The following is a 57,671-nucleotide window of genomic DNA, read 5'->3' on the forward strand; positions in this document are numbered from 1 at the left end:
GGTACGAGTGGACGCCTACCTTTTCCAGCAGCGCCAGGTGCTCCGCGTCCTGCGCATTATGGGCCAGCGCCTCGGGAGAGACGTGGCTGACCAGCTCCGAGCGCCCCGACTTCACCACATGCCAGAGGCCCTCCGGCGCATTGGGAGGGGGCAGGTAGCGCCGCACCGATTCCCATATCCACTGCTCCTTCTCCGGCACCACGTGCTTCACGGCGCGGGGCTTGAGCTCTCCCGAGGGCGTCAACAGGAACAGCACGCACACGTCCGCCACCTCGGGCACCATCAGCCGCGCCAGCTCCGCCACCGTCAGGTCCGGGTCCAGGAACTGGTGGAAGAGACGCCCGGCCTCCGCGAGCAGCCGCTGCGTGTTCTCCGTCTTCCGGCGTTCGGTGATGTCGCGCGACACGTGGGCGAAGCCCTGGAGCTCTCCGTGCGCGTCGCGCAACGCGGTGATGATGACCTCGGCGAGGAAGCGCGTGCCGTCCTTGCGCACGCGCCACCCCTCCATGCGCAGCCGCCCATCCCTCCGGGCCCGCGCCAGGTCCAGCTCCGGCTGCCCCATCCGCACCTCCTCCGGCGGGTAGAAGACGGACGCCGGGCTGCCGAGGATTTCTCTCTCGGCATAGCCCTTCATGCGCTGCGCGCCCGGGTTCCAGCTCGCCACGCGGCCCTGCGTGTCCAGCAGGTAGATGGCGTAGTCCTGCACGCCCTCGACGAGGGACTGGAAGCGGTGGGCGCTGACCTCCGCCTCGTGCTGGAGCGGCCGCAGCCGCCGTGTCAGCACCCAGGCCAGCACCGCCGCCACCGTCAGCCCCAGCGACGCCGCCAGCAGGATGAGCAGGTGCACCCGGCGGTCCGCCTCCACCGCCTCCTGGATGCCCAGGGACAGCCGCTCCTCGCTGCGCTCCGCGAGGACCCGCAGCGCCTCGAAGGCACGCTGGCGCGTCTCGCCCACGCGCGCCTCGAAGATGTCCTCCACCTTCTGGCGGCTGATGCGCAGGTCCTCGGCGGTGAGCAGCGTCCTCACGGACTCTTCGTGCTCCAATTCCGCGTGGGCGGCGGACTCCAGCAGCGCGGCCACGGGCTCGCCGTCGAGCCGGGGCTTGAGTCGCTCGTAGGTGGCGATGAAGCGCTGGCGCGACACCGCCATGTCCTGTGCGAAGAGCGGGTCTCCCGACACCGCATAGCCGCGCCCGCTGGACACCTTGTCGCTGAAGGCCCGGCGCAGCCGCTCCACCTCCAGCAGGTCCATGGAGAGGTCGAGGATGCGCGCCTTGTTGCTCGTCCGCACCGTCAGCAGCGCCACCACCGACGTGCCCGCGAGCACGAGCGCCACCAGCAACGAGGCGATGAAGCCCGCGCCAATGCGCTTCGTGAACGTCCACGGACGCCCCACTCCGCCCCCCTCCGGCCGCAACGTCCGGCGCGCCGCGTGCAAGGTGGCCGGCCCGCTCCGCCGCAACCAGCCGTGCTCGCGGGTGGCGCACTGTCGGGAATCGGGCGCCTCCGAGTCCGATGCGGGAGTCCACTCGCTTCTGTCCACCAGTCGCCAGACGGAGCAGGCGGGCGCTGGGCACGGGCCTCGCGCGACACCACGTTGTGACGCGGGCGGCGGTTCAGGGTGCGGCGGGCGGACATGCGGGGCGAAGGACGTCGAAGGGCGTGGTCGTGGGCGTGTTTCCTGGTGCTGTGGGCGGCGTGTACCGACACGCGGCCCCCACCCGACACCCACGGCGCACGGCATCCCTCCCACTGCGAGCCCATGACGTGCGCCTCGCAGGGCATGGACTGCGGCGTCGCCATCGACGGCTGCGGCGGCACGCTGGACTGCGGCACCTGCGCCCCCGGAGAGACCTGCGGCGGTGGCAAGCACAACGTGTGCGGCGTCGGGCCCTGCGTGCCCCTCACCTGCAAGGCCCTCGGAAGCAACTGCGGCCCGGTGTCGGACGGGTGCGGCCGGGTGCTCGACTGCGGGACGTGCGCCGCGCCCGAGACGTGCGGCGGAGGCGGCACGGCCAACGTCTGCGGCGAGCCGTCGTGCGTACCGGACACCTGCGCGGGGCTCGGCAAGGACTGCGGCACCGTGCCGGACGGGTGCGGCGGGACGATGGCGTGTGGCGCCTGCGGCCCGGGACAGACGTGCGGTGGAGGCGGCGCGCCCAACGTGTGCGGTGACGACACCTGCGTCCCGGCGACGTGTGTATCGCTGGGGAAGAACTGCGGGCCGGTGTCGGACGGGTGCGGCGGCATGCTCGAGTGCGGCGTCTGCGCGGAAGGACAGACGTGCGGTGGCGACTCGGTGCCGAACGCATGCGGGGGGGGTGCGTGTGCGCCGTCCACGTGCGAGGCCCTGGGGAAGAACTGCGGCAGCCTGCCGGATGGCTGTGGCGGGCTGCTGTCGTGCGGCACCTGCGCGGTGGGACAGGCATGCGGCGGTGGCGGTGAGCCCAATGTCTGCGGCGGTGGCGCGTGTACCGCGGCCACGTGTGAGGTGTTGGGGAAGAACTGCGGCACGGTGCCGGACGGGTGTGGCGGCGTGCTCGAGTGCGGCGCATGCACCGCGCCCGAGACGTGCGGTGGGGGTGGCGAGCCCGGCGTGTGCGCCCCGCCGCCCTGCACTCCGACGACGTGCGAGGCGCTGGGGAAGAACTGCGGCCCGGTGCCCGACGGGTGCGGCGGGGGGCTGGACTGCGGCACGTGCGCGGTGGGACAGACGTGCGGCGGCGGCGGAGCGGCCAATGTCTGCGGGACGCCCGCGTGCCGGCCGTATACCTGTGGCCTGCTGGGGAAGAACTGTGGCGCCGTGCCGGACGGGTGCGGCGGGACGCTGGACTGCGGCACGTGCACGGCGCCCGAGTCCTGCGGCGCGGCCGACGTGCCCAACGTCTGTGCCTCGACGCAGCCGGTGTGTCTGGACAGGGAGCTGGGCAATGCGTTGCCGGTGTCGGTGAAGGGCTCCACCGCGTACGCGGGGGATGACCATGTGGCCTCGTGCGGAGGACGGCCCGCACCGGACCGGGGCTTCCTCTGGACGGCGCCGAAGAGCGGCACGTTCACCTTCGACACGGCGCGCTCGGCGCTGCGCTCGCTGATTTCGGTGCGGCGCGACGGGTGCGGCGGGGCGGAGGTGGCGTGCGCCGCGGACGGCATCAGCTACGGCGGCGGCGCGCGGGTGACGGTGCCGCTGGTGCAGGGGGCATCGGTGCTGGTGGTGGTGGACTCGGCGAGCAGCGACCGCTTCAGCGCGGGCCACTTCGAGCTGCACATCGACGAGCTGCGCGCGAGCGAGGCGGGCGCGTGCTTCGACAACATGGACAACGACGGGGACCGCTGGGTGGACTGCGCGGACACGGACTGCCACGACACGCCGGGCTGCGACGGGCGGGGCTGCGCGCACCATGACCTGGGCAGCGCGCTGCCCGTCACCTTCCAGGGTGAGACGGCGGGCTCGGGAGACGGCTTCCAGGGCACCTGCGGCGCGCAGTTGCAGCAGGACCGCGCGCACCTGTGGACGGCGCCTCGCGCGGGGACGTTCGTCTTCGACACGTCACCGGGCGGCTGGGGCAACGCGCTCTATGTCCTCACCGGCTGCCGGGGCACGGAATTGGGCTGCGCGGCCAACCCGAATGCCAACGCGCAGGGCTCGCCCGCGGTGAAGGTGACGCTGGAGCAGGGACAGACGGTGCTGGTGGTGGTGGACGGCATGGCCCACCCCGACCAGGACACGCCCATCCGCTACACGCTCCACGTCAGCGAGTACGCCCCCACGGAGGCGGAGCGCTGCCTGGACGGCGCGGACAACGACGCGGATGGCAGGGCGGACGCGGCGGATGCGGACTGCCGGTAGCGGAGGGCGGCGCGCCGCTACCCGTCCTTGGACGGCGAAGCGGCCGGGGCGCCGCCTTCAGGCACCGCGAAGGTGCCGGTGGCCGGGTCCACGGACCAGGCGGAGAACTTGTGCTGCGTCACGTCCCGCAGCTTCCCGTCCTCGTAGCAGACCTTGTAGATGAGGAACTGTGGGTTGATGAAGTTGGGCGTCCCGTAGCGGTAGCACTCCGCCCCGGTGGCGTCCTGCTCCAACGTGATGGGCCGCCCGAGCAGGGCCACCACCTGGTCCGCCGTCATCCCACCGCGCACGGACTTGATGCCCTGCGGGGTGACGAGCCGGAAGGTGTGCTCCTCGTTCTTCGCCAGGGTCCAGAAGCCCACACCCAGCACCACCGGAAACAGGGCCGCCAGCAACGCCAGGGCCCAGCGGCCGCGCGGCACGGGCCGGCCGTCGTTCTGGAAGGCGGTGAACAGGCCTGTCGAATCCGCCGCCAGGGCCACGGCGCTCGAGGGGGGTTCTGTCGTGCTCACGTCGACTGACATGCCGACCTCACATACCGGATGCAAGAAAGTCCACGCCACCCCACCTTTGTCACTGCTCCCCCTCCACCCGAGGACTAGATGGCCTGGGAGCTTGCTCCCCCAGGTAACGGGGAAGTTACAAAGACTGGGACACCCAACTGCTACATCGGACCTACACGGCGTTCAAGAGGAGTCACGGAACCATGGCGAAGCGCGGTGGCGGGCGGGGTGTCACCCAGAAGCCTTTGGAACGAGATGCCATTCCCGCGGGTACGGAACCGACGGACACGGAGCTCTTCTTCAACCGGGAGCTGTCCTGGCTGGCGTTCAACGACCGCGTCCTCCAGCTCGCCGAGTCTCCAGACGTCCCGCTGCTGGAGCGCCTGAAGTTCATCTCCATCTACGCGCGCAACCTGGACGAGTTCTTCATGATTCGCGTGGCCCGCCTGCACGAGCAGGTGCGCAGCAACGTGGCCCGGCTGGTCCCGGACGGCGCGTCCCCGAGCGTCACGCTCGACAGGCTGCACCAGGGCATCTTCGAGCAGGGCCGCCGCCACGCGGACTGCTTCGAGAAGGCGCTGCGCCCCGCGCTGGCGGAGAAGGGCCTGCGCATCCTCTCCGCGAAGGACTTGGACCCCGAGCAGCGCAACCAGGTGGATCAGCGCTTCCGCGAGCAGATATTTCCCGTGCTCACCCCGCTGGCCATCGGCCTGGGGCGGCACTTCCCATACATCTCCAACCTGTCGCTCAGCCTCGCGGTGCTGCTGAGAGACCCGGAGGCGGACGAGGAGAGCGTGGCGCGGGTGAAGGTGCCCAAGGAGCTGATTCCCCGCTTCCTGCCGCTGAAGGGCAACGTCTTCGTCCCGCTGGAGGAGGTCATCGCGCAGCACCTGGCGGACCTGTTCCCCGGCATGCAGGTGCTGCACTGGGGCGTCTTCCGCGTCACCCGCGACGCGGACTTCACCGTGTCCGAGGACGCCGAGGATTTGCTCAAGGCGGTGGAGACGGAGCTGCGCCAGCGCCGCTTCGGCGACGTCATCCGCCTGGAGGTGGGGGCGGGCATGAGCCCCAAGCTGCTGGAGCCGCTGGTGGAGGCGCTGGGGCTGGAGCAGCGGCAGGTGTACGAGGAGCACGGCCTCGTGGGCCTGTCGGACCTGGCGGCCATCGCCTTCGGGCCCGGCTTCCCCGAGCTGAAGGACGCACCGTGGACGCCCGTCACCCAGCCGCGCCTGCGCCCGGACGCGGACGTGCAGGACGGCGGCACCGTGATGTCCGCCATGCGGCGCGGAGATTTGCTCGTCCACCACCCCTACGAGTCCTTCGGCTCCTCCGTGGAGCGCTTCGTCACCGAGGCGGTGGCGGACCCGGACGTGCTGGCCATCAAGCAGACGGTGTACCGGACGTCGGACAGCTCACCGCTGGTGCCCGCGCTGATTACGGCGACGGAGAACGGCAAGCAGGCCGTGTGCATGGTGGAGCTGAAGGCGCGCTTCGACGAGCGCACCAACATCAAGTGGGCCAACGCGCTGGAAGAGGCGGGCGTCCACGTGGTGTATGGGATTCCATCGCTGAAGACGCACGCGAAGGCCATCCTCATCGTCCGGCGTGAGGGTGAGCGGGTGCGGCACTACGTGCACATCGGCACGGGCAACTACAACCCGAAGACGGCGCGCCTCTACACGGACCTGGGCCTGTTCACCAAGGACCCGGACATCGGCGCGGACGTGGCGGACCTGTTCAACTACCTCACCGGCTTCGGCCGGCCGAAGTCCTTCCGCAAGCTGCTGGTGGCGCCGCTCACCATGCGCGAGGGGCTGATGGAGGAAATCAAGCGCACCATCATGGCGCACACGCTGGAGCGCCCCTCGCGCATCCAGATGAAGATGAACGCGCTGGTGGACCCCACCATCATCCGCGCGCTCTACGACGCGTCCCGCGCCGGGGTGAAGGTGGAGCTCAACGTGCGCGGCATCTGCTGCCTGCGCCCGGGGGTGCCCGGCGTATCGGAGAACATCCGCGTGGTGTCCGTGCTCGGCCGCTTCCTGGAGCACTCGCGCGTGTACAACTTCGAGCGAGGCAGCGAGCTGCGCTGCTACATCGGCTCCGCGGACCTGATGCCGCGCAACCTGGACCACCGGGTGGAAGTGCTGGCGCCGGTGGAGGACCCCGCCCTGGCCGCCCAGGTGCGCGACATGCTGGACCGCTGCATCGCCGACAACACCTCCGCATGGGAGCTGACGGCGGACGGGGCGTGGAAGCGCCGCACCCCGCCCTCCCCCGCCGAGAAGCGCTCCGTCCAGGCGGAATTGATGGAGCGCTCCATCCGCATGGCGCAGTTCCAGGGCGGCCGGCCGCTGCCCTGAGCCCGGGAATGCGCCAGGGCGCATGGCGTAGCGCGACGGCGACCGGCCACGACCTGACCGTTGGACCCGGTGAAAACCCCGGTGCCGTGCCGTCACACCCGCCGGCGCAGGGGTTCGCGCGCGGCGAGCCAGGTCGCGGGGATGGAGGCGTGTCCCGCGCTGAGGGCGACGATGCCGCCCACGATGGCGCAGGTGGTGTCCCGGTCTCCGAAGCCGGCCACCGTGCACCAGAGCGCCTCCTCGTACGAGTCCAGGTGCCTCGCGGCACACCACACGGCGAAGGGCACCGTGTCCTCCGAGATGACCTTCTGCCCGCTGCCCAGCGTGCGAGCCGCCGAGGACGGGCTCGCATCCAGCGGCCAGGCCCGGGCCGCCTCCACGCCCTGCCGCGTCGCCCCGGCGGGCGTGGCGTCCAGCACCACGTCGAAGAGCTGCTTCGCAGGGACACGCGTCCGCGACCACTCGCAGGCCCACGCGGCGGCGACGGCAATGGCGATGGCCCCCGCCTGTCCCTCCGGGTGCATGTGCGTCACCTCCGCCGACGCGCGCGCCTCCGCCACCACCCGCGCCAGGTCTCCCGCGAAGTATGCGCCCAGTGGCGCCACGCGCATGGCGCCACCGTTGCCCATGGAGCCCTGGCCCTCGAACACCTCCGAGGACACCTCGTGCCAGGGCAGGCCGATGCCCAGCTTCTGCAGGATGTCGTGCGCCGTGCCGCCGTAACCCCGGTTCTTGTCCAGTCGGTAGCGCCTCGCGAAGAGGCGCGCCAGCGCGTCCTGGTCGACGCGGCCGTGGTCCTCCAGCACCTGGACCACCGACAGCGCCATCTCCGTGTCGTCCGTGTACCCCCACGGGGCGCGAGGCAGGACGCGCTGCTCCACCAGGGGCTGCACCACCTCGAGCGGGCCGAAGAAGCGCTCGCCGAAGGCATCGCCCACCGACTGCCCATCCAGCGAGACGAGGGCACGCGCCATCCGCGCCGCGCGCTCCTGGGTGTCACTCATGGGAGGCGCTCCTGCCATCGCGGTGGGGGGTCATGCGGGGCTCAATCTTCGACCGCGAGACGGTGGGCATCCACATCCAGCTCGACGAGCTGCCTGCGCGCATGTTCGGCGTTTTGGGGGGTGAACCGCGCCTGCGCCGAGCCGTTCAGGCTCACCGGGCCGAGGAAGGCCGTACCGTCCACGATGTTATCGCTCGGGGGCGCCGGCGGCGGATGGAGGACCGCCTGCGAGCTCTCACCAGGCTCTGGCACTTCGGCGACTTCTGTTTGACCACACGCGCCCAGCACCATCGCGGAGAGCGCCCAGCAAAACGTACGCACCAGGTAGCCACGCACAGACTCACTTCCAGGGGGGACACAGGGGTTGTCCCGAAAACGTGGCGCGCCTTTGCCACACTTGAAGACCGGAATTCAAGTGAGGGCGCTGTTTTTTCATAGACCTGGAAATCAATCAAAGACTCAGGGGTCGCGGCCACCCCGCAGCCCGCGGGCGGAGTCCTCGAGGCGGTGGGCCTCCACCTCCTGGACCTCGCGCCAGTCAATCCAGCCGGAGCGCGCCGCATGCCGCGCCGCGGCAGTGGTGTCATCCACCACGAGCAATTGGCTGCCGGCCTCGCGGATGTCCGCGCCAATCTTCTCCAGCTGCTCCGCCCGGCGCGGGTGGCCGGGCACGCTGCGGATGTAGACGCAGAGGATGCGGCCCGGGTACTCGCGGCAGATGGTGCGGTAGTGCTCCGCGTCCTCCTGGCCGCTGTCGCCGATGAGGATGAAGGGCAGGCGCTCCATCGTGTCCATGAGACCGCGAATCTTCTCCAGCTTGTGCCCGTGCCCGCCCCCGGGCGCGAAGCCGTGGCGGGACAGGCCCCAGTCACGCAGCAGCAGCGGCCCCGGGGGGATGTGGTGCAGGCCGAGGAACTCGTCCAGGTGCTCGTACAGGTTCCAGGGGCTGCTGGAGACGTAGAAGATGGGGTTGTCCGCCGCCTCGCCCCGGCCCCCCTGGAGCGCCGCGTAGAAGGCATCCACGCCGGGGAAGGGCAACCGCACGCGGTGCTCGGTGAGGAAGAGCGCCCACGCGCGCTTGAGCGGATTGGTGACACCCGTGACGATGACGGTGTCGTCGATGTCGCTGATGACCCCGTACTCGGCGCTCCGGCCCGCCACCCGCACCGGCGCGGCCACGCGGGGCACGCCGTGCGCCTCCGGGGAGAGCAATTCCAATTCCACCATGTGCCAGCCCGAGCGCACGCCTTCCGGCGGCGGCACCCACAGCTCGAGGAAGCCCTCCTCGTCGGTGGTGCCCTCCCAGCGCTTGTCGCCCCAGCGCACCGCCACGTGTGCGCCGGCGATTTCGCGCGTCATGTAGCGCTTGTAGGAAGCAATCGCGCTGCCCACCAGCGTGTGCCGCTGCTGGGGCGGGCGGACGTGCCGGTCCTCCAGGACGCGCGCCTTGATGACGGCGCGCTCGGCGGTGCCATAGCCCCGGTAGGGAAGGATTCGCAGCGGCGGGGCGATGCCCAGCTTCTGGCGCAGGCTTCGGCTCAGTGCGTCGTAGTGCGCGTCCACTCGGACGGCGAAGCGGTAGAAGGCAGGGAAGAGGTCGGCCATGGCGCAGGGCGTAAAGAGAGTCGGAACAGGACTGTAGAAGACTCCGGGGCCCGCGCGGGGCAATCCCGCGAGGAGCGCCACCCGGCCGACACAGCCTGCAATGGCCGCGACGTCCGTATCGACACTGTAGTTCCCCCTCCACCAGGAGCATCCTCTTGCTGCGTCATCCCACCCGCTGGTTCCTCGCCGCCGCCGTGCTGTTCGTCGGCACCGTCGCCGTCTCGCAGACGTCGCCGAGCATCACCTTCCAGTCGCCGTCGCAGAACTGGAACGTCTTCGCGTCGTCCAACCCGCTGCCCTTCGGGAAGACGGCGACCATCAACTACAGCGCGGACCGGCTGACGCAGTGCCGGGGCAACATCAACGCCACCACGCCGGGGTGGACCATCACCGGGCACTACAAGTTCAACAACGGCCCGGTGCAGGACTTCTGGGTGGCCGGCTTCTCGTCCGTCCCCAACCCGCCCGCGCCCTCGATTCCGCTCAACACGAAGGGCGACCTGTCCATCTGGTTCGAGAACACCAGTCGCTGGGGCTGCCAGGCGTGGGACTCGAACTACGGCAACAACTTCCACTTCAACGTGCAGTGACGTGAAGGCCGAGGGAGCACGGACGGTGTGGTCCGCGCTCCCGCGGCGTCACATGCCGGCGACGCCCGCGATGCCGGACCTGAAGCGGTAGATGTAATAGGGCGCGTTGGCGGCGATGTGCTCCTTCGTCTGGAGCATGTGGTGCGGAATGGCGCTGTCCGCCACGTAGAGCCAGCCGTCCGGCCCGTGGCTGAGCGCGTCCGCCCAGCGGATGCGCGGCGACTTCACCAGCGTCTCCAGCCGGCCCTGCGGGCTCATGCGCAGCACCGCGCCATGCTCCACGTCGGTGATGAGCACGTTGCCCTCCACGTCCGCGCTCAGCCCGTCGTTCAAGGGCTTGCGGCCCACGGCCTGCAGCCGCTTCTCCAGATCCTCCTCGGAGAGCGACGCGTCCCGCAGGTCCGCCGCGCGCACGCGGTACATGGTGTCGTGGTTCATCGCCGCGAACCACACCCACTCGCCCGACGGGTCCATGGCGATGCCATCCACGCCCGCCTTCAGCGCGGCGAGCCCGCCGAAGAAGACCATCTCCTTGATGGGGTTGCGGATGATGAAGTCCTGGGGGAACACGGACGCGTGCCCGTCCAGCACGCGGCGCGCCTGCTTCGTCGCCACGTCGTAGACGACGAGCCCCGGCTTGCGCCGCCAGAAGGCCACGTCCGCGACGAACACCGTCTCCCCCTTCGCGTCCACGCGCAGGTCCTGGAGCAACGAGCCCGGCGGCGCCACGTTGGGCGGGAAGACGAACTCGTGCGCGAGGTGGCCCGTGGCCAGCTCGAAGGCCAGCAGCCTGGGCGTGCCCATGGCGTGGTTGCCGTGGTCGATGACCCACAGCCAGTCACGCCGGTCGATGGTGACGCCCAGCGGCGTCTCGAACAGCTTCGCCTGCACCTCCGCGTTGGGGTACGGCACCGCCTTGCCATCCACCCACTCGCGAAGCTTCGCGCCCTCCGGGCGGCTCTCCGGGTGGATGGTGAAGAACAGCCGCCCCGTGGAGGACACCGCCACGTTGCCGATGGGCTCGGGGCTCTGCGCCACCACCTCCAGCGCGCTGTCCGGGAGCAGCGGCATGCCCGTCACGTCCGGATACGGCTCACCACCGCCGTAGCGCAGGCGCACGCCCCCGGCCGCGAGCGCCAGCAGCGCGGCCACGCCTCCCACCACCTTGAGCCACGTCGCACCCCGACGGGGCGCGGCGGAGGGAAACGGACCACCAGGAAGGGGAGTCGGAGCGGCCACGGAAGCCTCGCGGAAAATGACCTGGAGTCACGTATAAGTGACTGGGAGTCATTCTGTCGAGCCGGCGAGACGCCGGGGTGCCGTGGGTACGGAGGCCGGGGCCGCGTGGTTCTGGGCGCCCCGCTTTTTTCAGTCCCGCCCCCCCAGCGTCCGGTCCAGGTTGTACGCGGCGCTGATGAGGGACAGGTGGGTGAGCGCCTGCGGGAAGTTGCCGAGCGCCTCGCCGGACATGCCCGTCTGCTCCGCGTACAGCCCCACGTGGTTGGCGTAGCCCAGCATCCGCTCGAAGGTCAGCCGCGCTTCCTCCAGCAAATCCGGCCTCGCCACGCTGGCGCGCGTCATCGCCTCCACCAGCCAGAAGCTGCACAGGTTGAAGGTGCCCTCGCGGCCAGCGATTCCGTCCAGCGTCGCGTCCACGTCGTAGCGGAACACCAGCCCGTCCGACACCAGGCCGCCCTCGGAGGGCGGACGGCGAATCCGGTCCAGCGTGGACAACATCCGCGGGTCCACCGGCGACAGGAAGAAGACCAGCGGCATGAGGAGGTTCGCCGCGTCCAGCGCCTCACGGTCATACGCCTGGACGAAGGCCTGCCGCTGCTGGCTCCACCCCTGCGTCATGATTTCCTCGAAGATGGTGTCGCGCACCGCGAGCCACCGGGGCCGGTCCGCCGGCAGGCTGCGCTTGTCCGCGAGGCGAATCGCCCGGTCCACCGCCACCCAGCACATCAGCTTCGAGTACACGAACTGCCGCCGCCCGCCGCGCACCTCCCAGATGCCCTCGTCCGGCTGGTTCCAGTGGTTGCACACCCAGTCCACCATCCGCCGCAGGTGCCGCCAGAAGTCATACGAGATGGGCGCCACGTACTTGTTGGACAGGTACACCGAGTCCATCAGCTCGCCGTAGATGTCGAGCTGCAGCTGGTCCGCCGCCGCGTTGCCGATGCGCACCGGCCGCGCCCCGCCGTAGCCACTCAGGTGTGACAGCTCCACCTCGTCCGGCACGCGGCTGCCATCCAGCGAGAACATCAGCGGCAGCGGCCCGTCTCCGTACTCCGCACAGCGCGCCTCCACCCAGCGCATGAAGGCCGCCGCCTCCTGCTTGAAGCCGATGCGCATGAACGCATAGATGGTGAAGGCCGCGTCCCGCAGCCAGCAGTAGCGGTAGTCCCAGTTGCGCGTGCCGCCCGGGGACTCGGGCAGGCTGCACGTGGGCGCGGCGACAATCGCTCCCGACGGCTCGTACGTCATCAGCTTCAGCGCCAGCGCCGAGCGCTGCACCGTCTCGCGCCAGCGGCCCCGGTAGTTGCAACCCGACAACCAATGGCGCCAGTAGTCCACCGTGTCGCGGAAGAGCACCTCCGCGGACTCGTGGCTGTGCACCAATTCCTTGCATGACAGGCGCGCGCCCTCCCGCATGGAGAAGACGGCGGACTGGTTCTCATGCAGCGTGAAGTGCGCGCTGACGCCCCGGCCCTCCTTGCGCAGCGGCACCGACGAGGCCAGGGTCATCTCCAGCGACTTCGACGAGAAGCAGGCCCCGCCGTGGATGAGGCGCGTCTCGTGCGTGTCCCGCGCGTAGTTGAAGGCCGGGAAGCACTCCATCTCGAAGCGCATCACCCCGCGCACCACACGCACGCGCCGCAGCACCTCGCGCTCGTACTTCCGCCCGTGGCGCGACATGGGCATGAAGTCCACCAGCTCGCCCACGCCATCCGGTGTGTAGAAGCGCGTCACCAGCACGTTGGTGTCGGGCCAGTAGAACTGTTTCTTCATCACCCCGTCCGGCTCGGGGCAGATGCGCCAGTGGCCTCCCCGCTCCGGGTCCACCAGCGCGCCGAAGATGCTCGGGCTGTCGAAGTGGGGGAAGCACAGCCAGTCGAGCGTGCCCTCGTTCCCAATCAGGGCCACCGTGCGCAGGTCGCCGATGATGCCGTGGTCCTCAATCGCGACCCCGCCGTCCACCAGGTTGCTCTGCTGAGTCCCCGCTGCCATTCGAAGCCTCCTCGCCCCGCGCGTGCTCACCCGAAACTGATGACGTGCTTGATGCCGCCGCCACCCTTTTTGCCCATCACCACGTCGGCGAAGTCCTCGGGCGGATGGTGCGCGGTGATGAGCCGCTCCAGCCCGCCCGGCCAGCGGGCACGGAAGCGGCCGAGGTCCTCCAGCGCCATCTCGAAGTCCGAGTCCGCCGCGTTCACCGTGCCCAGCACCACCTGGTTCCGCAGCACCAGTTGCTTCAACAACGCCGCCCCGTCCAACGACAGCGCCTCCGGGTCCGAGGGCACTCCGGTGAAGACGAGGACGCCGTTGGGTGCCAGCGCCTTCAGCGTCTCGAAGGCAGCCCTGGCCACGCCCGCCGCCTCGTAGATGAGGTCCGGCGCGCCGGCCCGGCGGACCAGCTCCTCCGTGGACACCTCCTTGGAGGACAGGTAGGGCGCGCCCAGCGCCTCGGCGGAGTCCGCCTTCACGTTGGGCTTGGCGCTGCGCGAGTACACCGTGGTGGCGAAGCCCCGGCGAAGCAGCGCCATGACGCCGAGCTGCCCCACGGGGCCCGCGCCCAGCACCACCGCGCGTCCCGGCTCGGGGCGCCACGGCAGCCGCTCCTGGATGCGCTTCACCTCGCGCAGGGCCTTCTCGGCAATCGTCAGCGGCTCGGTGAGCACCGCCACCTCGCGCAGCTCCGCGGGGACGCGGTGCAGGTACGCCACGTCCTCCGTGAAGAGCTCCGAGCAGAAGCCGTGGGCCTCCTTGATGCCGCGCTCGGTGTAGTCGCCGGTGATGCAGAAGTCCGGGTGTCCGTGCCGGCACGCGGGGCAGGTGGCGTGCGGGCAGGGCCGGCGCACGCGCGGCACGACGAGGTCTCCGCGCTGGAGTCCGCGCACGGCGTCGCCGACCTCCACCACCTCGCCCAGGCACTCGTGGCCGAGGATGAGGTACTCGGAGCCGGAGGGCGGTGTGCCGTAGGTGAACTGGAGGATGTCCTTGTCCGTGCCGCACACGCCCACCTCGCGCGTGCGCACCTTCACCTGCGTGGGGGACTGGAGCCGCGGCTCGGGAGCGTCGACGACGCGCACCTCGCGTTGCTTCGGAAAGACGGCGACGGCCTTCATGCGCGGGCTCCTTCGCGTGGCGGGCGCGTGTCCCTGTGTTCCTTGCAGCAGGCGCGACACGCCCGCACGGTAAGGTGGGGCGCGAGGTCCTCCGGTGCACAGCGCCCGCCCGGCCGCTGACCAGGGGTCAACGCTCCGGGCGCGCACGAAACCGCTGCCCCCCGGGACGGCCCGGGTCTATGAGGAGGGCCGTGAGCGAGCCCTCCTCCACCGCCCTCCCGTCCCTCCCGTCCGAGGAGGAGCCGCGCCGCAGCCGCTCCACCGCCATTGGCGCGGCGGCCTGCGTGCTGCTGGCGCTGCCCTTCCTCATGCTCGGCCCGTACCTGCTGGACGCGAAGGCCCGCGTGGAATTGCGCTGCGAGCCGGGGGGCCCGTGCACCCTCACCCACGCGGGCTGGCTCACGCGGGAGGAGGCGGGGCGCTTCGCGCTGGACGAAATCCAGGGCGTCCGGGTGGAGCGCACCCGCAGCGCCCGCCGCGACAGCGTCCCCATCTACCGGCCGGAATTGGAGACGACGCAGGGCCGCTTCCCCCTCTTCCACCAGTGGGCCACCGACGAAGCCGAGGCCACGGGCGTGGAGACGCAGGTGAAGCGCTACCTCGCCGCACCCCGCGAGGCCCCGCTCGAGCTGGTGCACGATGACCGCCGCGCGTCGCTGCGCGTGGGTGGCGCCTTCACCGGCGTGGGGCTGCTGCTGCTCGCCTTCAGCGGGTGGCTGCTCGTGAGGACGCGGGCGCACCGGCGCGCGGAGCGGCTGGCGCAGGCGGCGTGACTCGCACGTGAGCGCCATCTCCTACCCGACACCGGCGGACGGCCCCGGGTTGGGAGTCGGGATTGCGCCCATGGTAGACAGGGAAGACATGAAAGCCTTTGTTGCCTTCCGAAGCTCGGTGCTGCTGACGCTGCTGTGTGTCCTGCCGGGCGTGGCCCTGGGAGGCGACGGGGAGGACTCCGGGTCCGACGGCGCCGGGAGCACGTTCCAGCGGCGAATCGAGCGGGCCGAGCACCTGTACGAGTCGCTCGAGTACGAGAAGGCGCTCAACTGGCTGTCCCAGGCGAAGCAGGTGGCGTCCACCATCGAGGAGCAGGTGAAGGTGGCGCTCTACCGGGGCATCGTCCTGGCCGACCTGGGCCGGAGGAAGCAGGCACTGGAGGCGTTCCGCGCCGGGCTGTCGCTCCACCCAGAGAGCGTGCTCCCCTTGCAGGTGGCGCCCAAGGTCCAGCGGGACTTCGAGTCCGTGCGCAAGCAGGTGCTGCGCAAGCTGGGCTCCACGGACTCACGCGCCCAGCGCGCTGACGCGGAGAAGCCCGCGGAGGAGCCCCTCACGGCCCCGGCGCCCCTGGCCGAGAAGCCCGCGGCTCCGGCTCCGTCCACGCCCCCTCCCGAGACGACCGAGTCGTCCACGCTCTCGAACCTGCGCTCGCGGCTGGGAGTCACGGGCGCGAAGGTGGGCAAGGACGTCGGCTCGGCCCTGGGCTCGGCCCTGGACATGGTCGTGGGCTCGGACAAGAAGCCCGCGCAGGCGGCCCCGGAAGCGAAGCCCACCGCGAAGGACGAGCCGTAGCCCGCGCCGCCCTCACTCCTCCAGCAGGTTGAGCTTGAAGACGTTGGCCTCGCCGGCCTTCACCTCGATGCTCCGCGTCACCTTCTTGCCGAGCTTCGGGTTGACGGCCGTCACGACGTAGAGGCCCTCGCGCACGTCGATGGCCTCGAACGGCGTCTCGCCGACCTTCTTCCCATCCAGGTACACGGTGGCGTACGGCCGGATGCGGAACTCGAGCGTGCCCAGGTTTCCCTTCACCGCTCGCGACGGGCCGGACTTCCGCTCCGGGGTGGACGCGGCGTTCTGCTGGGGGGCGGCAGCCTGCGGCCCACCCACTCCAGGTGCCGCCATGTCGTCATCCGCCGGGGACTCCACCGAGGCGTCGGGCGTGCCCTGCCCCTCGCCCGCCGCCGCAATCGCCTGGGCCACGGGAGGCTCATGGGCACCGGCATCCACCAACTCCGAAGCCACCTCGCCAGACTTCGCTCCGGCCGCGGTGCCAGCGACAACAGCCTCCGGAAGAGGCCTTGGAAGCACCGGCCCTGGCGTCCTCCCGAACAGCAGGTATCCGCCTCCTCCGACGAGCAGCACCGCGCCCGCCACCGCCGCCGCCGGCAGCAGCTTCCTGGGGCCTCGTGAGCGCACCACGGTGGCGTCGTCGGCTCCGTCCGGACGGCGCGGCGACGTCGCGGGCGTGGGTGCCGCCTGCGCGCCGACACCGTCCACGACCTGCTCGACGAGCTGGGCAATCTGGTACGCCCCGACCGGGACGCCCGCGGACATCACGAAGCGGTCCAGGTCCGCCTGGAGCGCGCGGCAGTCGGGGTAGCGGGCCTCGCGGTCCTTCGCCAGCGCGGTGGCGAGGATGGACTGGAGCACGCGCGGCAGGTCCGGCCGGTAGCGCGTCGCGGGCACGGCCGTGCCGGAGACGATGGCCTGCATCATCCCCAGCTCGTTGGCGGCCTCGAACGGGAGGCGGCCGGTGAGCAGCTCGTACAGCACGACGCCCAGCGCGTACACGTCCACCCGCCGGTCCAGCGTTTCCGCAGTGACCTGCTCCGGCGGCATGTACGCGACCTTCCCCTTCACGATGCCCGTCTGCGTGCGGTGCTTCTGCCCCGCCACCTTGGCGATGCCGAAGTCCACCACCTTCACCGCGCCCTGCCGCGACACCAGGATGTTGTCCGGGCTGACGTCCCGGTGAATCAACCCCAGCGGCTTCCCGCTGGCGGGGTCCTTGAAGTCATGCGCGAAGGCCAGGCCCTCGGCGGCGGCGGCAACCACCCGGGCGCAGATGGCGGGAGGCAGGCTCATTCCCAGCGACGCGGCCTGACGCTGCCACCGGCGCAGGTTGGGGCCGTCGATGTACTCCATGGCGAGGAAGTAGGTGCCGTCGGCCTCGCCGAAGTCGAAAATCTGCACGATGTGGGGATGGTTCAGTCCGGCGACCAGCCGCGCTTCGCCGAGGAACATCTCCACGAAGGACGCGTCCTCCACGAGGTGCGGGAGGATGCGCTTGAGCACGAGCGTCTTCTCGAAGCCCCCGGGCCCCTCGGCCTTCGCCAGGAAGACCTCCGCCATGCCCCCCACGGCCAGCTTGCGGATGAGCTGATATTTGCCCACTTGCATGTGCCCGGGTTCTCCCAGGTTTGCCGCCAAAGGGAAATCCCTCCCCCGCCCCGGGCGCGCCGATGCCCCACGACCGCCGTGCTAGCTGAACACCTGCAGCATGAACCAGGCGAAGCGGGTGACGCCCAGCGCGAGCGTCACGCAGAAGGCGGCCCCGAAGCGCTCCAGGTTGAACTTGAACTGCCAGTCCAGCAGCTTCACCCCACCGAAGCCCGCCACCAGCATGCCCACGAGGATGGGCGCCACCAGCCCCGCCAGCAGGGACAGCTCGAAGGACTCGATGAGCGGCGCGGGGAGCAGCCACAGGCTGGCGCCTCCGGCCAGCACACCCAGGCCCAGGAAGAGCACCAGCCCGGCCCGGCCGAACCGGCTGTCCTTCCCGAAGACGTCCAGGACGTCGGTAGCCACGTCGCCGAGAAAGTCGGTGATGGAGCTGAACATGCCCTCCTGTCTAGGACAGCCGGGCGGCCGGCGAAAGCAGCCTTCGCCCGCATCGCCACATTGCTGGTGGGAGGGGATGGGACCCGGGCACAAATGACCAGGGCCGGAACGTGATTCATCGGGCCGCAAGGGGAAGTGGGAGCGGGCGGGCAGACGGGCCGATGCCGTATCGGTCGCTCATGCCCCCTTCCCACCTGTACCCACGTGCCTAGCTTGTCGCTGATGCTACGTGCGCTCCTCGGACGATGGCGAAGCTCGCTGCGCCTGCTCCGGCCGGCACATGTGGAGCCGGAGCGCGCGAAGATTTCCGTCGCCCAGCTCGGCCACCAGTACGCCAACAAGGTCGTGGCCCTCCAGAACGTGGACCTCAACGTCCGCTCGGGCGAGTTCGTCTGTCTGCTGGGACCGTCCGGCTGCGGCAAGTCCACGCTCCTCTACGCGCTGGCGGGCCAGGTGACGCCCACCGGCGGCACCGTGCGCATCGACGGGAAGTCCATCCACGGCCCCGGGCCGGAGCGGCTCCTGATGTTCCAGGAGGCGGCCCTGTTCCCGTGGCTCACCGTGCGCGGCAACATCACCTTCGCGCTCGGCGCCAAGGGCGTGCCGCGCTCCGAGCGCCGCGAGCGGGCGGACATGTACATCCGCCGCGTGCAGCTCACCGGCTTCGAGGACACCCTGCCCCACCAGCTGTCCGGCGGCATGAAGATGCGCGCCTCGCTGGCCCGCGCGCTCGCCATGGACCCGGCCGTGCTCCTGATGGACGAGCCCTTCGGCTCGCTGGACGCGCAGACGCGCATCCACATGCAGGAATTGCTTCAGTCCATCTGGCTGCGCACCGGCAAGACGGTGGTGTTCGTCACCCACGACGTGCACGAGGCGCTGATGCTCGGCACCCGCGTGGTGCTGATGGCGCCCCGGCCCGGCCGCGTCGTCCGGGATTTGGAGGTCCACCTGCCCATGCCGCGTCAGCCGGAGGACGCCGGGCTGAACGAGATGGTGCGGCACCTGCGGGGCCTGCTGCGCGACGTGGAGGAGCCCGCGCGCGCGGAAGCCACCACCCGGCGGACGCCCGAGCGCACCTCCGCGCGCCACACCCTTCCCGCTGATGGAATGCCCCGCCCCGCGAGGTAGGTGAGCCATGAAGCGCTACGTCCAGAAGCTGGGCCTGTTCCTGCTGCTGCTCGGCACGTGGGAGCTGCTGACGCGGGTGGGCGTCTGGTCGCCCCACCTCTTCCCGGGGCCGCTGACGGTGGCGGAGAGCCTGGTCGCCATGGTCGCCGACGGCCGCATGGCCCAGGCCACGCTGCGCTCGCTGGGACGGCTGGGCCGCGCGTACTTCATGTCGGTGGCCATCGGCATCCCCCTGGGCCTGCTGATGGCGCGCCTGGCCTTCTTCCGCAACGCGGTGAAGCCCGTCGTCAGCGGCCTGCAGGCGCTGCCCTCCATCTGCTGGCTGCCGCTGGCGCTCCTGTGGTTCGGGCTGACGGACGCCGCCATCCTCTTCGTCGTCGTCATGGGCAGCGTGCTGTCCATCGCCATCGCCACCGAGGACAGCGTCAACGGGGTGGACCCGCAGCTGCTCCGCGTGGCCAGCACCCTGGGCGTCAAGGGCATGCGCTTCCAGTTCGGCGTCGTGCTGCCCGCGGCCCTGCCCGGCATCGTCACCGGCCTCAAGCTGGGGTGGAGCTTCGCCTGGCGCGCGCTGCTGGCCGGCGAGCTGCTCTTCGTCTCCGGAGGCCTGGGGCAGTTGCTCACCGTGGGACGCGAGCTGATGGACGTGGCCCAGGTCATGGCCGTCATGGTGGCCATCATCCTGATTGGGATGACGGTGGACCGTGTCCTGTTCCAGACGGTGGAGGGCAGGCTGCGCCGCCGCTGGGGCCTGGTGGACGCACTGTGACGCACTGGACGTAAAGCGCCCGACGCTTCGTCCTCGCGTACGTTGAAATCCCGCCCGCCCGTACCTTTCCTGGCGACGTATGCGCTCGACCCGCTCTCTGCTTCTCTTCGCGCTCGCCGGACTGGCGGTGCTCGGCGCCGGCTGCAAGCGCGACTCCGCCGCTGGCAATGCCAACGCCCCGCTGCGGCTGGGCTTCTTCCCCAACATCACCCACGCCCAGGCGCTGGTGGGCAATGCCGAGGACACCTTCAGCTCGCAGCCCGGTGTGGGACGGCTGGAGGTGAAACAGTTCAACGCCGGCCCCGCCGCCATGGAGGCGCTGGTGGCCGGCTCGTTGGATGTGTCCTACGTGGGCAGCGGCCCGGCCATCAACACGTTCCTCAAGGCCGGGCGCGAGCTGCGCATCATCTCCGGCGCGGTGAATGGCGGCGCGGTGCTGGTGGTGAAGAGCGCGAAGTCCGCCGAGGAGCTGAAGGGGAAGAAGCTGGCCACGCCGCAGTTGGGCAACACGCAGGACATCTCCCTGCGCTACTGGCTGAAGCAGAAGGGACTGGTCACCAACCTCCAGGGCACCGGCGACGTGCAGATTGTCCCGCTGAGCAACCCGGACATCCTCGGCCAGTTCCTGAACGGCGGCATCGAGGGCGCCTGGGTGCCCGAGCCGTGGGGCGCGCGCATGGTGGCCGAGGGCGGAGGCCACATCCTCGTGGACGAGCGCGACTTGTGGCCCGACAAGCGCTTCCCCACCACGGTGATTGTCACGACGCGCAAGGTGCTGGAGACGCAGCGCCCCCGCGTGGCCGCGCTGCTGCGCGCGCACGTGCAGCTCACCGAGCGGTGGAAGGGTGACAAGGCCGGCTTCACCACCGCCGTCAACGCCGCCTTCGGCCGGCTCACCCACAAGCCCATGCCCGCGTCCCTCATCCAGGACGCCTTCTCCCGGTTGGAGCCCAGCCTGGACCCGGTGCCCTCCGCGCTCGCCACCGCCGCGCAGCATGCGAAGGAACTGGGCTTCACCACCGACGCAGACATCAAGGGCCTGGTGGACCTGAGCGTCCTCGACGAGGTGCGGGGCGCCGCGGCGAAGTGAGGAGGGCCCTGCCGGGGCGCTTCGGCCCGGGTGACGCGCGTGACGTCCTCGCGGCGCCACGCCGTCGCGCGGGGCGCAGGCGGGCCCGGCAGGTGACTCCGTCCCCGGAGCCGGGGGAGGATGCGCGCCCATGAAGATGGAGCGCGTGGAGGAGACGCTGGAGCGCATCGGCCAGGAGGCCGCGCGGGCGCCCGGCGGAGTGCTGGCGTTCGACGGGGACGGCACGCTGTGGAGCGGGGACGTGGGGGACGACCTCTTCCTCGCCCTGCTGGAGCACGGCGACATCCGCCCGCCAGCGCACGCGGCGCTCCAGCGGCTGGGCGCGGCGCACGGCCTGGCCCCGGGCCTGGAGGCGCGCGAGCTGGCGCACCGGCTCTTCACCGAGTTCGAGGCGGGGCGCGTCCCGGAGAAGGAAATCTACGAGATGGTGGCGTGGCTGTTCGCCGGCTGGCGCGTGGACGCCGTGCGAGCGTTCGCCCGCGACGTGGTGGCCCGCCGGGAGGTGAAGCGCCGCCTGCACCCGGAGACGCGCCGCGTGGTGGAGTGGGCACTGGGTCGGGGCATCGCCTGCTACGTGGTCAGCGCGTCGCCGCTCGCGGTGGTGGAGGCCGCGGTGGTGGAGGTGGGCATCGACCCCGCCAACGTGCTCGCATGCACGCCGCGCGAGGAGGACGGGACGGTGCTGGCCTCCATCGTCGAGCCCATCCCCTACGCGTCCGGGAAGGTGCACTGCCTGCGCGCCCGCACGGCCCTGCCGCTGTACGCGGCGTTCGGCGACAACGTGTTCGACTTCGAGCTGCTCGCGGCCGCGCGCGTCCCGGTGGCCATCCGCCCCAAGCCCCGCCTGCGCGCGCGGGCGGCGGAGCTGCCCTCGCTGGTACAGCTCCACCCGGAGGAGTGACGCCGGCTCAGCCCTTGTCCGGGACTTCACCCGCGAGCGACAGCGCCACGTTCTCTGTCGTGTTCTCCACCTGGTAGGTGGCAACCACCAGCTGGCCCTTCTCGGGCGCCTTGCGAATCTGGAGGGCGCTCAGGTCCAGCGGCACCACGGCGCCAACCTCGGTCTCCACGTAGAGGACCTGGCCGTTGAGCTTCACCACCTCCCCGGACAGCTGGCGCATCCGGTCCTGGTCCGGTGTCACGCGCCGCACCGGCATGCCCGAGACGCCATTGAGGCTCACCGCCAGGCCCTGGCCCTGGTGGGCGGAGTCGACGAAGGGGTCCTGGATGCCCGTGCGGCCGTTGACAGTCTGGTCCTGGATGCTGTCGCGCTTGACCTCCTCCGTGGGCTGGCTGGGTTCGTTGGCCTGGCTGGCCATGGGTATCACCAGCGCTGTCAGCGAGGAGGCCGCCAACGCGAGGCCGCGCCACCTCCTGGGAATCATCCGCATCATGGTCCTGCTCCGGGCTCGGGGGTCCTTCGACCCGTTCCCCTGAAGCTAGGGGCCCGGAGGCCCCGTGCGGACCGGGGGTGCCAGCAGCGGACGCACCGAAGGCCGTGCCACGCTCCGCGCACCGGGCCTCCGCTCACGTCGCGTGGCCGCCGTCGGGACGGTGCATCGCACCACCGGGCTCACGGGCTTCACGCGGCCGGGGGAGGACATGCGGTGGAGGCACGCCCCACGTGTCCGCCCGCACCGCTCGACTGCATGCTCGCGGTGCGGACTCAGCATTCGAGTGTTCACCCCGTGAAGCCCAACACCCCATGGCGCCGGGAAAGGGCTAGGGTGGGCTGTCCGGCACGGCTCCACCGCGAGCGCCCGGACTCATCCACCGCCTCCTGCTGGGGGCGGCCATACGCAGGGGCCGCACGTGAACGGTCGCACCGAAGAACACCGCATCGCCCTCTTCATCGATTTCGAGAACCTGGTCACCAACACCGGTATCAACTCCGCGAGCTTCGACCTGCAGCCGTCGCTCGACCGCCTTCTGGAGAAGGGCAAGGTCGTCTACCGCCGCGCGTACTGCGACTGGTCCCGCTTCGCCGAGGCCAAGATTCGCCTGCACGAGTTCGGCGTGGAGCTGCTGGACGTCCCGCCCTCCACGCGCGCCGGGAAGAATGGCGCGGACATGCGCCTGGTCATCGACGCGCTGGAGCTGTGCTACGCGCGCGAGAGCATCGACACCTTCGTCATCGGCTCCGGGGACAGCGACTTCTGCCCGCTGGCCTACAAGCTGCGCGAGAATGGCCGCACCGTCATCGGGCTCGCGGTGAAGGAGTCCACGTCCCCCCTCTTCGTGAAGGCGTGTGACGAGTTCATCTACCTGCGCCCGCGCCAGTCGCGCTCCGAAAAGGGAGACAAGGACAAGGGCCGGCAGAGCGTGGTCGCCGAGGAGCCGGGGCACGGCAAGCGCGGCGGCCGCCATGGCCGCGGCGAGCGCGGAGGCAAGGCCGAGGCGGCGCAGCCCGCGCAGGCCGCGAAGGGCCAGGCGCGCACGGAGGTGCCGGACATCGCCCGCGAGGTGGTGCAGAGCATGCTCGCGCGCGCGACGGGGCCGCTGAATCCGTCGCTCATCAAGGAAGCCATCGTCCGCAAGGAGCCGGACTTCGACGAGCGCGAGCACGGCTTCTCCACCTTCGCCCGGCTGCTGGCCGCGCTGGAGCAGGAAGGGCTCTTGCGCCGCATCCAGCAGGGTCGCCAGTGGTACGTGGTGGCCGCGGACTCGGACCTCGCCGCGGCCCCCAGCAGCGGCCACGGCGAGGGCAAGGGCAAGAAGCGCCAGGCCCACGTCGAGGAGGACGAGGAGCTCGAGTCCTACCCGGACCCGGACGAGGACGAGGGCGTCTAGCGCCCCCGCGCAGTGACATTCCGCGCCACATCCGGCGCGGAACTGTGGCGTCCTGAGTTACTTTTCTTTCGTGTTTCCCCAGGAAGTGCCGTCTGGCACGGGTTCTGCTCACGGGCTGGCGCCGGCTTTTCGCATGAGCCGGCACACACCCCCGCAGAGCCGCTGGAAGGAGACACCATGTCGTTGGGTCTTTATCGCAGGCGCCTGTTCCAGGCGCTGGTCGTCACGGGCACCCTCACGGCCCCGCTGGCGTTGGGCGCCGCGCAGGAGCAGGACGGCACCCGCCACTTCGATGCTCGCGTCACCTACAACACCGGCGTCAAGCGCACCCTCTCCGCCGCCCAGTTGAGCCGGGCCGCCGAGCTGCGCAAGAGCATGCCGGACCTCCGCGTGGAGCAGGACCCGGCCCTCGGCATCGTCCGCTCCCTCACCAACCCCGTGGGCGCCCTCTCCGCGCCGCGCAGCGGCGATGCGCTCGCCATCGGCCTCGACTTCGTCCAGTCCCAGCGCGAGCTGCTCGGCCTGGAGCTGGAGGACCTGGCCAACCTGGAGGTCGTCGACCGCGTCTACTCGCGCATCAGCGGCATCACCAACCTCTACCTGCGCCAGACGTACCGGGGCGTGCCCGTCTACAACGGGCAGCTGCAGATCAACGTGGACGCCGAGGGCCGCGTCCTCGGCGTGCACAGCGACTTCCTGCCGTCGCTCTCCCGGACGCTCACCAGCGCGCAGCCGCGCCTGGGTGCCGGTGAGGCCGTGGCCGGCGCCGCGCGCCACCTGGGCCTGAAGCTGGCCGCCACGCCCCGCGAGCTCCGCACGGAGCTGGGGCCGCGCCAGAGCACGCAGGTGGACAACGCCGGAGTCTCTACCGAGCCCATCAACGCGCAGCTCGCCGTGCTGCCGGTGCGCTCCGGCGAGGCCCGCCTCGTCTGGAACTTCCTGGTCCACACCGCGGACTCGCAGCACGTCTACGACATGACGGTGGACGCCAGCACCGGCGAGGTCTGGACGCGCGTGGACCACGTGGCCTCGGACACGTACAAGGTCTACCCGCGCCCCGTGGAGAGCCCCAACCACACCACGCCGCTGCCGCCCGCGGACGGCCGGGTCATCCTGACCAACCCCGCCAACGCCATCGCCTCGCCCTTCGGCTGGCATGACACCAACGGCGTCGCCGGGGCCGAGTTCACCATCCACCGCGGCAACAACGTCCACGCGTACGACGACATCAACAACGACAACCTGCCGCCCACCACCGAGCCGAACTGCGGCAGCGTCCTCAACTGCAACTTCGCCATCAACCTCCTCGGCGCGCCCAACACGTACACCCCGGCGGCCGTGACGAACCTGTTCTACTGGAACAACATCATCCACGACATCCAGTACCAGTACGGGTTCGACGAGGTGTCCGGCAACTTCCAGGTCAACAACTACGGCAACGGCGGCCTGGGCAACGACGACGTGCGTGCGGAGGCCCAGGACGGCGGTGGCATGAACAATGCCAACTTCTTCACGCCCGTCGACGGCCAGCGCCCGCGCATGCAGATGTACCTGTGGAACGGCGGCTCGCCGTTCCGGGACGGAGACCTGGACTCGGGCATCATCGTCCACGAGTACGGCCACGGCATCTCCAACCGCCTCGTCGGCGGCCCCATGAACGTGTCGTGCCTCGGCAACGTGCAGCAGCCGGGCGAGGGCATCAGCGACTTCCTCGCGCTCATGTACACCGCGAAGACCGGGGACACCGGCCCGCAGAAGCGCGGCATCGGCACGTACGCGCTGTTCCAGCCCATCACGGGCAACGGCATCCGTGCCCAGCCGTACAGCACCAACCCGGCCCTCAACACGTGGACGTACCAGAGCCTCACGGCCATGTCCGGCCCGCACGCGGTGGGCCAGGTCTTCGCGCAGGCCATGTGGGAGGCGTACTGGGCGCTGGTGGACCGCTGGGGCTTCAGCACCAACCTGTACGGTGCCACCGGCAGCGCCGGCAACCAGCGCATGATGCTGTACTTCACGCAGGGCCTGAAGAACACGCCGTGCAGCCCGACCTTCACGCAGGTGCGTGACGGCATCATCGCGGCGGCCACCACCCTGCACAGCGGCGAGGACGTCTGCCGCCTGTGGACGGCCTTCGCCGGCTTCGGCCTGGGCGTGGACGCCGTCTCCGGTGGCCCCAACACCACCGCCGTCACCAACGGCTTCAACGTGCCCACCGCCTGCCGCACCGACGTGTGGGGCAAGGACAAGCCGTGGGACACCGGCCTGCAGCCGGACCCCGCCACCGCGGGCAACGTGATGTGGGAGAGCGAGGACATCTGGGTCCGCACCTCGACGGTCAACGGCCCGCACCAGAACCCGGAGTTCGGCCAGACGAACTACGTGCACGTGCGCGTGCGCAACCGCAGCACCACCGTCGCGGCCCACAACGTCGTCGTGAAGGCGTACGGCACCAACGCCGCCACCAGCACCTCGTGGCAGAGCCTGTGGACGGACATCGGCCAGGCCACGGTGGTGTACCTCCCGCCGGGCGGCATCACCGAGGTCGTCATCCCCTGGAACCCGCCCTTCGTCGGCCACTACTGCCTGCTGTCGCGCCTCGTCACGCCGCAGGACCCGATGACCTTCGTCGAGACGTCGGACCCCAACTACAACACGCGCTACAACAACAACATCTTCTGGCGGAACACCAACATCGTGAACCTGCTGCCCTTCGGCTTCGTGGACGTGCGCTTCATCCTGCGCAACGTGCTGCGTGAGCCGCGGATGTTCAACGTGCGCTTCCTCGAGCAGAACGCGGTGGCCGGCCAGGAGCCCTTCCTCGCCCGTGGCCGCGTGACGGTGGACCTGGGCCAGGAGCTGACGCAGGTGTGGAAGGCGGCCGGCGGCCGCGCCGAGGGCGTCCAGCAGGTGGGCGAGACGCAGTTCGTGATTGCGGACCCGACGAAGGCCTACTTCGCCATCCCGCTGCAGGGGGAGCAGGAGTTCGAGGTGAAGATGAACATCACCGACCTCAAGCCCGCCAAGGACCCGCAGGGCGCTTACGTTGAGTACACCTTCGGCGTCGTCCAGGAGGACCCGCAGGTGAAGGAGGGTGAGAACCCGAACGTGGGCGGCGTGACGTACTACCTGCAGGCCGGGCCGCAGTAGTCCCGCGCGGCCGTCGCACCTGATTCACACCGGGCCGGGTGGTGCCTTTCGAGGCCACCCGGCCCGTCGTGTCTTCAGCCCCCGCGAGGCGTGGTGGACTCGTGCAGGTGCTCGAGGAACTCGGGCAGCAGGCTGGCGGAGATGACCCACAGCTTGCCCTCGCCCAGGTCTGCCAGCGCGGCGCGCTCGACGTACACCACGCACTCCGACTCCACGTAGTGCACGAACACCTTGCGGCCCCGCGCGCGGTACCAGTCCGCCGCGCGCGCCAGCAGCGCCAGCATGGCGTCCTGCGCCTCGGGCAGCGTGTCGTCGATGAGCGGCACCAGCCGCACGCCGTCCAGCACGTTGAAGAGGTTGAGCCCCGGCTCCGCGGACTCCACCACCGCCAGCGCCACCGGCTTGCCGCCATGCCGCGCCACGAACAGCTCGCGCTCACGGCCCAGGCCCGCCTCGCCCCACTTCTCGCGCGGGCCCGCCAGGTCGAAGCGCTCCGGCACCAGGTCCAGGGCCTCGCGGTAGGCCACCGGGCGCGTGCTCGATACCTGCTCGAAGAAGCGCGTGCGCTCCTCGGCGGTGGGCGAGCCCACGTCGATGCCCACGGGCACTTCCCAGGGCCGCTCCACCTCGCCCTCCATGAGGCGGAAGGGCACGAGGCACGTCTGGCCGGTGTGCTCGTACCAGGTGGCGAAGTCGAACTTGGTGAAGCGCACCCACCGCACGTTCGCCTCGCAGAAGGCGAAGAACCACTTCACGTCCGGGTCCACCTGCGTGGGCTCGTAGCCGCGCAGGTAGATGTCGCGCAGCGCTTCACGCGCGGAGGCGCGGGTGCCCGGCACCTGCTGCCGCGCGAGCTGGTGCGCCATCCAACTGCTTTCATACGGCTTGGACACCGACACCGTGGCTTCCAGCGCGTCGCCGGCCGGGCGCACCACGCGGTAGCCCAGGTGCGTGCGGCCCTCCAGCCGGGCCTGCGTCGCGTCGAACGTGGGGCGCAGGTCCTCGAAGTCCTCGGGCGACTTGCCCGGCAGCCGGAAGTAGCCGGAGCGCTCGAAGAGGCTCCACGTGGCGTCGCTCCAGTCGCCCTCCACCTTCGTGGTGGGGTGCATCTGCGCCTCCACCAGCGCGCGCCAGGCGCGGGCGCCCGCCCCGTCCAGCGGACGCACGGACATGCCGCAGCGGCGGCCGGTGGACGTGCTGGAGATGTTGCGCACCTCGGCGCGCAGGCGCACGGGCGGCAGACCCTCCATGGAGACCTCGAGCACCGACTGGCGCAGGCCCGGGTACAGCAGGTCCTCGCCCGGCTCGGTGATGAAGGCGAGGCCCTCATAGGAGAGGTCCAGCACCGGGCGGCGCACGTGCACCTGCGGCCACAGCGAGTGGTCGAACGACAGCGTGCACGGGCTGCTCGGCGTGGCGCGGCGCAGCCAGCGGTGGCGGTAGCGCACCAATTCCTTCGGCGCCGGCACCACCACCAGGCCCGCCGTCTCACGCGCCTCGCGCACCTCCACGTGAACCACGCTGCTGTAGCCGAAGGCCTCCAGCACGAAGGGAGCGGCGGGAGCCGGGCCGTCGAAGCGCCAGCCCATCTGGCCCTCGTGCACGTCGAAGAAGACCGCCGTCACCGTCTGCTGGCGCCCGTCCGGCAGCCGCGCCACGCCGCGCGCCTGCCGCGCCGCGAGCGCGTCGCAGATGCGCGCCACGCGGTCCGGATGGTCGATGCTCTCGCGCCACACCGGCCGCGTCTCCGGCGGCAGCAGCAGGCCGTTGTCGCGCAGCGCCTCCAGCACGGAGACGATGCGGCGGCCCGCGGCCAGCGGCGGCGCGACGAAGCGCAGGCCCACCTCGGGCGTGCCGCGCACGTCCATGACCTCGGCGTCCAGCGCCGTGGCCCAACGCTCGCCGTGCCCGAGCACCACCGACACGGCCTGCCCCGGCGCCAGCGCCGGCTGCGAGGCGAGCTGCAGCGTCAGGTGCTCCAAGGAGAGCTGCACCAGCCGGCCCGGCGCGTGACGGTTGCCGAACGACGCGACCGCCGTCAGCTCCGTCCCCATCCGGTAGCCGAGCACCGACTCCCGGCCGCCCATCTCATCCAGCGTGTCAGCCTGCATGACAGCTCCGTTGTTGAATGACGCCGACGATACAGCTTCACGCGAAAAGAGTCAGTCCCACTGAAAGTACGAGCCCTGGAGTACGAGAGCGTGGGGCGTGGTTGTGGGGAGCCTGCACACGGATGAACCGTGAAGAACTCGGTCTCCGGGACAGTCGTCGTCAAGTGACGTTGCGAGTGTCTCACAACCGCCGCTCACAACACGGCGGATTGCCTCATGGACATCGCACCTGTACTTCGAGCGCCGTGTCGGACAAGCCCCCATCGGGTCCGGTGCCACCCACTGCGAACACGCGCGCGTCGGTGCCGCCCACCAGTGTGTGCCCCGTACGCGGCGTCGGAGTGGGCGTGGCGGGCGTGAAGCGCTCGGAGGCGGGGTCGAACCACGCGGGCGCGGCGCCGGAGCGGTCCTCGACGTAGACCCAGCCGTTGCCGGCGCGGGCCGCGCGAGGTGAGGCACGGGGCACCTCCATGGCGGCGAGCTCGCGCACGCGCACCACGGTGCCGGCGCGCTCGAGGAGGAAGACGCGCGCGGACGGAGCGAGGCCACCACCACCGGGCAGGGCCTCGCGGCCGCCGACGACGAGCGCGCGGCCGGAGGACACCTCGACGACGGCGGGGGACTCCAGCGCAACGGGGAGCGAGGGCCCGACGCCGATGAGGCCCGAGGGCTCCACCACGTCCGTGCGCGCGGAGGCACCCTGGCCCGCGCAGCCGCCCGCGAGGATGAAGGCGTCACCGAGCGCGGCGCCGCCGGCGGGACAGGACAGCGAGAGACGTCCGAGGAGGGACTGGTCTCCCGAGCCGGGGCTTTCGAGCTTCACGCGCACGGCCGTGTCGCTCGCGGGAGGAAGGGGACGCTGGGCGAGCTGGCCTCCGGCGAGCACGGCGTCCGGACCGAGCCTTCCGGCGAGGACACCGCTCGCGCTGAGCGGCGGGGAGAAGAACCGCACGCTGGTGCCGCCGTCGGGCTCCAGCCGCTCGAGAGTCTCTTCGTGCTGGCCGTCCACGCGCAGGCCGCCGAGCACCACCACGCCGCCGTCCGGCAGCGCCAGCGCCGCGGCCTCCGCGCGCGCGACGGAGAGCGCGCCGCGCACGGTGGGGATGGCGCCGGGAGTGAAGGTCTCCACCGTGGCGAGGGGACGGCCGGCGCCATCGCGGCCTCCGGTGACGAGGAGCAGGCCCGCGAACGGGCCCACGGCGGGGACGAGCGCGAGGGGTGCGGTGCGGCGGATGAAGCCGGGGTGCTCGGTGACGGTGCCCGTGGGGCGTCCGGCGCAGCCGCAGACGCCGGAGACACAGGTGAGGCCGCCGGGCTGACAGGCCCGGCCGTTGCAGTCCGGGTCCGCGCAGTCGCGCAGGTCGTCGCCGTCGTCGTCCGCGCCGTTGTCACACGCTTCGGTGGGCATGCCCGCGTCGGGGGGAGCGGGAATGCGCGGGAGGGTGAGCTCCAGGGTGGAGCCGGTGCCGGGGCTGAGCGTGGCCTCGCCGGAGGCGGTGGAGCGCACGATGCCGGCGAGCTCCGCGGTGGCGCGCACGGACACGCGGGTGCCCTCGGGGGTGGTGGGGCCGGACTCGAAGTTGAAGGTGGCGGGGAGCTTCAGCGCGTCGCCCTCCAGCGTGGACAGGGCGAGGGGCGCGCCATCCGGGAGGGAGGCGACGACGGAGAGCCGGTCGAAGTCCACGCGGGGGGCCAGCGGTCCGGACACCACCACGTGGAGACCCTCCGGCGTCTTCTCACAGGCGGCGAGCAGGACGAGCAGCAGGACGGGAAGCGCAGCGCGCATGGGCCGCACTGTAGTGCAGTGGGCAGGCAGGCACCTCCATGCCCGGTCGGATTGATGGGGCCTGTTCCCAGAAGCGTTGATAGGGAGTCCGTCTTTCCGCCACGCATCAGCAACCGAGGCCCTGCTTGCCCCTCTCCACCCTCTGCCTGCGCTGCGGCATGTGCTGTGACGGCACGCTCTTCACGCACGTCTCGCTGCAGCCGGCGGAAGTCACGGCCCTCCAGCAGCGCGGGCTCTCGCTGACAAAGCGCCCGGACGGGTCCCCGGCGCTCGCGCAGCACTGCGCGGCCCTGGATGGGCGCACCTGCACCGTCTACGCGGACCGCCCGGCGAGCTGCCGCCGCTACCACTGCCAGCTCTACGCCGCGCTCGCGGAGAAGGAAGTCTCGCTCGACGAGGCGCTCGGCGTGGTGGACGAGGCCCTGGCACAGGTCGCCGCCGTGGGACGGGAACTGCCACCCGCCTCCGCGGATGCGCCCCGCTCGGTGATGCAGCGTGCCCGCCGCGCGGAGCAGCCGGAGCACGGCGGCCCCCTGTCCCCGAAGGCCCACGCCGCTCGCGAGCGCGCGGAGGCCTTTCTCGACAAGCACTTCCGTGGACGCTTCGGCCGGCGCGAGTAGGCGCGCACCGTGAATCCGCGTGCCTCATTCGCGGCCCTGACTACGATGCACCTCCGCTCGCGCGCACCGCGCCATCTCGAGGTCTCCGCCATGAAGACGAAGGCATCCGTCCTGTCCGTGATGACGTTCACCCTGCTCACCGCGCCGCTCGCGCGCGCGCAGGACGCACGGGAGCCGACGAACTCCGCCTCGGTGGACCTGAATGGTGACGGCAAGCCGGAGGCCATCTCCCTGACGTGGGACGAGAAGAAGGACGAGTTCGTCCTCAAGGCCGGCAGCGCCACCATCCGCGGCGGGACGGATGGCAACGCGCCCCCGGGGTTCGTCGTCGTCGACATCGACAGCGGCGACAAGCGCAAGGAGCTCGCCGTCACCACCGGCCAGACGGACTACGACAAGCAGCAGCACCTCTACGCCTTCGACGGCAAGGCGCTGAAGGCCGTGGGCAACGTCCCCGCGCTCACCGAGGCCAGGGGCAACGGCATCATCCTGTCCGACTCGTGGCAGGGCTTCTGGAACCGGCGCGACAAGTACGCCCTCGACAAGGCGGGCAAGGTCATCGAGGTGCCCCAGGAACTGTACGCCGTCGGCGTCGAGGCCACCGTGAAGCAGTCCTTCCCGCTCGCGCGCAGCCGCACCGACAAGACCGCCGTCGCCACGCTGGCGCAGGGCTCCAGAATCCAGGTGCTGGCCGCCGCGCCCACCGGTGCGCCGGGCGAGTACCTGTACCTCGTGAAGTCCGCCACCGGGCTGCTCGGCTGGGCCACCACGAAGGACCTGACGGGAAGGACCGAGGGCCTGCCCATCGCGGGCTGAGCCGTCTTCCGCCTGGCGGCGCGACTCGAGCTCCGCATCGGGCCACGCGCGGACTCCGCAACCCGGAGTCCGCGGCGGCCCGGTAACCGCCGTGAGGCCCTGGCCGGTTACTGCACCAGCGCCAGCTCCACGCGCCCGAGCTGCTCGTCCGTGGACGCCACCTTCACCGTCACCGGCATGCCGACGGTGAAGGTCCGCTCCTTGCCCACCAGCGACAGCTCGCGAGCATCGGGACGGAAGGGGCCACCGGGCAGCCCGTCCGAGGGCACCACGCCCTCCACCAGCATCCCGTCGAGCTGCGCCACCAGGCCGAAGGGCTTCACGCGCGTCACACGTGCGGGGAACTGCTGGCCCACGCGCGCCGCCATCCACCGCGCTTCCAGCTCGCGGTGCCGGTCCGTCTCCGCGCGGGCGGCCGAGCGCGCCTTCGCGTTGATGTGCACCGCGACCGCCTCCACCGCCGGGTCCATGTCCACGAAGTCGCGCCGGCCCCGCAGGTACGCCTTCAGCGTGCGGTGCACCGCGAGGTCCGCGTACCGGCGAATCGGTGACGTGAAGTGCAGGTACAGCGGCGCCGCGAGCCCGAAGTGCGGCAGCGGCTTCACCGTGTAGCGCGACGGGCCCAGCGAGCGCCGCAGCACCGAGCGCAGCGCCGCCTCCGCCGCCGCGCCGACAATCTGCCGGTCGAACGCGGCCAGCGCCAGCGGCGTCAGCTCGCGCCCGAAGCCCGCCGCGAAGCCCGACGTCTCCGCGAAGGCATTCAGGTCCGCCACCCGCAGCGGGTCCGGCTGCTCGTGCACGCGGAACACGCCCGGCACGCCGCGCGCGAGCATCCACGTGGCGATGGCCTCGTTCGCCGCCACCATGAAGCGCTCAATCATTCCGTGCGCCGACGTGAGCCGCTCGCTCACCAGGCCGGACAATTCGCCCTGCTCGTCGAAGGTGAAGCGCGCTTCCTCGCGAGCGAACTCCATGCCGCCGCGCGCCGCCCGCGCCACCGCCAGCCGCGCCGCCGCGAGGCGGAACCACGGCATCACGTCCTTCACCGGCTCCATGGCCGGGGACACCTCGCCCCTGTCCAGGAAGGCGGCCGTCTCGTCGTAGTTCAGCCGCGCCCACGAGCGGATGATGCTCTCGTACACGTCCGCCGCCGTCACCCGCCCCTGCGGGTCGATGCGCAGCTCCACGGTGAGGCACAGCCGCTCCTCGCCCGGCACCAGGCTGAGCCAGTGCGAGGACAGCTCCTCCGGCAGCATCGGCAGCACGCGCCCGGCGAGGTACACGCTGGTGGCCCGCTCGCGCGCTTCCAGGTCCAGCGGCGTGCCCTCCGTCACGTACTCGCTCACGTCCGCGATGGAGACCAGCAGCCGCAGCGCGCCGTCCGGCCCCGCGGGCAGCACGGAGATGGCGTCGTCGATGTCCCGCGTGGACGGCGCATCCACCGTCACCGTGGGGATGGAGCGCAAGTCCCGCCGCGCACCGAGCGCATGCGGCACCGCGCGGGCGCGGCGGGCCTCGTCCAGCGCCTCGGAGGGGAAGGACTTGCGCAGGCCGTGCCGGGCGATGACGCGCTCCAGCGAGCGGTCCTCACCGGGCTCCACGCGGTAGAGGAGGACGAGCTTGCCCTCGGCGATGCGCGCCACCACCGCGTCGCCGAACGCCAGTTGCGTGCCGGCGGTGTCGAGCGCCCAGTCCGCGTTGGCCACCTCGCGGTCCACGCGCAGGAAGGGCGTGCCCTTGCGCAGCACGACCTCGCCGTAGACCACGGTGCGCGGGCGCTCCACGAGCGACAGGCCGCTCGCCGTCCAGCGCCCGTCCGCCGCCGCCGTCACGGTGGCGGTGACGATGTCTCCGGCGAAGTAGGGGTTGAGGTCCGGGGGAGGAATGAAGGCGGACAGGACTTCGGGCGAGCCGGGTGACTGGACGGTGAGGAAGCCGAAGCCGCGAGGGTGAACGTCGATGCGACCGGTGACGGTGCGAGGGGAAGCAGAGGTATCCATTGAGTGAGCCTTGAGGCGCGTCTTAGCCCACTTCGTGCCCGGTGGAGCGTGTCCACGGGCGAACGAGGGGCGGATGTGCGCGGAAAGTGTCGGTCCCGGGGCCTGCTACTTTCGAGCGGCCTGCTTTTCGCTGGGGGGACCGCGAATGCGTTGGCGAACCGTGTGTGTGGACGTGTCGCTGCTGGCGGTCCTGACAGGCTGCCCTCGGAATCACATGCCTGGTGGGGCGCTCGACAGGGCTTCCCACAAGGACGTGAAGACGTGGCTCGAGGAGCACGGCTGCGAGCAGCCGGAGTACGAGAAGCATTGCGTGGGCAAAGAGGACAGCGATGAATGCCTCGAGGCTTGCGACCCATGAGATGGCAGAAGACCCTCGGGGTCATTGCAAGCGGGCTGATTCCCATCCCGTTGCTCATGGTGCTGGGCGTCCTTCGCTTCGGAGTCCAAGCACCTGCTTCTGAAGGCACCCGGGTCAGCCCGGTGCTCTCCTTCGAGGAGCGCATGCAACGGGTGACGTATCACCGGTATTGTCAGAAGGACTCGGACTGCGAGCAGCCCATGGGTTGCGTGATAGACGCTCGCATCTACACCCACTACTGCACCGACAGCCAATGCCTGACGGACGCCCAATGCCCTGACGGGCTCGTATGTCGCGATGTGGGCTCCGTGGGAGAGGAACGGCTCGTGCGCTTCTGCATGCCGTTGGGAGTGCGCAAGGAAGGTGAGGAATGCCTCCCGCTTCCGCCGGACCGGGAGTATGCGTGTGAGCAGGGGCTGCTGTGCGCGGATTCCGGGGCGGGATGGTGTGGCCGCCCCTGTCGCGCGAATGAACCAGCGAGCTGCCCGGACGGCTTCTTCTGCGCGAAGGACGTACCGCCCGAACCCATCTGCCTGCCGACGTGTGAAATACGAGGGTGCCCCGAAGGCCAGCAATGCATCCGCCACGAAGACGGAGTCTCGCAGTGCGCGGTGGTCTACGGGCCCAACTGCCAGCAGTCCCCATGTCCCGATGGGCGCAGGTGCCGGGATAACAGTTCGGTCAAGAAGCCCGGCAAGGTCTGGACGGAGTGCGTCGAGGAATGTGGCCCGGGCAAGCCCGCCTGCCCCACCGGCTTCACCTGCGACCGCTGGCACTGCCTCCCCAGCTGTGACCCTCACGTCCCCGACACCTGCGCCAATGGCTATCGCTGCCAGCAGGGAAAGAAACCGGACCGACCCTGGGTGTGCCAGCCGGACACGTAGCCCTCGCGACAGAATCCGCATGCACTGGCGGACCCGTCCCCTCCTCCGGGTCCGTGAGTCCTGGCGTCTCCCTTTCATTCGCTCCGCATCAGCCTCCGCTTCCCGACATCCGCTCCGCGCCCGCCCCTTCCGCGCGCGCGCCGTCGCTCCACCTTCGCGCCTGCCGACGCCCTGAAAGCGCCGGCAGTCCACTCACCGGAGCGTGACGCCATGCGGAGCCACCTTCTCCTCCCGTCCCTCGCCTGCCTGCTGTGTCTCGCAAGCTGCGCCGAACCCGAACCGGCCGCGGAGCCCGCGCTCCCCGGGTCCTCCACCGGCCAGCACCGCGCCGCCGCGCTCCCGCCCCTCTTCTCCGACACCGAGGTCACCGACGGACTCTCCAGCCCCACGGCCATGGCCTTCGCACCCGACGGCCGCCTCTTCGTCTGCGAGCAGGAAGGCGCCTTGCGCGTCATCCAGAACGGCCAGCTCCTCTCCGAGCCCTTCGTCACCCTGACCACCGATGACAGCGGCGAGCGCGGCCTGCTCGGCCTCGCCTTCGACCCGGGCTTCCCGCAGCAGCCGTATGTGTATGTCTATTACACGTCCCCCACGCCCGTGCTCCACAACCGCATCAGCCGCTTCACCGCCAATGGCAACCGCGCCGTCGTCGGCAGCGAAGTCGTTCTCCTGGACCTGGACCCGCTCACCTCCGCCACCAACCACAACGGCGGCGCGCTCCACTTCGGCACGGACGGGAAGCTCTACGCGGCCGTGGGCGACAACACGCGCTCCGCCAACGCGCGCGAGCTCACCACCCTCAAGGGGAAGCTGCTCCGCCTCAACCGGGACGGCTCCATCCCCACCGACAACCCCTTCGTCTCCAGCACCACTGGCGTCTACCGCGCCATCTGGGCCATCGGCCTGCGCAACCCCTTCAGCTTCGCGATTCAACCGGGCACCGGCCGCATGCTCATCAACGACGTGGGCGCATCCAAATGGGAGGAAATCAACGCGGGCGTCGCCGGCTCCAACTACGGCTGGCCCGACACCGAAGGCCCCACCACCAACACGCGCTTCCGCGCCCCGCTGTATGCCTATGGCCACGGAGACAGCGCGTCGCTCGGCTGCGCCATCACCGGCGGCACCCTCTACAACCCGGCCCAGGCGCGGTTCCCCTCCACCTATGTGGGGCGCTACTTCTTCGCGGACTACTGCAGCGGCTGGATTCGCGTCCTCGACCCCGACACCGGCACCACCGAGCCCTTCGCCAGCGGCCTGGATGCACCCGTGGACCTCGACGTGGGCCCCGACGGAGACCTCTACTACCTGGACCGCGGCAGGGACTCGGTGCGCCGCATCCAGTACACGCCCGACGGCGGCGCCCCCGTCATCGTCAGTCAGCCCGTCAGCCAGCGCGTCGTCGCCGGCGGCACCGCCACCTTCTCCGCGCAGGCCACCGGCACCGCGCCCCTGTCCTGGCAGTGGCAGCAGAACGGCGTGGACCTGCCCGGCAAGACGGGCCAGAGCCTCACGCTGTCCTCCGTGGCCGTGTCCGACTCGGGCGCGCGCTTCCGGGTGCGCGTGTCCAACAGCACAGGCGCCGTGCTCAGCAACGAGGCCGTGCTCACCGTGCCCGCCGGCACCGCGCCGGTGGCCACCCTCCTCACGCCGTCGGCCGGCACGGTGTACCGCGCCACCCAGGTCATCTCCTTCTCCGGGCAGGCCACGGACGCGGAGGACGGCACGCTCCCCGCGAGCGCCTTCACCTGGCGGGTGGACTTCCACCATGCCGAGCACGTGCACCCCTTCGTCCCGCCCACCTCGGGCTCGCGCAGTGGCAGCTTCACCGTGCCGGACATCGGCGAGACGGCCTCCGACGTCTGGTACCGCATCCACCTCACGGTGAAGGACTCCAGCGGCCTCACGCACGAGGGGGTCCGCGACGTGAACCCGCGCAAGGTGCGGCTCACCCTGGACTCGCAGCCGTCCGGCCTGCGGGTGACGCTGGACGGGCAGCCGCTCGACGCCCCCTCGCAGGTGGTGGGCGTGGTGGGCATGGTCCGCTCGCTGGGCATCGTGTCGCCGCAGGTGAAGGACGGGGTGACGTATGTCTTCTCGGCCTGGGCCGACGGCACCCCCGCGCAACACGACGTGCGCACGCCGGACGTGGACACGCGCTACACCGCCGTCTTCACCCCCGCCCCCGCCAGCACGGGCCTGCGCGCCGAGTACTTCGACGGGCCGGACTTCACCGGCCCAAAGCTGGAGCGCATGGACGCCACGGTGGACTTCCGCTGGGGCAACGACGCACCGGCGCCCTCCATGAGCGCGGACACCTTCTCCGTCCGGTGGACGGGCAGCGTGGTGCCCCAGTATTCGGAGACCTACACCCTCTACACCCAGAGCAACGACGGCGTCCGGCTGTGGGTGGACGGGCAGCTCCTCATCGACAACTGGACCCGCCACGAGACGACGGAGAACAGCGCCACCGTGGCCCTCCAGGCCGGCCGCGCCCATGCCCTCCGGATGGAGTTCTACGAGCAGTCCGGCGTCGCCACCGCCCGCCTCTTCTGGTCCAGCGCCCACCGGACCCGCCAGGTCGTCCCCTCCGAGCGGCTCAGGCCGTCCCTCCCCGGCAGCCCTCCCTGAGGGCCCTCGATTCGTGCCAGCTTCGCGCACGATTCCCTACCTGAATGGGGCTTCAATTCAGACCATCCCAGGAAGTCGTGCAGTCTTGTATCAGACCGGTGGTGGCCGGGCTTTCGCGTCCGTCCGGCTGAGCGTGTAGATTCGGCGGATTCCGATGAGTGGGAACACGCTGCCGCTCGCGCCGGATGCGCGCTCGCTGGGCAAGTACGAGGTGCTCTGCCGCCTGTCTACGGGCGGGATGGCGGAGATCTTCCTCGCGTCCCAGCGGGGACTGGCGGGTTTCCGCAAGCTGGTGGTGCTGAAGCAGATCCTCCCCGACATCCGCGGCGAGGAGGAGTTCGTCCGGATGTTCCTGGACGAGGCCAAGGTAACGGCCGCGTTCAACCACCCGCACATCGCCCAGGTGTACGACCTGGACATCGCCGACGGCGAGCTGTTCCTGTCCATGGAGTTCGTGCCGGGCGCCACGCTGGTGGAGGTGGCTCGGGCGTGCCGGCAGGCCAACCACCCCATTCCCCTGGGCTACAGCCTGATGGCGGTGCGCGACACCGCCGTGGCGCTCCACTACGCGCACACCTTCACGGACCCGCTGGGTCGCCCCTCGCCCGTCATCCACCGTGACGTGGCCGAGAAGAACATCATGGTGACGTACGAGGGCGTCACCAAGCTGCTCGACTTCGGCATCGCCAAGAGCCTGGCCCGCGCCAGCCGCACCGCGGTGGGCATGGTGAAGGGCACCAGCGGCTACATGTCCCCGGAGCAGATCATGGGCGAGCCGCTGGATGCTCGCAGTGACTTGTTCAGCCTGGGCGTGGTGCTGCACGAGTGCCTCACCGGCATGCGGTTGTTCTACGCGAAGCAGGCCGAGGCGATGATGAACGCGGTGCTCAAGTGCGAGGTGACGCCGCCGTCTCGCACCAACAAGCAGGTGCCGCCGGAGCTGGACGCCATCGTCATGCGCGCGCTGTCGAAGAAGCGCGGGGACCGCTACGCCACCACGCTGGAGTTCGCCCGCGCCCTGGAGCGCGCGGTGGGCCCGCTCATCTGGCACCCCGAGCAGAGCAGCGAGCTGATGCTCCGCCTCTTCTCCGACCGGCGCGAGCAGACGCGGCAGTTGCTCATGGCCGGACAGGCCATCACCGCGGACGCGACGGGTGAGCTGAACCTCGCGAAGGTGCTGGCCATGGGCTCGGAGTCCGAGCTCCCCACGGGTGCCGCCAGCGTGCCGGCTCCGGTGCCCCAGCGGCCCTCGGTGGCGGTGCCCACGGTGAAGGGCTCGGCGCAGGCGAAGCCCGCCACTCCGGCGCAGGGCGCGCCCGCGGTCCGGCGGCCCACGGTGTCCGCGCCCACGCTGCCTCCGCCTCCCGCCGAGGTGGGCACGGTGCGCAAGGCCTCGTCCCCGGCGGCGCAGAAGCGCGCGGCCGCGCGCACCATGTCCGGGGAGGTCGCCCGCCCGACGCCGCCTCCCTCCGAGTCGGTGGCGCCGCCCGTACACGAGCAGTCGGGCGCCCGCACCCAGCCGGGACGGCCCGCGCTGATGCCGGAGCACACCGTCCGCGCGCAGCAGATCACCGCGCCGCACCCCGCGGCCGAGGACAACAGCTCGCGGCCGGCCCAGCGCGGCGGCGTGGCGCCGGAGCCGTCGACGCTCCAGGACGAGCCGGTGCGTGCGCCTCGCGGCCCTCGCAACACCCAGGACGGGCTTCGCGCGGTGGCACCGCCGGAGGCCTCCGCTCGAGGCGCGGAGGAGCCCGCGCGGGCCCGCTCCGGGCGCGGCACGCTGGACAACCTGCGCATCACTCCGGCCCTCACCCCACCGAGCCCCGAGCGCGATGCGCAGACGGCGATGGTGCGCCCGGGTGCGGCAGGGGACGAGCGCGACCTTCAGACGGCGATGGTCCGGCCTCCCGCCGCGCCCATGGAGCGCGATGCGCAGACGGCGATGGTCCGGCCTCCCACCGCGCCCATGGAGCGGGACCTCCAGACGGCGATGGTCCGGCCTCCCACCGCACCCGTGGAGCGGGACCTCCAGAAGGCGATGGTCCGGCCTCCCGCGCCTCCCTCGGAGCGTGAGGCCCAGACACCGTCGCGCCCGCCCGCACCGCCGTTGGAGCGTGAGGCCCTGACACCGTCCCGCCAGGCTGCCTCGGAGCGTGAGGCCCAGGCAGCGGCGCGCCAGACTCCGTCGGAGCGCGAGGGACAGGCGCAGTCCCGGCAGCCGCATGCCGAGCGCGAGGCACCGGCGCCAGCGCGTCAGCCGCATGCCGAGCGCGAAGTGCAGACGGCCTCGCGCCCGCCCCCGCCGCCCTCGGAGCGTGAAGCCCAGGCGGCCTCGCGCCCGCCTCCGCCTCCGCCTCCGCCGGAGCGCGAAGCCCAGGCCGCGATGTCGCGTGCGGGGCACCAGGCCGAGCCGTCCGCGGTGTCCCGTCCGCAGTCCTCCGCCGAGCGCGAAGGGCACAGGGCTCGCGCGCTACCGGAGCGCCCGGAAGAGACTGTTTCCATCACGCCCACGAACACTCCGCGACGCATCAAGTCGAGCCGGCGCCGTCAGCCGCCCCCTCCCCCTTCCTTCCCGGAGCCGGAGGTCCGCACGGAAGCGGTCCGCGCGCTCAAATCCGACAGGGACGTCTTCCCCAGGGACGTGGAGGGCGCGGCGTTCGATGACGAGGACGCGCACGAGAACACCCAGAGTGGCATGCGCGTCCGCCACGAGCGACGCGGCGGCGCGTGGATGGCCCTCGTCGTGGTGCTGCTGCTGCTCGGCGGTGGTGCGGTCACCGTGATTCTGGGCCTGGACGGGGGACGGGTCTCCGCCTGGGTGAAGCCCATGCTCGGCCTGGAACCGAAGCAGGGCACTCCGCCGCCTCCTCCGACCACCGCCCAGGGCAACACTCCCGCGAAGCCGCCCGTGGCCGTCGGCGCGAACGCTCCAACCACGGCGCCGGACACCGGCACCACGCCGCCCGTGCAGGGCTCCAGCCCGGCTCCCGTCGCGAATGCCAACTCCGGCCCTGACGCCGTGGACTCCGTCACCGCGGTGGACACGGCCGAAGCGACCCCGGACGCCGAGACGAAGCCCGCGGAACCCCCGACAGTGGCGCAGGACGACGGCCCCCCGCCCGAGGACTCCCCCACGCCCAGGAAGCCCACCCGGGGGCCCAAGCGCACCCGGGACACCACGCCCAGGAAGCCCGAGGCCGGCACGGGCACGAATGCCCCGGCGGCCTCGACCGACTCGGACAGCGCCCAGGCAGCCGAGCCCGGCTTCCTCACCCTGGTCACCGAGCCCTACGCCAAGGTCTTCCTCGGCAGCAGTGAGCTGGGGGACACCCCGCTCTTCAAGGTGAAGCTGCCCTCCGGCAAGCAGATCCTCAAGCTGGTGGACGGCAATGGGAAGGCGCTCAAGCTCCCGGTGGAAATCAAGCCCGGGGAGACCACCGCCGTCCGCATCCCCCTGGAGATGCTGTCCCGCCAGTAGGCGGATGCAATCGGTTTCACGTGTCGTCCGTACCCCGGGCATGACGGGGTCCGCGCCGGGCCCCAAGTCTTTTGGAGCGTGCCCCATGAAGACCGCCCGCATCTCCTTCCTCGTCTCCTTCCTCGCGCTCGCCGCGTGTGCCCATGCCCAGGAGGCGCAGAAGAACGACACCTCCGCCCAGAAGGGCGAGTCCCGCGACGTGCCCGACTTCCACAGCGTGGCCGTGAGCCACGGCATCCAGGCCGAGGTGAAGGTCGGTCCCAAGTCCGTACGCCTCGAAGGCCCGTCGGACCTGGTGGCCCGCGTGAAGCTCAAGGTGGAGGACGGGACGCTCGTCACGGAGGTCGAGCGCGATGGCCTCTTCAGCAACTTCCGCGGCGGCAAGGTGCACCTCTACGTCACCAGCCCCAAGGTGCTCGCAGTGGGCGCCAGCGGCGGCAGCCACGTCGAGGCCGAGGCCACCGAGACCGATGAGTTCACCGCCGAGGCCAGCGGCGGCGCCGTCCTCACCGTGCGCGGCGTGAACGCGCGCAAGGTGGACGCCGAGGCCAGCGGCGGCTCGCGCGTGAAGCTGTCCGGCCGCGCGCGGGAGATGGACGCCGAGGCCAGCGGCGGCGCCGAGGTCCTCGCCTTCGACGTGAAGGGCCTGAAGGAGCTGGAGGCCGAGGCCAGCGGCGGCTCGCGCGTGGAGGCGGACGTCTCCGAGCGCGTCTCCGGTGATGCCTCCGGCGGCAGCACCATCCGCCTCGTGTCCCGCCCGGGTAGGAGCGACGTGGACACCAGCGGCGGCTCCCGCGTCACCTACAAGGACTGACGCGGCTCAAGCGTCCAGCCGCAATTCCGCGTCCTGGACGCGCGCGCCCTTGCGCTCGAACACCTCCACGCGCAGCACCGGCTCCTTCCAGGTGAGGCGCGTGAAGTTGCTCAGCTGCACGTAGCCACCGTGCCGGGTGATGACGTAGTCCGACTGCCCGTCGAGGACGCCGGCCTGCTCGTACATGAACTCCGGCGGCACGAAGACCGGCGCCGAGAAGGCCGACGAGATGACGGAGTAGAGGCGGAAGTCGGGCCGTGACTTGCTGCGCAGCTCGCTCCACAGCGACGCGTGGATGTCTCCGGAGAGGAACACCACGCGCCGCACGCCGTTGTCGCGGATGAAGTCCAGCAGGTGCTGGCGCTGGAGCAGGAAGCCCGCCCACTTGTCACGGCGCTCCACCGTCATCAGGCCCGCCAGGTTCACGTCCGGGAAGAGCGGCACCGAGGACACCACGAACTTCAGCCCGCCCGCGTCCTTCGTCAGCCAGTGCTTCAGCGCGTCCAGTTGCGGCGGGCCGATGATTTGCGGCGGCCGGGCCAGGTGGTAGCGCTCCGTGCGCGTGTCGAGCACGAAGAAGCGCGCGGGCCCCACCTGGAAGTCGTACCAGTAGCGCGTCAGCGTGTTGGTGAGCCCCGGCACGTCGCGCCGCTCCAGGGCCGGCCCGTGCACCACCTGGTAGGCGCGGTACGCCTCCATCGCTGATTGGAAGCGCACCCGGTTCGCCCAGCGCGCCTCGTTGCTCAGCCCCGGGTCCACCAGCTTGTCCATGGACCAGTTGTCGGCGATTTCGTGGTCGTCCAGCGTCATGTACGTGGGCACCCGCGCCATCAGCCGGCGCAGGCACGGCTGGGTGAAGGCGTCCCGGTACGTGGCGCAGTACTCCTCGAAGGTGTGCGCGTCGCGGCGCACGTCGGCGTAGATCTGGTCCCCCACCATGAGGAGCAGGTCCGTGGGCGTGCTGTCCGCCTGCTCGTAGATGGTGTCGAAGATGCGGTCGCCGCGGTTGCCCAGGCCGACGATTTCCTCCTCGGACGGGCCCGGGTTGCGGCACGAGCCGAAGACGAAGGACAGCTCCGGGCTGCCCGGGGGCCGGGAGGTGCGGAAGGCCCCGGCCGTGGCGCCCCGGAGCTCCAGCCCCACCGGCGGCACCAGCAGGTGCTCCTCCACGTCGGAGAAGAAGTAGCCCATGCGGTACGCGTACGCGTGCGCGGGCTGGAGGCCACCGAAGTCGACACTACCCGTGAAGTCGTCCTCGGCGCGCAGCTTGAAGTAGGCCCCCTGCGCGGGCGTGGTGGACCCGGCCGCGAGGAGCTGGGCGATGCCGTAGCAGTAGCGGCCGCCCGGCGGGCGCGGGGGCTCGCCCCTCCCCCACAGGCGCACGGACGTATCGGTGGTGGACCCGACGATGGGGCCCACCGTCACCGGGTGGACGGGGAACGCGAGCGCCATGGGGAGGGGCCTCCTGTCCCCCACCTTCCAGAGGGGATTCCGAAGCAGCGCGTACTCCCCGTCAATCGCTCGCGGAGGCAGGGGTGCATCCGACAACGCCTCCACGACGCGACCCGGCTTGCTCCGGTCCCCCCGGAAGGTTGGAATGCGCCTCCCCCAGCCTCCGGAGATGAACGCCCGATGAAGGACCCGACGCCCGCTCCGTCCTCTACCCCCACCGGCCCGTCCCACCGCCGCAAGCCGCTGCTCTTCGGCCTCGGCGGCATGGTGGTGGCACTCGCGGCAGCGGGCTTCGTCCTCTGGGGTGGCCGTCCCGGCGCGCACTCGAAGGCGGGGGGTGGGCACGACCACGAGCACGAGGCGAATGGCCCCCGGTCCGTGATGCCGACGGCCCCCGTGGAGGTCCTTCGTCACACGGACCGCGCGGCGCGGGCCGCCGCCACCGGGGACACGGCCAAGGCGCGCGCCGCCCTGGCCGAGGCGCTGAAGCTGGCGCCGGACCACGCGCCCGCCCTCTTCGTCCAGGCCTGCCTGGCGCTGGAGGCCGGCAACGACGCGGAGGCCGGCGACGCGCTGGAGAAGCTGGAGGACGCCGTGCCGGGCAGCAAGGAGGCGAAGCTGCTCCAGCGGCTGCGCGAGCTGCGGCGCACCCCGGGCACCTCCTGGCAGCAGGCCTTCCGCGAGGCCTGGGTGGCCCTGGGCCGGCCCGACTTCCAGAAGAGCCGGCTGCTGCCGGGCGCCACGCCCCTGCCGCCCGACCCGGCCGACGCGGAGGCGGAGAAGGCCGCGTGGACGCGCGCCACCTCGGACGAGGTGAAGCTGATGCTGGCGCTGGGCGCGCGGAAGCTGGACGCGGAGCAGGCCCTCTTCCTGCTGGCGCAGGTGCCCAGGCTGGAGGACCCCGCCCTCTACCTGGCGGTGATGGACGCGCTGCGCGGGGACGCGCTGCCCGAGTCCTCACACGCCGAGGCCCGGAAGGTGTTCCACGACACGCTGGTGAAGCTGGCCGCGGCGCACCCGCGCTCCATGCAGCTCCAGTTGCTGTTGCTGCTGGGGGACACGGAGCAGGGCTCGACGCTGAGCGCCGAGGAGCTGGACGCGCTGGACAAGGTGGCCGCGCTGCCCGCATGGCGGGAGGGCTCCTTCGCGGACCTGTACCAGCGCGCGCGCAAGGTGCTGAAGGACGCGGGAGTGCCGGACTCCAGCGCCATGGCCATGTCCGCGGTGTCGCGCAGCGTGATGGAGCGGGGCTCGTGGGTGCTGCGCACGCGCAACGTGGGCACGCGAGGCGACCTGCCCCCCGAGGGCGTGAAGCGGCTGGGCCGCATCAACCGGGACATCGGCTCGCGCATGATTGAGCAGCCGACGATGGTGGAGCGCATGACGGGCCTGCAGCTCATCCGCGCCGGCACGCAGGACATGGGGGAGGAAATCGGCCGCAAGCTGACGCTCGCGCAGATTGAGTCGCTGGAGGCGGCCATCAAGGACTTCCAGAAGACGGAGCTGTCGCGGTGGCCGCTGCACTCGCTGACGGAGGAGCTGCTGGAGCTGAGCACGCGCGACGAGCCGGCGTACCTGCTGTCCTTCGCGTCGGGCACGCAGCCGGCACGGGCCTCCGACGAGCATCCGTAGCGAGAGGGAAACGAGGACTCTCGGGCCCCGGGATTCATGCCCCCCGGGGCCCGAGCAGGCCCCCCACGATGCAACGGAGCCGCCGCACGCCGGACCTCCAAGGTCGTCCGGGCAACCGCACTCCTTCCACGCGAGAGCCGGGACCAAGGGGGTGCGTCCCGGGCGGCCTGCGCGTGGGCACCGTGGAACCTCCACAGCGTTCAACGCTACGTGGGCCGAAGAATATCGGCTGCGCCGGTACTGTCCACCCGCAGGGTCGCTCCTCCGGGGGGTGTCGTGACAGGCTGGATGCCTGGGCTGACTCGCAGCCGATGCGGGTTCACCCCGGGTGTGGGCAGGCACTTTGCATGGCGGACGCTGGCACCGGCGGGTGGGGCGTCACGGCGCGGAGGGGGGTGTCCCGGCCCAGCGCGATGAAGGGTGCCCAGTAGTGGGGATGGGGTTTCGTGGCACGGAGCCAGCGCATGGCCTCGCGCAGGGCGGCGGCGCGTCCCATCCCCTCGAGCAGGTTGCGGTAGTAGGCCTCCATCAGATGCTGCGTGGTGTCGTCCTTCACCTTCCAAAGACTCATCACCACCGTCTCCGCGCCGGCCACCACGAGCGCTCGGCGCAGTCCGTAGACGCCCTGGCCTGGCTTGACATCCCCGCGTCCCGTATCGCAGGCGGACAGCACCACCAGCTGAGTGCCCCACAGGTTGAGGCCGGCCAGCTCCAGGGCCGTCGCCAGCGCGTTCTCGGGCGGGGACGGGTGGGGGCTGGCGTCGCCAGGGGCCGAGGCACGCGCCCCCGCGAAGATGAGGCCGGAGCGCAGCAGGGGGTCCGGTGGCAGCGAGGCGGAAGTGCCATCACCCAGCGCACCAAATGAAACAGCGGCGCGGGTGCCCGTGGGAGCGAGGGCGTCCTGCAGGAAGAAGCCGTGGGTGGCCAGATGGAGGATGCCGGGAGGAGGCAGGTGCAGCAGCCGCTCCTTGGTGGCCTCGGGGCCGAGGAAGAGCTGAGCCTGGGGAAGCAGGCGTTGAATGCTCTCCGCCTCCTGGCGGGTGCCTGGCAGCGGAACGACTTCCCAGGCTCTTTGTGCCGAGCTCTCTCGCAGCGCGGAGAAGAAGCGCTCCATGGAAGCGGAGCGCTCGGGTGCCGCTGAAGCCTCTCCCGTGGAGGCAGCGGGTGCTTGCAGCGGGGCGCCGAAGGCCGGGTCGGCGAGAACGACGACGGAGTCCGCTGGGGCCAGCTCCTGGGCGCGGGGCAGCAGGTCCTTGCCGGAGGTGAGGTAGGTGAAGTCGAAGGACTCCACGAGGAACTGCTTCCCGTCGTGCAGGGCGGCGAAGGACACCAGGGCCAGCTGACCATCCGGTGCCAGGAAGAGGCGGCGCGTCTTCCCCAGCAGCGGAAGCAGGGGGTGGAACACGAGCTGGTAGACCGACCGGGCCTGGGCCTCGAAGGCAACGTCCTGATTGGCCAGGGAATCGCGCAGACCCGAGGCGGCCAGGTCGATGGGCTCGGCCGGGCCCAGGTCCAGCGTGCGAATGGTCGCGTCTGGAAGAAGTACCAGCGCGAGGTAGCGCAGTTGACCGGACCGCCGTGACTCGGGCGTGCCGCGTCTGGGTACGAGCGGACGGTCCTCGTAGCTGATGAACTCGACGAGGGCACCGTCCTCGGGCAGGGCCTCGGCGACCCGGTCGACAATCTCCGCGGGAGGCGGCAACTCGGCCAGCGCGCGCAGGGGTGCGGAGCGCCGGGCCAGGTCGGCTTCGAGGGCAGTCCCCTGCTCGGAGAGTTCGTTGAATCGCTGTTGGTAGACCGCGGGTAGAAGCGATCCGGGGCCCTGGAGTGACAACTGGGCCAGCTGGGTGCGCACCCCCCTCAACCGCTCGAAGGCATCGCGGTCCTGCGCGCCCAGGCTCCGGTAGATGGTCCGGGAGATTTCAGCACTCTCCTCCACGGAGCGGCCCTTGAGGAGCAGGGCCGCGCTGAGGGACAGGCGCCTGACGCTGGCGTCGTCAGGATGGGCGCGCAGCAGCGCATAGAGCCGCTCCTCGTCGGTGCGTAGAAACTGGAGGAAGCGGGCCAGGTGCACCTCGGAGAAGCCGAGTGCCTCCTGGCGCAGACGCTGCTCGGAGATGGCGAAGGCGCGCGTGAGCAACGGCAGGGCTTCGGGGAGGCGATGCCGGGCCAGTTGGACCATGGCAAGACTGTTGAGCGCTTCCGCGTTGCGGGGATGCCTCTTGCCGGTGGTCGCCGCCCGAATGGCGAGTGTGCGCTCGTAGAGTGGCTGGGCCTGACCGTACAACCCCTGAGCCAGGTAGAGATCGGCCAGGTCGTGCAGCGGGTCGGCGACGTCGGAATCATTCCTGCCATAGGCCGCTTCCGCGACCGCCAGCGCGCGCTGAAGAAAGGGCCTGGCGTGGTGGTACAGCCCCTGGGCCAGGTAGATCTTGCCGAGCTTGCTGAGCGGCCTTGCAACATAGGGGTTGCTCTTGCCGGAGACCTCCTCCAGGGTCGCCAACGCGCGCTTCAGGAGCGGCTCGGCGCGAGAGTACGCTCCCAGGGCCATGTAGAGCCTGCCGAGACTGTCGAGCGAAAGGGCGACGGAGAAGTTCTTCTCGCCAAAGGCCGCTTGCCGGATGGCCAGCGCGCGCTGAAGGAGCGGCTCGGCTCGAGCGTACAACCCCTGGGACAGATAGAGGTTGCCGAGTTTGACGGCCGGTTGGGCGACGTGGGGATGGCTCTTGCCGAGAGCCACCTCCCAGATGGCTAACGCGCGCAAGAAGAGCGGCTCCGCCCGTCCATAGAAGCCCTGGATTTCGTAGGAAAGAGCAAGCCGGTAGAGCGGACCGGCAACGAGGGGATGGCTCTCGCCGACGGCCGCTTCCTGTATGGCCAGTGCACGTTCGACGAGCGAGTCGGCACGAGCGAACAACCCCTGGAGCAGGTAGGGTCTCGCGAGGAGCAGGAGCGAAGCCGCGACGTCGGGGGGATTCTTGTCGAGGGCCGCTTCCAGAATGGCCTCCGCACGCGCATAGAGCGGCTCGGCTCGAGCGGACAACCCCTGGGCCTGGTAGAGCTCGGCGCGGCGCCAGAGTGAGTTCGCGACGTCGGGATGGTTCTTGCCGAGGGCCGTTTCCTGGATGGAGAGTGCGCGCAAGAAGAGCGGCTCGGCTCGAGCGGGCGACTCCGGGTACAAGTTGAGGTAGAGATAGGCGAGGTCGTTGAGCGTTTGAGCGACATCCGGGTGGTGCTGTCCGAGGGCCGCTTCTCGAATGGCCAGCGCGCGCAAGAAGAGCGGCTCGGCTCGAGCGTTCGAAAACTGGAGTACGTAGAGGTTGGCGAGGTCGTTGAGCGACGCGGCGACGAGGGGATGGTTCTCGCCGAAGGCCGCTTCCCGAATGGCCAGCGCGCGCGCATGGAGCGGCTCGGCTCGATCGGTCAACTCCTGGGCCAGGTAGAGGTGAGCGAGGTGGGTGAGCGTTTGAGCGATATCCGGGTGGTTCTTGTCGAGCGCCGCTTCCTGAATGGCCAGCGCGCGTTGAAGGAGCGGCTCGGCCCGGACAGGGTTCCCCTGAAGCTGAAGATGACGACCGAGCCAGTCCAGACACCGGGCGACCTCCGGATGTGTGCCCCCGAGTACCGCCTCTCGCAGCGCCAGCGCATGCTCACCCTTCGCAATGGCGTCAGCGTACCGGCCCGCGTCCCAGAGTGAGTTCGCCTCATCGAATGCAACCTGCGCCTTCTGCAGTCGCGCGTCCGGTGACGCTTCCCCCTTCGCCGCTCCGGCCGCACAGCACACCACCACCATCACCAACATCCACCCGCGAACCTGCCGCATGTTGGCTCCTTCGACCTGCTCCCTCTCACCCTGAGCCAACGTGGGGAAAAACGATGCAGAAAAAACCCGCGCTCGGGCGGAACGGGGGCTGTCCCTACCGCCCCGCCCTCGGGGATGACGCGGCGTGCTCAGTCGTCGTGGCAGCTCGCTCGGAGCCAGAGACTCCTCGGTTCGAAGATGGAACAGTCATCTCCATGCGAACCCCTTCTTCCTCGGGCCTGCTCCTGCAGGCAGCGCTCCTCGTCCTGTTCACAGGGTGCGCTCACACCCCTGCCCCCACCGCCCGGTACTCCGGTCCGCTCATCGACATCCACACGCACGTGAGCTGGAGCGCGCAGTCGCGCCTGGGCGAATCGCAGCCGGAGGGAACGGAGGCCCTGCTGGCCCTGGCCGCGAAGGCCGGCGTGGAGAAGACGGGCATCATCGTCATGGCGCCCAGGGGGCAGCTCGACGTCACCCGTCAGCTCAACGACCAGGTGCTGGAGGCCGCGCGACAGAGCCAGGGCCGGCTGTTCCCCGTCGGCTCGGTTCATCCGGAGGATGGAGACCTGGCGCTCGCGGAGCTGGAGCGCCTGAAGGGCCTGGGCTTCCGGATGATCAAACTCCACCCCAACTCGCAGCAGTTCGACGTGGCCTCTCCCGCGCTGGAGGCCGTGGTGAAGAAGGCCAGCGAGCTGGACCTCGTCATCCTCTTCGACGGGTACTCCCCCTTCGACGCGAACCAGCCCGGCAAGTTCCTGCTGCTCGCGGCCAGGAATCCGAAGGCGCGCATCGTCCTCGCCCATCTGGGCGGGCCGCGCTTCCATGACATGGCGCTGTTCGCGATGATGCAGGGCTACTCCTGGTATCAGCGCAACGTCTGGTTCGACCTCTCGGCCGTGGCGCGCTTCTACGCGGGCTCTCCCTACGCGGACGAGCTGGTCTGGCTGGTGCGAAAGCTGGGCGTCGACCGGGTGCTCTTCGGCTCGGACTGGCCCGTGGACACTCCCGAGCAGGCCGCCGCGGCCGTGCACCAGCTCGGCTTCACGGCCGAGGAAGAAGCGCAGCTCTTCCACGGCACCGCAGCCTCCCTGCTCGGCTTCTCGCCCGAAGCCCAGCAGGCCGGAAGCCTCGCGCGCTGATTCAGTGCCTCGTGCGCAAAACCGACGCTTCTGATTGCTATCAACGAACTGCTGGAGCGAACCGCGGAGTCGCCTCATGGTGTCTGCCGCTCATCCCGGAGCCTTCATGCATCCCCAGAGACTTCATCGGTGGCCCACGGTCCTCTCGCTGGCCGTGGGGCTCGCGCTCGTCTGCGCAGCGGGCTGTTCGGACGAAGTGGACGTGCCCAACCCGCTGACGAATCCCAAGGACGGCCCACCCGCCGGCAATCCGAACGCGGAGGCCACGTGCGGCGTCCCCGCCGAGGCGGGCCTCGCCGACGTCTCCAAGCCCACCACCATCGTCGGCACGGGAACTCCCGCGAGCTGCACCAGCGCCGCCTTCGTCGCGGCCGTGGCCAGAGGTGGCGTCATCACGTTCGACTGCGGACCGGAGCCCGTCACCCTCACGCTCGACAAGACGGCGAAGGTCTTCAACGACAAGGGGCCGGACATCGTCATCGACGGCAAGGGCCTGGTGACGCTCAGCGGCGCGGGCAAGCACCGCATCCTCTACATGAACACCTGTGACAAGGCGCAGGTGTGGACGACGTCTCACTGCGACAACCAGGACCACCCCCGGCTGACGCTCCAGAACCTGACGTTCGTGGACGCCAGCTCCAAGAGCGAGACGGAGTTCGACGGAGGCGGGGCGGTCTGGGTGCGCGGTGGGCGCGTGAAGGTCATCAACTCCCGCTTCTTCAACAACGCCTGCGCCGACGTCGGGCCTGACGTCGGGGGCAGCGCCCTCCGGGTGTTCAGCCAGTACAACGGACTGCCCGTCTACGTGGTGAACACGACCTTCGGCGGCAAGCCGGGCTATGGCGGGGTCTGCTCCAACGGCGGCGGCATCAGCAGCATCGGCGTGTCGTGGACCGTCATCAACAGCCTCTTCTCCTACAACCGGGCCATCGGCAACGGCGCGAATCCCGCCAGTCCGGGCACCCCGGGCGGCGGCAGCGGCGGGGCCATCTACAACGATGGCAACAAGATGACGCTCTCCCTGTGCGGCACGCGAATCGAGCACAACGAGGTCAACGCCCACGGCAGCGCCATCTTCTTCGTCAGCAATGACCACTCGGGCGACATCCGCATCGACCGCTCGGTCATCAAGAGCAACACGGGCGGCTCGTGGTACGTGACGTATCCGCAGATATCGAATCACTCGGATACGCCCATCGTGGTCACCAGCTCCACGATTGAGTGACGCGGGCCGCGACTCACGCGTGCGCGCCAGCTTCCATGGGCTGAGCGCGCACTGCCGCCGCCGTCAGTTGGTGAGCAGCACCTTGCCCACCCCGCCCTGCTCCGCGAGCTTCTGCGCTTCCTTCACCTGGTCCAGCGGGAACCGCTTGCTGATGGGGATGACCAGGTCCCCCTTCGCCGCGCTCTGCCCCAGCTGCGTGAGGCGGCGCGAGTCCGGATGGCTGAAGATGGCGCGCACGGTGATGCTCCGGCCCTTCGCCTCCGGAGGCTCTCCCACCACGCTGCCCAGGGTGCCGCCCGGCTTCAGCTTCTCCAGCACCGCGGCCACGGTCTTCCCACCCACGGTGTCCGCGATGGCATCCAGCATGGGCAGCTTCGCGACCTCCTCCGGGACATCGAGGGCGACCACGCCCTCCACCCCCAGCTTCTCCGCCTCCGCCTTCTGCTTCGCGCGCACGCCGGCCCAGACCTTCACGCCCCGGGCCTTCGCCGCGAAGATGGCGGCGCGCCCCACCGCGCCCAGCGCGCCGGTGACGAGCACCGTGTCGCCCCTGTTCGGGTTCACCGCTTCTTCCATCAACTGCGTGCCCGTCAGGGTGACGAGCGGCAACGCGGCGGCGTCCTTCAGGTCCAGTGACTCGGGCACCTTCGCAAAGGCCTCCGCGGGCGCGACGACCCGCTCCGCATAGCCGGCGCTCACCAGGCCCATCACCCGGTCACCCGGCTTGAACGCGTCCACGCCCGCGCCGACCTCGAGGACCTCACCGGCCACGTCCCGCCCGAGGATGGTGGGGAACTTCACGGGCATCCACGCCTTCATGTCACCCCGGCGAATCTTCAAGTCCACCGGGTTGATGCTCGCGGCGGAGACGCGCACCTTCACCTCGCCCGGTCCGACCTGGGGCTCGGGCATCTCCTGTACGGCGAGCGCATCCACGTCCCCGTAGGACTTCAGGACCACGGCTTTCATGAGGGCCTCCTCGGCGCGAGAGGGAATCGCACGAAGGGTAATCACCGGGGCCCGGCCCGCCATCAGCGCCCCCGTGGAGCGGGCAGGCAAGCCCCACGGAGGCCGGCGGCGAAGGGAATGCCGGCCCCACGGACACCGCGCGAGCACCGGGCACACGTCCCACCGCTCCACCTTCAGTTCCCTTGCGACGGTCATCACAACCCGGTGGCACGTGTCACGGGCATCTTCGACGACGCGCACCACCGAGGACGTCAGGCTCGACCTCGGCTGAAAGCCTCACTCCGCCCGTCCACACCCGGAAGCCGATGCCGAGGACGGAGCCCACGTTGGCATCCATCGATGACGCGCTGCGTATTGTGGGTGCCCGCCCAGGAGCCTACGAATCGTCTTATTGGCACAGTGCCAATAACCGATGGAGGGCTGCGCATGAGACTTCGATGGAACCGTAGGTGGGCATTTTCGAGTTGCCTCACCGTCGCCATGGGCGTTTGCCAGGCGGCGGCCGCGGACCCGCTGCCGTTGTTGGAAACGACGGCCCTCCGCTCGCCGTTCTCGGCGGCGTGCCAGGGGAAGCCGGACTCCACGCCGTTGCCGGTGGACCCGCGCACGCTGGTGGTGCCGGGCGTCAACAAGCCCGGGGCCGCGGTGCAGTTCAACGCGTACTGGGTGGACCTCCACACCCCGCCAGCGCCGTTCGTCTCGACGCTGGCACCCAATCCCCAGACGTGCGGCGAGTTCCGCGCGAGCGTGGCCCGGGGCCGCTCGAACATCGAGACGCGCGCCTACTTCCAGCCCTTCAGCGACTCGCTCGCCTACTACAACCTCTTCAGGCTCTGGGGCTACCTCCTGCGCCCCGCCGACTTCGACGAGCAGGTCATCAAGCGCTACGGACTGTCGAAGGCGCCGTTCCGCAATCCCTATCCGATGCCGTGGGAGAACCCCAACCTCACCAATGGTGGCAGCGGCCAGCTCCCGCTGGGCATGGTGCAAGAGCGGGACGCCAATGGGCGCTTCACGGGGAAGATTGCCTCGAACTGCTCGGGCTGCCACGACTCGCGCTTCGGCACCGAGCAGGAGGCGGGCTTCGCGTGGGGCCGTACGAATGACGCCATCGATGCGGGCCTCATCCAGTCCGATTTCTTCCGCTCCACCGTCTGGGAGACGCCGCTGCTGCTCACGCCCGTGCCCTGGAGCGTGGGCCGCGGCTCGAGTGACGCCATTGGCATCGTCGACCTGCTGCCCGCCATCTTCGACATGGACTCGCTCGCGCTCGTGCCGAGCCTGCTCGAATATTTCCCCACCCACGCGGGAGGCATGTCCCGCGCACCCAACTGGTGGTACCGCGCGTTCAAGACGCGCCAGTTCTGGGACGGCGCGCTCACCTCGGACAACGTCCGCTCGGAGATGGCGTTCGGAATCGCGAACCTGGGCCGCACGGCGGAGCAGCGCCGCGCGCTGACCGCCGAGTTCGACGACAACGACAACTTCTTCATCTCGCTCTCGCCGCCCGTCTATTCCAAGCCCATCGACACCGCGCTCGCCGAGCAGGGCGCCATCCTCTTCCACGAGCGGGACCTCTGGGCGAACGGCGCCAATGCCGGCATCCCGAAGGCGGCGGGCAACGGCTCCTGTGCGAGCTGCCACGGCGTCTACTCGCCACGCCATGCCGCGAACCCGGCTTATCTGCCCGACCCCCGGCTCAAGGGCATCGCCGGCGTCATCACGCCCATTGAGACCATCCGGACGGACCCGGCGCGCGTGCAGTTGATGGCGGACGAGCGCAAGCGCAGGACGTGGAACACGTCCTTCCTCGCCTACAACGACGAGGCCCCCGACCACGGTCCCTTCTACGACGACCCCGTCTCCAGCGCGCTGCGCCGCGTGCCGCGCAGCAAGTACGACAATGGCACCGGGCCCGTCTACTCACCCCTGGGGCCGAACGAGTGGATCAACCCGTTCGGCTACGTCGCGCCGCCGCTCTACGGCGCGTGGGCCTCCGCGCCCTTCTTCCACAACGGCAGCGTGCCCACCCTCTGGGAGGTGCTGAAGCCGGCGGACCGCCGGAAGGTGTGGAAGCGCGTACAGACCTCCGCCAACGGGCTGGGGACCAACGCCGGCTACGACGCGAGCTTTGCGTCGTATGACTTCGCGAAGCTCGGCTGGAAGGTGACGCCCCTGGCCTGCGGTGATGTCCCGGCCAATGACCCGTTCATCCCCTGCAGCCAGGAGATGGCGACGGCCGACGTCCTCTTCGCGAACGTCGCCAACCTCGCCGCCAACTACAACTCGCTGGCGTACCAGACACCGCCGCCCATCACCGCGAAGCAGATTCGCTCGCGAATGATTTTCAACTCGTACCTGTACGGGATGGGCAACGGCGGGCATGACTTCACCCAGTCGCTCACCGACACCGAGCGCTGGGCGCTCATCGAGTACATGAAGACGCTCTGAGTCGCTGTCCGGAGAAGGGTCGGGCGGCGGGTTCGATTCCCGCCGCCTCCAACCGTCCAACCTCAACGCCCTGCCTCAGACCCCACGGTAAGGCGTGCCCTTGAAGCCCTCGGCGAGCAATGTGTCGACGGGCACGAGGTAGGGGTTGGCAGCAGGCTCGAGCGCGCGCAGGAAGCCGTCCCATGCGGCACGGTCGGAGGCGTCGTCGTTCGGCACGGAGAGAGTCTCGAACCAGTCGCGTGGCACCGGGCGCTCGTTTCCGTGGTCGATCACCTTCACCTTGCGGTCGGGACGTGCGCCGACCGGGCAGTTGGCGGCCAGTGCGACCAGCGTTCGTTGCAACCAGGGTTCGAACCCGCAGTCAGGGGGCAGGACATGGAGCGCCAGCACAGCGCACTTGCCGGCCTCGCTCACCATCTGCGGGCGGCCCTTCTTGAACGCGAAGTGCAGGTCCTGGATGCGAATCAATGCGTCCTGACGTGGGCCGTCCGGATTGCCATGGTTCGTCACTGCACTCGTCACGCCGTCGTAGTCGAGGCTGCGCGAGTACGCGACCGCGGCGGTCGAGGTCCATGCCGCCTCCAACCGGTACAACAGGTCGGTGATGTCGGTCAGGCCGTCGAGCCGCCACGCAACCCACTCGATGCAGGCCAGGCCCACGGCTGCCTTGCCCTTGTAGTTCACCTGCGTCAGGGCATCGGCCAGGTGGCCGGGGATGCTGTCCGGGTTGTCGAGCGCGAGGGAGACCTGGGTGCCAGAACGGAATGTGAGCGGCGCCATGGAAATCGAAGCCGGAATATGGACGGGGCGCTTCAGCATGGGTCGTTCCTCGGCAGTGGGTTCCACGGGCGCACCGGCCCAACGGATAGGACGGATAGGAGCCCTGTTGAGGGCGGCGGGAGGGTGAAGAGGGGCAAAGAAGGGCTGGTCTGCTCCCCGATTATCGGACCCGTTGAAGCGTTGATGCGCGTGCCCGCCACCGCGCCGCTTTCGTCGCTCGCGCGGGCCTGGGGCTGCTGGGAGGAGCTGCGTTCCTGGACGGTCCGGCACGGCGGAGCACCTGACGCACGTCAGGCGCTGCGAACGACTACGCGTCCTCTTCCCTGCGGAAGGACTCGACGCTGGGTCCATCAATGCCGCTGGCGGCGCTCAGGAATCCATTGCCGTTCTCGGCGCCGACGTCAGCCTCTCCACGAAGGAGCGCCTCCAGCCCCGCGCGCGTCGTCGGAAGCCCTGCTCCGCGGAGCAGCTCGTCGGCGTTGACGCCGAGCCTCCAGAAGCGCTTGTTGTCGAGCAGCGCCTGGAGCACCTCTCGCCGTGCCTCGGACGATTCCGCCCGTCGCGTGGCGGCGAGCGCCGCCCGGGTGACGCCGTAGACGGCGGTCAGGTCCGCCTGACGCAGGGCCTGGATGAGCGTGCCGTGGTGCCGCGCTCGCTCCTCGGCAGGCAGCAGCGTGAGTACGACCACCGCCCCCATGTCTTTCGCCTGCGCCCGCTCCAACAGCACCGCGACGGCCCTGTCATTCTTCGGAAGGTGGAGGCGCAGCCAGCTCCTGGCTGCCTCGCTCCGGAGGCGCTCGTCCTCCGAGCCCAGCGCGCGTTCGAGCGCGGCGCGAGAGGCCTCGGTCGCGGGATGGAGTGAGAGCATGCGCGCCGCGAGCATGCGCGGGTCCGGACTGCCCGCCCGGCCCTCGAGGAGCTCGCACAGCGCTCCGGCGGCGCGCGCGTCGTCAGCGAGGCCGAGCAGCACCGTCGCGGGCTCGCTGACAGCCGGGTTCGCGTACCGGGACAGGCGGACCCAGGCCTCCACATGCTCGACGAGCGCGAGGTGGAAGAGGCCGTGGCCGGGTTCGAGCCCCGCCTCTTCCAGCGCCTGGGTCGCCCGGGTTGGACCAGGCCCCTTGCGCTGGCGGAACGCCTTCTTCAGCGCATTCGCGGCATCGAGGTTGTAGTCGCGGGTCCCCACCCTCGAGAGGAACGTGAGCAGTTGTTCGAGCGCCGCTTCGTCCCTCAGGTGCGAGGTGATGGCGCATATGAACGGGAGCACCGGGCCCGCGAGCTCGGAGATGGAGCCGTGGTGGAACAGGTTGTCGCTCAGCGAGCCGAAGGCGTGCTCGATGGCCGCCGGGTTGTCGAGGGTCATGAGGCGCAGCAGGTTGGGGACCGTCTCCGCCTCCAGGTCGAAGAAGCTCGCGAAGCTTCCCCACTCCACGTCCATCGCCTTCTCCAGGAAGGCCGGCACGGGCTCTCGCTGCAACTGGAAGATGAGCGGCAGCAGCGTCCCGAGCGCCGCCGATGCTCCGAGCCCCAGCCCACCGACGTGGAGCTCCCGTGCCTCCGCGTCCCCGGCATGGAGCATCCACGTCCCGGAGAGCTGCCCGTCCTGGACCGGGCCCTCGCCCACCACGGTGCCCTGCGCGTCGAAGGTGCGTCCTCGCCCCTCGCCAGGCAGCAGCTCCGTTCTCGGTCGGCCCTCTTCATCGAAGTACTGGACGCGGACGAGCGCATGTTGCGCATCCCGGCGCTCCTCCCTCCCGATGCGGTCCGGGAGGCTCCCCCAGCGCTCGATGGATTCACCCGAGACGAGCGACTCGACCTCGCGGAAGCCTCCCTGCGCGTCGAAGGCCCGGCGCCGGACCCGGCGGCCCGTCTCGTCGAGCCAGGACTCATCGAGCACGCCATCGTGCTCATCCAG

39 protein-coding genes (2 of these 39 cut by a window edge) are annotated in these 57,671 nt (G+C 70.5%); 20 read left to right on the top strand and 19 right to left on the bottom strand.

Annotated features, from left to right (window positions below; all coding sequences use genetic code 11):
• On the bottom strand, nucleotides 1–1,396 hold the 5' portion of the coding sequence (locus tag OV427_RS20260) for an ATP-binding protein (RefSeq protein WP_267857775.1). Its footprint begins 896 nt before the window's first position; the window shows 1,396 of its 2,292 coding nt (coding positions 1–1,396); it begins with the start codon at nucleotides 1,394–1,396; its stop codon lies off the left edge, out of view.
• A gap of 240 nt (nucleotides 1,397–1,636) precedes the next feature.
• Between OV427_RS20260 and OV427_RS20265 the strand changes: the two genes are divergently transcribed.
• On the top strand, nucleotides 1,637–3,847 hold the full coding sequence (locus OV427_RS20265; protein ID WP_420718271.1) for a tryptophan synthase alpha chain: 2,211 nt from the start codon (nucleotides 1,637–1,639) through the stop codon (nucleotides 3,845–3,847).
• Between the two features lie 17 nt (nucleotides 3,848–3,864).
• On the opposite strand, the gene OV427_RS20270 is transcribed toward OV427_RS20265, so the two are convergent.
• On the bottom strand, nucleotides 3,865–4,371 hold the full coding sequence (locus OV427_RS20270; protein WP_267857777.1) for an outer membrane protein assembly factor BamE: 507 nt from the start codon (nucleotides 4,369–4,371) through the stop codon (nucleotides 3,865–3,867).
• 182 nt (nucleotides 4,372–4,553) lie between these two features.
• Here OV427_RS20270 and ppk1 point away from each other — a divergent pair, with 182 nt between their 5' ends.
• Complete coding sequence (gene ppk1, locus OV427_RS20275) at nucleotides 4,554–6,713, top strand: polyphosphate kinase 1 (protein WP_267857778.1); 2,160 nt, start codon at nucleotides 4,554–4,556, stop codon at nucleotides 6,711–6,713.
• A gap of 92 nt (nucleotides 6,714–6,805) precedes the next feature.
• Here ppk1 and OV427_RS20280 read toward each other — a convergent pair whose 3' ends face one another.
• The 3 genes from OV427_RS20280 to OV427_RS20290 form a co-directional block, all read right to left on the bottom strand.
• Nucleotides 6,806–7,717 carry an ADP-ribosylglycohydrolase family protein gene (locus OV427_RS20280; protein ID WP_267857779.1) on the bottom strand — a complete coding sequence of 304 codons (912 nt, stop codon included), beginning with the start codon at nucleotides 7,715–7,717 and terminating at the stop codon, nucleotides 6,806–6,808.
• A gap of 41 nt (nucleotides 7,718–7,758) precedes the next feature.
• Nucleotides 7,759–8,052: a hypothetical protein gene (locus OV427_RS20285; RefSeq protein WP_267857780.1), complete on the bottom strand. Its 294-nt coding sequence runs from the start codon at nucleotides 8,050–8,052 to the stop codon at nucleotides 7,759–7,761.
• Between the two features lie 123 nt (nucleotides 8,053–8,175).
• Nucleotides 8,176–9,321, bottom strand: a complete 1,146-nt coding sequence (locus OV427_RS20290) for an App1 family protein (RefSeq protein WP_267857781.1) — start codon at nucleotides 9,319–9,321, stop codon at nucleotides 8,176–8,178.
• 155 nt (nucleotides 9,322–9,476) lie between these two features.
• Between OV427_RS20290 and OV427_RS20295 the strand changes: the two genes are divergently transcribed.
• A complete protein-coding gene (locus OV427_RS20295; protein WP_267857782.1) occupies nucleotides 9,477–9,911 on the top strand; it encodes a DUF6209 family protein in 435 nt (144 codons plus the stop codon).
• 48 nt (nucleotides 9,912–9,959) lie between these two features.
• On the opposite strand, the gene OV427_RS20300 is transcribed toward OV427_RS20295, so the two are convergent.
• The 3 genes from OV427_RS20300 to OV427_RS20310 form a co-directional block, all read right to left on the bottom strand.
• Entirely contained in the window at nucleotides 9,960–11,150 is a 1,191-nt protein-coding gene (locus tag OV427_RS20300) for an SMP-30/gluconolactonase/LRE family protein (protein ID WP_267857783.1), read from the bottom strand.
• A 129-nt stretch (nucleotides 11,151–11,279) separates the two neighbouring features.
• A complete protein-coding gene (locus tag OV427_RS20305) occupies nucleotides 11,280–13,142 on the bottom strand; it encodes a glycoside hydrolase family 15 protein (RefSeq protein WP_267857784.1) in 1,863 nt (620 codons plus the stop codon).
• 26 nt (nucleotides 13,143–13,168) lie between these two features.
• Nucleotides 13,169–14,260: a glucose 1-dehydrogenase gene (locus tag OV427_RS20310; RefSeq protein ID WP_267857785.1), complete on the bottom strand. Its 1,092-nt coding sequence runs from the start codon at nucleotides 14,258–14,260 to the stop codon at nucleotides 13,169–13,171.
• A gap of 191 nt (nucleotides 14,261–14,451) precedes the next feature.
• On the opposite strand from OV427_RS20310, the gene OV427_RS20315 reads away from it, so the two are divergent.
• Nucleotides 14,452–15,033 carry a hypothetical protein gene (locus OV427_RS20315; protein WP_267857786.1) on the top strand — a complete coding sequence of 194 codons (582 nt, stop codon included), beginning with the start codon at nucleotides 14,452–14,454 and terminating at the stop codon, nucleotides 15,031–15,033.
• An 88-nt stretch (nucleotides 15,034–15,121) separates the two neighbouring features.
• A complete protein-coding gene (locus tag OV427_RS20320; protein ID WP_267857787.1) occupies nucleotides 15,122–15,826 on the top strand; it encodes a hypothetical protein in 705 nt (234 codons plus the stop codon).
• 12 nt (nucleotides 15,827–15,838) lie between these two features.
• Here OV427_RS20320 and OV427_RS20325 read toward each other — a convergent pair whose 3' ends face one another.
• Together OV427_RS20325 and OV427_RS20330 are read right to left on the bottom strand one after the other, a co-directional pair.
• On the bottom strand, nucleotides 15,839–17,434 hold the full coding sequence (locus tag OV427_RS20325) for a serine/threonine-protein kinase (protein ID WP_267857788.1): 1,596 nt from the start codon (nucleotides 17,432–17,434) through the stop codon (nucleotides 15,839–15,841).
• 81 nt (nucleotides 17,435–17,515) lie between these two features.
• Nucleotides 17,516–17,875, bottom strand: a complete 360-nt coding sequence (locus OV427_RS20330) for a hypothetical protein (RefSeq protein ID WP_267857789.1) — start codon at nucleotides 17,873–17,875, stop codon at nucleotides 17,516–17,518.
• A gap of 222 nt (nucleotides 17,876–18,097) precedes the next feature.
• Between OV427_RS20330 and OV427_RS20335 the strand changes: the two genes are divergently transcribed.
• The 4 genes from OV427_RS20335 to OV427_RS20350 all read left to right on the top strand — a co-directional run bounded on the left by OV427_RS20335 (nucleotide 18,098) and on the right by OV427_RS20350 (nucleotide 21,766).
• Nucleotides 18,098–19,006, top strand: a complete 909-nt coding sequence (locus OV427_RS20335; protein ID WP_267857790.1) for an ABC transporter ATP-binding protein — start codon at nucleotides 18,098–18,100, stop codon at nucleotides 19,004–19,006.
• A gap of 7 nt (nucleotides 19,007–19,013) precedes the next feature.
• Nucleotides 19,014–19,775, top strand: a complete 762-nt coding sequence (locus tag OV427_RS20340) for an ABC transporter permease (protein ID WP_267857791.1) — start codon at nucleotides 19,014–19,016, stop codon at nucleotides 19,773–19,775.
• Nucleotides 19,776–19,854: 79 nt separating this feature from the next.
• The gene (locus OV427_RS20345) at nucleotides 19,855–20,865 is read left to right on the top strand and encodes an ABC transporter substrate-binding protein (protein ID WP_267857792.1); all 1,011 of its coding nucleotides are present in this window, start codon (nucleotides 19,855–19,857) and stop codon (nucleotides 20,863–20,865) included.
• A gap of 130 nt (nucleotides 20,866–20,995) precedes the next feature.
• A complete protein-coding gene (locus OV427_RS20350; RefSeq protein ID WP_267857793.1) occupies nucleotides 20,996–21,766 on the top strand; it encodes an HAD family hydrolase in 771 nt (256 codons plus the stop codon).
• 7 nt (nucleotides 21,767–21,773) lie between these two features.
• On the opposite strand, the gene OV427_RS20355 is transcribed toward OV427_RS20350, so the two are convergent.
• On the bottom strand, nucleotides 21,774–22,250 hold the full coding sequence (locus OV427_RS20355) for a hypothetical protein (protein WP_267857794.1): 477 nt from the start codon (nucleotides 22,248–22,250) through the stop codon (nucleotides 21,774–21,776).
• 427 nt (nucleotides 22,251–22,677) lie between these two features.
• On the opposite strand from OV427_RS20355, the gene OV427_RS20360 reads away from it, so the two are divergent.
• Complete coding sequence (locus OV427_RS20360) at nucleotides 22,678–23,655, top strand: NYN domain-containing protein (protein ID WP_267857795.1); 978 nt, start codon at nucleotides 22,678–22,680, stop codon at nucleotides 23,653–23,655.
• A gap of 177 nt (nucleotides 23,656–23,832) precedes the next feature.
• Nucleotides 23,833–26,805 (top strand): extracellular metalloproteinase, encoded by a 2,973-nt coding sequence (locus tag OV427_RS20365; protein WP_267857796.1) that lies wholly within the window; start codon nucleotides 23,833–23,835, stop codon nucleotides 26,803–26,805.
• A 74-nt stretch (nucleotides 26,806–26,879) separates the two neighbouring features.
• On the opposite strand, the gene OV427_RS20370 is transcribed toward OV427_RS20365, so the two are convergent.
• Nucleotides 26,880–28,916 carry a PilZ domain-containing protein gene (locus OV427_RS20370; RefSeq protein ID WP_267857797.1) on the bottom strand — a complete coding sequence of 679 codons (2,037 nt, stop codon included), beginning with the start codon at nucleotides 28,914–28,916 and terminating at the stop codon, nucleotides 26,880–26,882.
• A gap of 214 nt (nucleotides 28,917–29,130) precedes the next feature.
• The gene (locus OV427_RS20375) at nucleotides 29,131–30,702 is read right to left on the bottom strand and encodes a hypothetical protein (protein WP_267857798.1); all 1,572 of its coding nucleotides are present in this window, start codon (nucleotides 30,700–30,702) and stop codon (nucleotides 29,131–29,133) included.
• A gap of 125 nt (nucleotides 30,703–30,827) precedes the next feature.
• On the opposite strand from OV427_RS20375, the gene OV427_RS20380 reads away from it, so the two are divergent.
• Together OV427_RS20380 and OV427_RS20385 are read left to right on the top strand one after the other, a co-directional pair.
• Nucleotides 30,828–31,322, top strand: a complete 495-nt coding sequence (locus OV427_RS20380; RefSeq protein ID WP_267857799.1) for a YkgJ family cysteine cluster protein — start codon at nucleotides 30,828–30,830, stop codon at nucleotides 31,320–31,322.
• 90 nt (nucleotides 31,323–31,412) lie between these two features.
• Nucleotides 31,413–32,138: a hypothetical protein gene (locus tag OV427_RS20385; RefSeq protein ID WP_267857800.1), complete on the top strand. Its 726-nt coding sequence runs from the start codon at nucleotides 31,413–31,415 to the stop codon at nucleotides 32,136–32,138.
• A 107-nt stretch (nucleotides 32,139–32,245) separates the two neighbouring features.
• Here OV427_RS20385 and OV427_RS20390 read toward each other — a convergent pair whose 3' ends face one another.
• Complete coding sequence (locus tag OV427_RS20390; RefSeq protein ID WP_267857801.1) at nucleotides 32,246–34,138, bottom strand: ribonuclease R family protein; 1,893 nt, start codon at nucleotides 34,136–34,138, stop codon at nucleotides 32,246–32,248.
• Nucleotides 34,139–35,590: 1,452 nt separating this feature from the next.
• On the opposite strand from OV427_RS20390, the gene OV427_RS20395 reads away from it, so the two are divergent.
• The 3 genes from OV427_RS20395 (at nucleotide 35,591) to OV427_RS20405 (ending at nucleotide 42,303) form a co-directional block, all read left to right on the top strand.
• Nucleotides 35,591–38,011 (top strand): PQQ-dependent sugar dehydrogenase, encoded by a 2,421-nt coding sequence (locus OV427_RS20395; protein ID WP_267857802.1) that lies wholly within the window; start codon nucleotides 35,591–35,593, stop codon nucleotides 38,009–38,011.
• Nucleotides 38,012–38,165: 154 nt separating this feature from the next.
• Nucleotides 38,166–41,489 (top strand): serine/threonine-protein kinase, encoded by a 3,324-nt coding sequence (locus tag OV427_RS20400; RefSeq protein ID WP_267857803.1) that lies wholly within the window; start codon nucleotides 38,166–38,168, stop codon nucleotides 41,487–41,489.
• 85 nt (nucleotides 41,490–41,574) lie between these two features.
• Nucleotides 41,575–42,303 carry a head GIN domain-containing protein gene (locus OV427_RS20405; protein ID WP_267857804.1) on the top strand — a complete coding sequence of 243 codons (729 nt, stop codon included), beginning with the start codon at nucleotides 41,575–41,577 and terminating at the stop codon, nucleotides 42,301–42,303.
• 6 nt (nucleotides 42,304–42,309) lie between these two features.
• On the opposite strand, the gene OV427_RS20410 is transcribed toward OV427_RS20405, so the two are convergent.
• Nucleotides 42,310–43,755, bottom strand: a complete 1,446-nt coding sequence (locus OV427_RS20410; protein ID WP_267857805.1) for an alkaline phosphatase D family protein — start codon at nucleotides 43,753–43,755, stop codon at nucleotides 42,310–42,312.
• A 180-nt stretch (nucleotides 43,756–43,935) separates the two neighbouring features.
• Here OV427_RS20410 and OV427_RS20415 point away from each other — a divergent pair, with 180 nt between their 5' ends.
• Nucleotides 43,936–45,387, top strand: a complete 1,452-nt coding sequence (locus OV427_RS20415; protein WP_267857806.1) for a hypothetical protein — start codon at nucleotides 43,936–43,938, stop codon at nucleotides 45,385–45,387.
• 319 nt (nucleotides 45,388–45,706) lie between these two features.
• Here the strand turns inward: OV427_RS20415 and OV427_RS20420 are convergent, their stop codons facing one another.
• Entirely contained in the window at nucleotides 45,707–49,189 is a 3,483-nt protein-coding gene (locus OV427_RS20420; protein WP_420718362.1) for a tetratricopeptide repeat protein, read from the bottom strand.
• 215 nt (nucleotides 49,190–49,404) lie between these two features.
• Between OV427_RS20420 and OV427_RS20425 the strand changes: the two genes are divergently transcribed.
• Both OV427_RS20425 and OV427_RS20430 read left to right on the top strand, forming a co-directional pair.
• Nucleotides 49,405–50,331 carry an amidohydrolase family protein gene (locus tag OV427_RS20425; protein ID WP_267857807.1) on the top strand — a complete coding sequence of 309 codons (927 nt, stop codon included), beginning with the start codon at nucleotides 49,405–49,407 and terminating at the stop codon, nucleotides 50,329–50,331.
• 106 nt (nucleotides 50,332–50,437) lie between these two features.
• Nucleotides 50,438–51,556 carry a hypothetical protein gene (locus OV427_RS20430; protein ID WP_267857808.1) on the top strand — a complete coding sequence of 373 codons (1,119 nt, stop codon included), beginning with the start codon at nucleotides 50,438–50,440 and terminating at the stop codon, nucleotides 51,554–51,556.
• Between the two features lie 63 nt (nucleotides 51,557–51,619).
• Here the strand turns inward: OV427_RS20430 and OV427_RS20435 are convergent, their stop codons facing one another.
• Nucleotides 51,620–52,525: an NADP-dependent oxidoreductase gene (locus tag OV427_RS20435; protein WP_267857809.1), complete on the bottom strand. Its 906-nt coding sequence runs from the start codon at nucleotides 52,523–52,525 to the stop codon at nucleotides 51,620–51,622.
• A gap of 426 nt (nucleotides 52,526–52,951) precedes the next feature.
• On the opposite strand from OV427_RS20435, the gene OV427_RS20440 reads away from it, so the two are divergent.
• Nucleotides 52,952–54,976 (top strand): hypothetical protein, encoded by a 2,025-nt coding sequence (locus OV427_RS20440; RefSeq protein WP_267857810.1) that lies wholly within the window; start codon nucleotides 52,952–52,954, stop codon nucleotides 54,974–54,976.
• A 75-nt stretch (nucleotides 54,977–55,051) separates the two neighbouring features.
• Here the strand turns inward: OV427_RS20440 and OV427_RS20445 are convergent, their stop codons facing one another.
• The gene (locus tag OV427_RS20445; protein ID WP_267857811.1) at nucleotides 55,052–55,795 is read right to left on the bottom strand and encodes a hypothetical protein; all 744 of its coding nucleotides are present in this window, start codon (nucleotides 55,793–55,795) and stop codon (nucleotides 55,052–55,054) included.
• 268 nt (nucleotides 55,796–56,063) lie between these two features.
• Nucleotides 56,064–57,671, bottom strand: partial view of a hypothetical protein gene (locus OV427_RS20450; RefSeq protein ID WP_267857812.1) — the 3' portion only. 681 nt of this gene lie beyond the right edge of the window; only the last 1,608 of its 2,289 coding nucleotides appear in the window; its start codon lies off the right edge, out of view; it ends in the stop codon at nucleotides 56,064–56,066.

It is taken from the genome of Pyxidicoccus sp. MSG2, from assembly GCF_026626705.1.
Taxonomy (GTDB): Bacteria; Myxococcota; Myxococcia; order Myxococcales; family Myxococcaceae; genus Myxococcus.

What these genes read in the sequence shown, in the direction of transcription:
- OV427_RS20400 (WP_267857803.1), top strand. Translation starts at nt 38,166, where the DNA reads ATGAGTGGGAACACGCTGCCGCTCGCGCCGGATGCGCGCTCGCTGGGC.
- OV427_RS20445 (WP_267857811.1), bottom strand. Translation starts at nt 55,795, where the DNA reads ATGCTGAAGCGCCCCGTCCATATTCCGGCTTCGATTTCCATGGCGCCG.
- OV427_RS20310 (WP_267857785.1), bottom strand. Translation starts at nt 14,260, where the DNA reads ATGAAGGCCGTCGCCGTCTTTCCGAAGCAACGCGAGGTGCGCGTCGTC.
- OV427_RS20265 (WP_420718271.1), top strand. Translation starts at nt 1,637, where the DNA reads ATGCGGGGCGAAGGACGTCGAAGGGCGTGGTCGTGGGCGTGTTTCCTG.
- OV427_RS20410 (WP_267857805.1), bottom strand. Translation starts at nt 43,755, where the DNA reads ATGGCGCTCGCGTTCCCCGTCCACCCGGTGACGGTGGGCCCCATCGTC.
- OV427_RS20305 (WP_267857784.1), bottom strand. Translation starts at nt 13,142, where the DNA reads ATGGCAGCGGGGACTCAGCAGAGCAACCTGGTGGACGGCGGGGTCGCG.
- OV427_RS20330 (WP_267857789.1), bottom strand. Translation starts at nt 17,875, where the DNA reads ATGTTCAGCTCCATCACCGACTTTCTCGGCGACGTGGCTACCGACGTC.
- OV427_RS20430 (WP_267857808.1), top strand. Translation starts at nt 50,438, where the DNA reads ATGCATCCCCAGAGACTTCATCGGTGGCCCACGGTCCTCTCGCTGGCC.
- OV427_RS20425 (WP_267857807.1), top strand. Translation starts at nt 49,405, where the DNA reads ATGCGAACCCCTTCTTCCTCGGGCCTGCTCCTGCAGGCAGCGCTCCTC.
- OV427_RS20350 (WP_267857793.1), top strand. Translation starts at nt 20,996, where the DNA reads ATGAAGATGGAGCGCGTGGAGGAGACGCTGGAGCGCATCGGCCAGGAG.
- OV427_RS20290 (WP_267857781.1), bottom strand. Translation starts at nt 9,321, where the DNA reads ATGGCCGACCTCTTCCCTGCCTTCTACCGCTTCGCCGTCCGAGTGGAC.
- OV427_RS20320 (WP_267857787.1), top strand. Translation starts at nt 15,122, where the DNA reads ATGAAAGCCTTTGTTGCCTTCCGAAGCTCGGTGCTGCTGACGCTGCTG.
- OV427_RS20355 (WP_267857794.1), bottom strand. Translation starts at nt 22,250, where the DNA reads ATGATTCCCAGGAGGTGGCGCGGCCTCGCGTTGGCGGCCTCCTCGCTG.
- OV427_RS20385 (WP_267857800.1), top strand. Translation starts at nt 31,413, where the DNA reads ATGAAGACGAAGGCATCCGTCCTGTCCGTGATGACGTTCACCCTGCTC.
- OV427_RS20270 (WP_267857777.1), bottom strand. Translation starts at nt 4,371, where the DNA reads ATGTCAGTCGACGTGAGCACGACAGAACCCCCCTCGAGCGCCGTGGCC.
- OV427_RS20415 (WP_267857806.1), top strand. Translation starts at nt 43,936, where the DNA reads ATGAAGGACCCGACGCCCGCTCCGTCCTCTACCCCCACCGGCCCGTCC.
- OV427_RS20435 (WP_267857809.1), bottom strand. Translation starts at nt 52,525, where the DNA reads ATGAAAGCCGTGGTCCTGAAGTCCTACGGGGACGTGGATGCGCTCGCC.
- OV427_RS20370 (WP_267857797.1), bottom strand. Translation starts at nt 28,916, where the DNA reads ATGCAGGCTGACACGCTGGATGAGATGGGCGGCCGGGAGTCGGTGCTC.
- OV427_RS20345 (WP_267857792.1), top strand. Translation starts at nt 19,855, where the DNA reads ATGCGCTCGACCCGCTCTCTGCTTCTCTTCGCGCTCGCCGGACTGGCG.
- OV427_RS20395 (WP_267857802.1), top strand. Translation starts at nt 35,591, where the DNA reads ATGCGGAGCCACCTTCTCCTCCCGTCCCTCGCCTGCCTGCTGTGTCTC.
- OV427_RS20335 (WP_267857790.1), top strand. Translation starts at nt 18,098, where the DNA reads ATGCTACGTGCGCTCCTCGGACGATGGCGAAGCTCGCTGCGCCTGCTC.
- OV427_RS20375 (WP_267857798.1), bottom strand. Translation starts at nt 30,702, where the DNA reads ATGCGCGCTGCGCTTCCCGTCCTGCTGCTCGTCCTGCTCGCCGCCTGT.
- OV427_RS20405 (WP_267857804.1), top strand. Translation starts at nt 41,575, where the DNA reads ATGAAGACCGCCCGCATCTCCTTCCTCGTCTCCTTCCTCGCGCTCGCC.
- OV427_RS20390 (WP_267857801.1), bottom strand. Translation starts at nt 34,138, where the DNA reads ATGGATACCTCTGCTTCCCCTCGCACCGTCACCGGTCGCATCGACGTT.
- OV427_RS20420 (WP_420718362.1), bottom strand. Translation starts at nt 49,189, where the DNA reads ATGTTGGTGATGGTGGTGGTGTGCTGTGCGGCCGGAGCGGCGAAGGGG.
- OV427_RS20325 (WP_267857788.1), bottom strand. Translation starts at nt 17,434, where the DNA reads ATGCAAGTGGGCAAATATCAGCTCATCCGCAAGCTGGCCGTGGGGGGC.
- OV427_RS20340 (WP_267857791.1), top strand. Translation starts at nt 19,014, where the DNA reads ATGAAGCGCTACGTCCAGAAGCTGGGCCTGTTCCTGCTGCTGCTCGGC.
- OV427_RS20280 (WP_267857779.1), bottom strand. Translation starts at nt 7,717, where the DNA reads ATGAGTGACACCCAGGAGCGCGCGGCGCGGATGGCGCGTGCCCTCGTC.
- ppk1 (WP_267857778.1), top strand. Translation starts at nt 4,554, where the DNA reads ATGGCGAAGCGCGGTGGCGGGCGGGGTGTCACCCAGAAGCCTTTGGAA.
- OV427_RS20440 (WP_267857810.1), top strand. Translation starts at nt 52,952, where the DNA reads ATGAGACTTCGATGGAACCGTAGGTGGGCATTTTCGAGTTGCCTCACC.
- OV427_RS20365 (WP_267857796.1), top strand. Translation starts at nt 23,833, where the DNA reads ATGTCGTTGGGTCTTTATCGCAGGCGCCTGTTCCAGGCGCTGGTCGTC.